This is a genomic window from Sedimentibacter sp., from assembly GCF_032080165.1.
Taxonomy (GTDB): Bacteria; Bacillota; Clostridia; order Tissierellales; family Sedimentibacteraceae; genus Sedimentibacter.
Map to the genome: position 1 here is coordinate 1 of NZ_DAMASY010000004.1, position 57,671 is coordinate 57,671.

The following is a 57,671-nucleotide window of genomic DNA, read 5'->3' on the forward strand; positions in this document are numbered from 1 at the left end:
GCTATTTTCTTTTTCATTTTAATCTCCTTTTTTATCCTCTTTTTATTTTTTTATAATACTTAACGTTTTTCCTAAACTTAATATTAATTCATGTGAAGACCGCCGTTAACATCAAGATTAACGCCTGTTAAATATCGTGCATAATCAGAACATAAGAATAAAATAACATCTGATACTTCCTCTGAAGTACCTTTTCTGCCCAAAGGAACCATTTTAACATCTTGATTTAAATCTTTTGTCATTTCAGTATCAATAAAACCGGGAGATACAGTATTTACATTTATACCATATTTAGCTGATGACTTTGCTAAGGACTTGGTTAGACCGATAATACCCGCCTTAGCTGCTACATAGTTAGCTCCGACTACAATTCCTCCAACCTCACCCGCTACCGAACCTAAATTAACAATTTTTCCAGAATTGTTTTTCTTCATAACATTAATAACAGCCTGGTTCACAAAAAATGGACCTTTTAAGTCAATTCCCAACATTCTGTCCCATTCCGTTTCTGTAATATCCTCAATTGTTATTACTTGCGTAATGCCGGCACAATTTATCAAGATATCTATTCTTGAATATTTATTTTCGATATAATCTACAACCTCTTTAATTTGCGTAATATTAACTATATCTAAACTTAAACCTTCAGCATTACCTCCTTTTTGCTTAATTTCATCCGCAACAGCTTTTGCACCATTTTCATTGCGGTCAACAGCAATTACAGTGGCCCCTTTTTCAGCTATACTCAAACAACATGATTTGCCAATACCAGAAGCACCTCCTGTAACAACAGCTATTTTTCCTTTAAAGTCCAAAATAATTAATACCTCCTTAGAATAAAAATTGATAAAACTAATTACGTATGTAGTATACTACAATACTACTTTGAAATCAAGCATACGTTTGCTAAAAATCATAATAAAACTAATAGTATGCAATTAATAGAAATTGTATACAAATAGTGTGAAGTTCTAAATTCATAACAAACTTATTTAAATATAACCTTATAGGGGGTAATCATATGGGTTTAAGGAGAAATAATTAACCAGTGAAGTCTTGCAGCTGCATGACCTTACTGGTATTTTTGAATTTTGCTTCCGGAAACAAAGCTATATAGGTATTCAATACTGCTTTGTATGAAAGTAACATGAATTATATATAATATTTAAAAAAATCTAAATCAGTATTAAACTTCTTTAAATATAACCTTGTAGGGGTAATCATATGGTTTACCAAGGAATTGTAGCTATTATCAACATCACCCTTTGACATTGCCGAAAGAATATTATAATGCTCGTCTATAGTTATTGGTATAACTGACTTATAATACGAACGAGCAAGAAATTTTATTGTACTTACATAACTGTTAAATGTTGAATTAAATACTTGGTTTTCAGCAAATTCAACTATAGTTTTATGAAATAATACATCAAATTCTAAAAATTCATTTAAATTAATATCTTCCCTTTTACCAGTATACGCTCCATCTTTTTCATATAAGTTTCTGTTATCTTCTAATATATTTTTTTGTTTGTTTAATATTTCTGTTAATTCATTTAATGTTTGTGATGCTTTTTCAGTATTGTATTTTTTGGCTATGTATGAGCAACAATATCCTTCAATGGCACATCTTAATTGAAAGGATTGAATTATATCACTAATAGTAGTCTGATGAAGCTTAAAACCTCTATACGGAATAATATCTATGTAATTATCATGATTCAGCCTTTGAAGTGCAGCCCTGACAGGTGTTCTTGAGATACCTAGTTCTTGAGCTATTTTTTCTTCTGAATAAATTTCATCATTATCGAAAACTTCTTCCATTATTTTTTCCATTAAATAATTATATGCTATTTCTTGTAAATTTTTATTTATGTACATTAAAGTCACCCTTTTCTTAATTTTTATAATATCAAATACACAAAATGACCCTATATCTACTATATCAATGTGTAAAGAAAGCAATACAACATATATATTATATTGCCCTTAAATACTAAAGTCAATATTCATAATTTGCAAACAAAATATTGTAGTTTTTTAGTTTTATCATAAAAAAAGCTTATAGAGAACTCCCTATAAGCGCATTTATTATATATTGCTTTTTATCATAATATTAATTTATTAAGTACCCACCATCTACATAAATTGTTTGTCCAACTATATAATCAGAAGCCGTTGATGCCAAAAATACTGCAGTACCTATTAAATCTTCGGGAAATCCTGTTCTTCCAAATGGTATTCTTTCTTTAAATCTTCTTATATTATCAGGATTTTCAAATATAGGTTTTGTCATTTCTGTTTCAAAATAACCGGGTCCTATAGCGTTTACACTGATTCCATATTGTGCTAATTCATGAGCCATGGCTTTAGTCATTTGTTTTATTCCGCCTTTAGCAGCTACATAAGCAACCATATTCTTTAATCCCAATTCACTATTTAAAGAACATATGTTGATAATTTTTCCTTTAATATTTTTTTCTATCATGTGTTTAGCAACTGCTTGACCCATAAAGAATACATATTTAAGCTGAACATCTATTACCTTGTCCCAATCCTCTTCTAAATATTCAATAACAGGCTTTCTGATATTTAAACCTGCACCGTTAAGCAAGATATCAATATGTCCAAATTCTTCTGCTACCTTGTTAACAAGTTCTTTGCAACCTTCAACGGAAGTAATGTCAGCAGATATACCTTTAACAACTCCTCCTGTCTTGTTAGATATATCAATAGCTGCTGCATCAAGCTCGTTCTGCTTTCTACTGACAAGAACTACATCAGCGCCTGCTTGTGAAAATCCGGTTGCAATTCCTTTACATAGTCCTTTACTACCACCAATAACAATTGCTGTTTTACCTTTTAAAGAAAATAGATCCATTATACTCCTCCAAACCTTTCTTATAAATTATTTATTACTTAGCTTTATGTTTTTCAACTGCATTAAAGAATGCTTCATAAACTGATGGTGCACAAGTTTCTAAAACCCTGTGCAGTAACGCCTAATAAACGTATATTAGCTTTCTCGTATTCAGCATTTATTTCTTTAATGAAATCAGGGTCAGCTAATACAGTTCTACCATGCTCCATATCATAAACAAAAGGGATATCAAATATATTAGCGGAAGGTACGAAAGAAACCTCTACAGCCGGATTACATACCATACCTGTAATAGAACCGTTTTGAATATCTTCAAAAACTGATCTGTCAGTTCCAAGCTGACCACTTGGATAAATTTCTACTTTAATTTTTCCATTACTGCTTGCTTCAATTAACTCTTTGATTTAAGTAGTCCATTATGCTTTGCTGTTGTTTCAGCTGTAGTATGTGCCCATGTCATAGTAAATATAAACTAAGATTGCTTTACTTTTTTAGCATTTATCATCCCCTAAACCCTAATATAATTGAATACAATTCTAGCATATTACTTATTTATAAATATATCATTGTATGCCAATAATACTAATTGTATACAATTTTGTCAAGGTGTTTTGTTAAAGAATGCCTATAAAGAACACAGTTCTCTATAGGCACGTTAAATTATTTTTTTAATTAAGCATTTGCTGATGTTTTTTTCAAATATGCTTTTAATGCATATATTAAAGATGGGATAAAGATAAGTTGGATAATAATTCCCGGGATACCTGTAATTATTGCACCTTTTACAAACATTACGGGATTCATTTTAACTGCAAACAACTGTACTAATGCAGCAACTGTCAATCCTGCTATTATACGTCCTGATATCATAGCGATGATTAGTGACGGAATAATTGATAACTTAAATTTTCTTGTAGCTATAGCAATTACTAATCCATAAGTCCCTAATTCGAATGCCATTATTATAGACATCGGAAACATTACCGGCATTCCTGTTAAAAGCCCACTGATAATCGGTGTCATAATTCCTAATAGTAATGCCAATTGTGGTGATAGCAAAAATCCACCAATTAAAACCGGAATATGCATTGGCAATGCAATCGGACCTGTCAAACTAAACATATGAAAAACCATAGGCAATAATATACCTGATGCTAACAGTAAACCGCTTAAAACTATTTCTCTTGTTGTTATTTTATTTTTCATTATTTATTATTCCTCCTGATTTTTGATAAAAATAAATAACCATAAAGTTTTTGTTTTAAAGAAACCTTCATGGTTATTGTTCATCTAATATTCTTTTAATTGTATTGGTAAGTTCATTAAATATTCTTTTAAATTGCAGCTGTTCAAGTCCTATTACTTCAATATTGCATTTACTTACAGGAAGTAATAGCTTCCTTGCATGGCTGCTTGCAATTGCTTCCGACATTTTGGAGCTAATCTCCCCCATCATGGAATTTGCCGCAATAATCGCCAATGGTCCAATTATTATATCTACCTTTTTACTCATCCAGACAATTGCATTTTCTCCGGTAGCTCCTTCATGGGCTCCAGATTTTAACATATTGGAAGTAGCTTGTGAGTTCGTTCCAAGCGCAACAATTTCTATATTATTGTTATTTAAAGACTTCAATCTTTCAATTGCTTGACATCCAATTCCTCCGCCCATTCCATCTACTACAGCTATTTTCATATTCAATTTCCTTTTTTCATACTTTCTAAAAAGCTTTTTATCATAGATATCAAGTCATTAATGTTATGAGCTTTTAATGATAGTGTTTCAACCGGGCACATCCCTGTTTTGTCACGGTTTTTTATATATGGAGTACATTCATCATACTCAAATATTATATTTGATTCCTTTAATACATTTATAGCATTATCAGATATAAGTTTAGTCTTTAATTCTTTTATACCTGTATGTATGCAAAGCATGGCAGCTGCTCTTCCTGTAACTCTGTCTGCTACACTTGATCCATTTAGTTCTACAAGCTCTTCATAAGCTGTATATAAGGGCTTAATCCCTTTTTCATAACTTTTAAAAATTAATTTACCATCCTTGACTATTGCTAATGTAAGCTTTTCTTTCTCTAAAAGTTCCATAGCCAAGTCACAATCTCTCATTTAATCACTCCTTTCAAAAATATTTAATAAAGCACATTGATTAGTTTATCTTGACTAAATATATTTGTCAATCAATAATTTGATAAAGTATTTACAATGTTTTGATGGAATATTTACATTATATATTTTTAAGCTGATTTTGTAAAAGTAATCCCACCATATCCGCAAATCTATTTAGCGAGTTAATTCTGACGAAATTATGACCGTAAATTTTTTTTGCGGAAGACAAATCCTCATCATCGCCGGTGAAAACACAAAGAACAGTATTTCCTTTAAATGTGCCCTTTTTTACTTCCATTGCGGTATCGCTGACACCCTTAACACCGGAATACTCAATATAGGTTGGGATTATACCTGTTCCCGGATTCGTTTCAATGTCGTTTGGCTTGCAGTCCGAAAGAACTATGAGTATTTTATGCTCGCTTTGATTATCTTCCATCATGTGAAGGGCAGTTCTTACAGCTAATCCATCACGGTTGCAGCCGGATGTTCTGTAATTAAATATTTTATCATTTTTATCATTTTCTTCGTAATCACGAAGTAAATTTATAACAGTGTAGGTTCTTAAACTGCTGAATGAATAAACCTTTACCGGTATCTGGCATCGGGTTAAGCTTTCTGCGATTATAAATGCCTGTGATGCAATTATCTCCTGTCTTTCATTTTGAGAAGCGGATGCATCAAGCAAAATGTCAACAGATATATTACCTAAGTCATTTTTCAAATCTCGCGAAAAAATATTGTTGTCATTTACATAAATATTTCTCCAGATCTTATTAGGAACCAATTTCCCTTCCTTTGACCTCAGAACAGATTGTTCGAAATTCATCATCATTGTATTTCTGATCTTATTTGTTAAATTTACAATGCTTTGCAGGTTTCTTGCGTAGTTGTCGTAATAAAAATTAATATTTGCTTCTCTTTTTTCTGAAGCAACTCTTTTTATATATTCAGTATCTGCATCAACAACTGCAGAGTCATACTCTCCGCGTGTGAAATGAAGATGATTATTTTTATGATTGCCTACGCATAAAGCTTTTTCAAAAGCCATAATTTTATGTTCAGGTAAGGTTGAACTTCCGTAATATTTTTCTATATATCTTCTGTCTGTATCAACCTTTCTGTTATTTAGGCTATACAATTGTATTTTAATATCCTTTTTATCTTCATCTTGTTCGAAATAGACGTACCTTGTTGTTTCAGCCGATTCTATCTCCATGTCTTTCATTAACGGATTGCCGTCGTCTGATTTTTCTGTTATCTTTTCATAATGATTCAGTATATTCTTAGCTTCATTTTTACTTTCTTCATATTTTTTAAATGATTTTTCATATTGTCCGTAATTAAATCTAAAATATTTTTTTAATATTTCCTTCATTTTAGATATAATTTCGTCAGTATTCATATAGGCATCAAATTCAAGCTCATCTAATATCCTTAGTAATCTATACTCTGTTTTTGGTATTTCACCGATAACTTTTTGATAATGAGCTTTTTTAATTTCTCTTAAAATTGCGTCCTCAATATTCGGTACTTCTATTGATAAAACCCTTTGAGCATAATTTTTTCTCAAATTTATTAAAGCCGGACGCTCAATTTTTCCTTTTTCAAAGGTAGAATTTTCTAATCCAAGCCAAAAAAGCTCCTCATAAAATTCATGATCCGAATCAATTCTCAAATGTTTAAAGAATTCCTGAAGCTTAGAATAATCATAATATTTTCTTACTGCTCCGATAATATAATTTGAATATATATCCGCCTTGCCTTCTTCATCAAATATCTTGTATTCCGGTTCAAAGGAATAATCCTCGGAAGCATTCCAAATTATATTATAGGCCCTCTTTTTCTCGTTGATTTGATGTGTCATTAGTAAGTAAAAATGTCTCCTCTATCTATATTATCGGGTATTCTCAGCTTTATAACATCCTCAACTAATTTGCGCTCAAATTCATCAAAGGATTTGTTTACTATACCCATCTGTAAAGCTCTGACAGGCTCAAGTCCTCTTTCCATTAAATGTATGGAAGACAAAAGTCCTCTTAAATCAACTGATTTAGTTGATATTTCTGAATTATCGCTTTTTAGCTTCAGCTCTTGAAAAAATTCCGTAAACTGTTCTATATATTTTTCATTAAGGTTAGGAAATTCCTTAGTCAAAATTTTCATTAAGTTTTCAGATGTAACATTTGGCATTGCAATAACCATAAACCTTGATGTCAAAGCTTCATTCAATTCCCTGGTGCCGGCATAGCCGTAATTCATTGTTGCAATAAATCTCACTGCGTCATTCAGCTTGATTTTATCATATCCCGGCACATCAATAATTCTTCTGTAATCCAAGGTTGCATGCAGCACTGCCACTGAATCATTTTTAGCCATATTTATTTCGTCCAATATACCAAAGCCGCCGTATTTAGCACATTCATAAATCGGACCGTCTCTGAATACAACCTGTCCGTTTTCAAAAGTATCTGTACCTATTAAGGATGTTGAATCGGTATTTATATGAAATGATATATCCCAGCTTGGTCTGCCAAAAACACAGGCAAGATTTTCCGCAAGGACATTTTTACCCGTTGCCTTAGAACCCACAAGCAGCAAATTTTCTCCGCAAAGTATTGCAGTTATCGCCTGCTCCCATATTTCTTTTCCGTAGTAATTATATTTTGGTTTCGGAATCCTGTAATCATAAAGTTGATTAACCTCGTATTTCTTTCTGAAATCTTCAATTTCTTTAATCAGTGTCTCGCTGATTCCTTCTTGTTTTAAAAAATTTAGCATTTTGTCACCTTTCGCCCAGTAAAAATTGATAAGCTTTATTAAATATATATTACCAAAGATATTATCTTAAATCAATATGTTTAAGCCCATGGCTTGTACCAATGTGAAAGTTAATGTAAAATGTTATGAAGAAATAAAAATTCTGAAACAATTTATGCAATGAAATCGTCTAATTATTTATATGAAATGGGAGGTTGTAATAAGGGTGAAAAACAAATTAAAAATATTATTTATAGTTTTGATACTGTCAATACTTTTATCAATTAATGCTTTTGGTTCTACATATGTTAATGTAACACTGCCTGAATTTGACGTCAGAATAAACGGCATTGAAATTGATAATAGGAACAAAGAATATCCTTTAATAGTGTACAAGAACATTACATATTTCCCCATGACGTATCACGACAGCAGATTTTTAGGTCTTGAGACGAAGTGGGATAATATCAGTGGTTTAAAAATTAACAGAAGTAATGAATTCAGCGCCTATGTGGATACATATTCTGTAGTCAATAAAGAAAAATATACTGCTTCTATTCCAAGCTTTAAGGTCGAGGTCAATGGTAAGGTTATAGACAACAGCAAGGAGCAATATCCGCTTTTATTGTTCAGAAACGTCACTTATTTCCCTTTAACATGGAGATTTGCAGTTGACGAATTTGAATGGAATTACAATTTTTCAAAAAGTGTCGGTCTCGAAATAAGCAATACTTATACTCGAAAAGTAAAGATTAAAGAGGTAAAATTGCCTGTAGTCGAAAGAGACAGCTTTTACGACAGTGCTTTTACCGTTTCCGGAGACTATTTCTATTATGAAGGTGAAAAAGGGATAATTTATCAATCCCCTATTAACAATTCTTCTCAAAGAAAAGCAGTATATGAATTACCGCTGTGGACTCATGGCAGTGGTGAAACTTATGTGATGGCAGGACTTAAAACGATAGATGAAAAAGTCAGATTGTCTTATCATGTGGGTGGAGCTGCTATGGGGACCGATTATGAAATAATTATTAACGAGGACGGTACCAATGAAATTTTTGATCAAGGCTATTCTCATAAAATAGATATGGGCTACGCTAACGTGCGCGTTGACCAATGGGCTCCCCCATTCCCTAACAATCTGGCAATAAAACTTAGCGGAGAACATGAATACAGACCAATCGGCGATCCGAAATATTATTACGGCAGAGTCAAATCGGGCTCCGGAGGGAGCAGTCCCAGTGACGACCTCGTATTGGCGGGCTACAACATATATATTTTGGCCTGCGATCTCGAAGATAGTAATTTAACAAATGGAATATATAAAATTGATATTAACACAGGTGAAACTGTCAGATTGTGTGAAGAATCAGCAATGAAGTTTATATATAACTATGACATTATTTACTTTATGGATATGGATGGCTATTTATATCAATATAATACTCGTGTTGCGGGAAGTGTTGCAGAAAGACTGACTGATTTTAAGGTCAGTGACTTTACGGTTCTTAATAACATTGTTTATTATATTACAGAAGAATCAAAAGGGCTTGAGCTGTTTAAATTAGGAGAGAAAGACTCCGCAAATCCCGGCGGACAAGTAAAACGCATCATCAACAATCACGGATATCTTTGCTTTATTTTTGATAAAAACAGTACTTCAAATTATAAAATGATGGTCTTTGACGAAGACGGAAACAATGTTTTCAAAACGGATAAAAATATAAAGCATGTGAGCATTAATGAAGAAAGACTTTTTTATATAAGATAAATGTTAAACAGAATGGCAGGCTGCCATTCTGTCTAATTATTAATTAATTTATTAAAGTCTGTACTTGAAGGATTTTGGAAAATCCTCAGGTCAAAAAATCCTGCTACCGCAAGCAAATGGTCAAATATATCGGATTGTGCCGCTTCATAAGTAGTCCATACAGTATCGTTAACGAAGACATACACTTCTAAAGGTAAGCCATTTTCAGTAGGAGCCAATTGTCTGACCATACGAGTCATACCGGTGTGCACCTTGGTATGATTGTTTATATAATTTTGAGCGTAAATTCTAAAAATGCCTACATTCGTCAGGTTTCTCCCATTTACTAAAATATCTGTATTTTCAACCCTTTCATTATACAATTCTAATTCTGTTTCTTTATCCTCTATATACTTTTTTAAAAAGTTAACCTTTTTATATTTCTCAAGCATTTCTTCCGTACAAAATTTAATACTGGTTAAGTCTATATTAATTGCTCTTTTGATACGTCTTGCTCCCGTTTCCTGCATACCTCTCCAGTTTTTGAACGAATCTGAAATCAGTGCATAGGTAGGTATTGTAACTATTGTATTGTCAAAATTTCGAACCTTTACGGTAGTTAAGGTTATTTCTATAACATCACCGTCTGCCCCGTACTTAGGCATTTCAATCCAATCACCTATTCTAAGCATATCATTCCACGTTAATTGAATGCCTGAAACAAAGCCGACTATTGAATCCTTAAATATCAAGGTGATAATTGCAGTCAAAGCACCTATTCCGCTTATTAATACAACAGGACTTTTGTCAATCAAAATAGAAACTATCATAATTCCAAATATTATATATAATATAATTTCTATTACCTGCAGTAATCCTTTTATAGGTCTGTCTTTTGAAACAGGAAATCGCCTGTATATATCATCCGCGGAATTTATCAAGCTTTTTGCTGTTATAATTATTATAAAAAGGATATAAACGGTTGAAAGCTTGGAAATTAAACCTGAAATTTCGTCGAAAACTCCTACTCCCGAATAAACCGCAATACCGGGAATTATCATTGAAATTTTCTGGAAAACCTTGTTGTTCAACAAAACATCGTTCCAGTGATATTTATTGCCTTTAATCCGTTTAGCCAAAAACTTCAATATAATTTTATTAATTATTAAAGTAATAGTCACCGATGTGACAACAATAATAAGTATCACAATAAAATAATATAAATATTTGGCTGTTGCTTCATTAAGTCCATAATCTAATAAAGAGTTATAAATTATATCCATATATGCTGCTCGCTTTCCATTAAATACTCAGGAGATTAATCAAATTCATAGCTTGCTAAAATAATAAATCCATCACCTGTCTGATATTATTTACAGGTATTATTTCAATATCCTTTAATTCTTTGGATATGTTTTCGTTTGACTCTGCTATTACAGCTCTTTTAAATCCCATTTTCTGTGCTTCCATCAATCTTTTTTCTATAGAATTAACTCCTCTTATTTCACCTGTTAATCCTACTTCACCAATTAAAATGGTCCTAAAATCTACGGGAATTTCTTTAAAACTGGATGCAATGGCACATAATACTGCCAAATCTGCAGCCGGCTCCCTTAGTTGAAGCCCTCCCGTTACATTAATAAAAGTATCGGAGCTTTGAATCGAATAACCTGCTTTTTTCTCTAAAACCGCTATAAGCATTGCTGCTCTGTTTTTATCAATACCTGTTGTAACCCTGTTGGCAAATCCTGCAGGCGAATATGTAACAAGAGCCTGTATTTCAATCAATACCGGTCTTGTGCCTTCCATTGCTGCCGTTACAACAGTTCCATATGCATCAACCGGTCTGCCTTTTAAAAATACCTCCGAAGGATTTTCTACTTCTATAAGTCCTTTGTCACGCATCTCGAAAATGCCGATTTCATTTGTTGAACCAAAACGATTTTTTACAGCGCGCAGTATCCTGTAAGAAAAATGTCTCTCTCCCTCAAAATAAAGGACTGTATCAACCATATGCTCCAGCACTCTCGGTCCCGCTATAGCCCCTGACTTGGTTACATGTCCGACAATAAAGGATGCCATGTTTCTTACCTTTGTCATTCGCATAACCATTGCGGTTATCTCCCTGACCTGACTTACGCTTCCCGGTGCTGATACTATTTCAGGCGAATAAATGGTTTGAATTGAATCAAGTATCAATAAGTCAGGTTCTTCCTTTTCTACATGTTCCTTTATTATATCTATGTTTGTTTCTGCTAATATGTAAAGCTCTCCGTCTCCTATATTCAATCTGTCTGCACGTATTTTTATTTGTTCTCCCGACTCTTCTCCGGAAATATATAAAACCTTTAAATCTTGCTTTGAAATATAATCCGCAACTTGTAAAAGCAGTGTGGATTTTCCTATGCCGGGGTCGCCTCCCACTAATACTAAGGAGCTTTTTACTATTCCTCCGCCTAAAACCCTGTCCATTTCCCTGCTGCCTGTTGAATATCTTTTTTGCTTTGAAGTGCTTATATTTTGTATTTTCTCTATTTTACCCTTGCTAATTCCCCTTTGGCTTTTTGAATCATTTGTTTTTGATTCTATTTCTTCCACAAATGAGTTCCACTCACCACAGGAAGGGCATCTACCCAGCCACTTGGCGGTTTCATAACCGCATTCCTGACACACGAACTTAGTTTTTATTTTCGCCATAGTTCACCTGCTTTCATTGATAATATTAAGTTTATAACATTGAATTGCATAAGTCAATGATTTCAAATATGTTTAGTATCTTTAAACAAAAAATATTATATTAAGTACCCTTATTAAGTAAATTTCACAAATTTAATTGATTTTAATGTTGACATAGTATTTCCAAGTGTGTATAATAAAATTCGGTTTAAATGTTTACTAACTTTAAACTTTGAGTTTAATAATATAAACAAAAATATAGAGGTACTTATGAATATCGGTGAGAATTTAAAAAGGTTAAGAATTGCCAATTCTTTGACTCAGCAAGAATTAGCGGACAGATGTGAGTTAACGAAAGGATATATATCTCAATTAGAAAGAGATTTAACATCTCCTTCAATTGCAACGCTTACTGACATATTGGAATGCTTAGGCACCGATTTAGGAAGCTTCTTCAATGAAGCTGTTGACATCAAGATAGTATTTAAAGAAGAAGATGTGTTTGTAAAGGAATCTGACGACAATTATAAAATAAACTGGATTGTTCCCAATGCACAAAAAAACAAGATGGAACCCATATTGGTTGAACTTGGAGCCAACAGCAGAACAAAGGATGACGAACCCCATGAGGGCGAAGAATTTGGCTATGTACTTTCAGGAACCATCATGTTAAATTACGGCAATCAGATTTATAAAGTAAAAAAAGGAGAATCCTTTTATATTAAAACAAATAAAACTCATTTTATAGAAAATACGAGTAAAAACCCCGCGCGTGTAATATGGGTCTCTACTCCGCCAAATTTTTAAACAGGAGTAAAAAATGGACAATGCAATAATCCAATTAAATAATATAACTAAAAAATTTGATGGTGAAATAGTTCTTGATGATATTAATTTATCTGTAAAAAAGAACGAATTTGTCACGCTGTTAGGCCCCAGCGGTTGTGGTAAAACAACAACACTGAGAATAATAGGCGGCTTTGAAACTCCTGATGAGGGTGAAGTGTATTTTGACGGAAATTTAATCAATGATGTACCGCCCTTCAAAAGACAGTTAAATACAGTGTTTCAAAAATATGCTCTTTTTCCTCATATGAATGTTTTTGAAAATATCGCTTTCGGACTTAGAATAAAGAAAACGGATGAAAAGCTTATAGAAAGTAAGGTTGAAAAAATGCTTGAGCTTTTTAACCTTAAAAATTACGGCAAAAGAAGAATCGATCAGCTTTCGGGCGGTCAGCAGCAGCGTATTGCGATTGCAAGAGCATTGGTAAACGAGCCTAAGGTTCTTTTGTTGGATGAACCCTTAGGAGCTCTTGATTTAAAGCTAAGAAAAGAAATGCAGCATGAGCTTAAGGCAATGCAAAAACAAATAGGAATCACATTTATATACGTTACTCACGATCAGGAAGAGGCCTTGACAATGTCCGACACAATCGTTGTTATGAATGACGGCATTATACAGCAAATGGGCACACCGATAGACATTTACAACGAGCCGGAAAATGCATTTGTTGCAGATTTTATAGGAGAAAGTAATATAATCGACGGCGTTATGCACGATGATTATTTGGTAGAATTTTTAGGTAAAAAATTCGATTGTGTTGATAAAGGATTTGGCAGAGGCGAAGAGGTTGATGTAGTAATTCGTCCGGAGGATTTGGACTTAACTCCTGAAGGAAAAGGTAAATTGGAAGGAGTAGTAAAATCTGTTACATTCAAGGGCGTTCATTATGAAATGGACATCATGGTAAATGATTATGAATTTTTGGTTCACTCAACCGATATGGCGCCTGTAGGTGAAACTGTGGGCTTGACACTTACTCCTGATGATATACACATAATGGAAAAGGGGGATTAAGCTTGAAAGACAGAACAAAATATTTTGCTTATCCCTATTTATTGTGGATAATCATATTTATTGTTTTTCCGTCATTCTTAGTTCTTTTGTACAGTATGACAACAAAAGAATCTAACGGACTTACAACGATACAATTTACATTGGAAAATTTTAAAAAGTTTTTTAATCCTCTGTATATAAATATATTGTGGGATTCCATGTATTTAGCGGCAATTTCAACCATTATATGTCTTTTGTTGGGATATCCGGCAGCTTACATTATATCAAAGGCACATTTTTCTAAAAGGAACACTTTGTTATTTTTATGTATATTGCCTATGTGGATGAACATGCTTTTAAGAACGTATGCCTGGATGACAATATTAGGAAATAACGGTATTTTAAATAATCTGTTCAGCTTCCTGGGACTTCCCACATTTAATATGCTTTACACTAAAGGAGCTACGGTAATGGGTATGGTTTATAATTTCTTACCCTTTATGATACTTCCGGTTTATACGGCTCTAAGCAAAATGGATATCGGTATATTGGAGGCAGCGGATGATTTAGGTGCAAATAAATATGTTAAATTCAGAAAGGTTATATTACCTCTAAGCATGCCCGGAGTTATATCGGGAATAATTATGGTCTTCATGCCTGCCGTAAGTACATTTATTATACCACAGCTTTTAGGCGGCAATAAGAGTATGATGATTGGTAATTTGATTGAAAAGTTATTTATACTAAACGGTGACTGGAATTTCGGCTCTTCTATTTCAATAATAATGATGATAATTATTTTGATTTCTATGTCAATCATGAACAAGTTTGATGTTGACAAGGAAGGAGGAGCAAGGTTATGGTAAGAAAGTATCTGACTAAAATTTATATGGGATTAATCTTTATTTTCTTATATGCTCCCATAATTGTCCTTGCTGTTTTTTCCTTTAATGAATCAAAATCAAGAGGAAATTGGACCGGATTTTCACTGAAATGGTATATTGAGTTGTTTCAGGATGTGGATATAAGAAATGCATTTTATTATACGATAATCATAGCAATAGTATCGGCAATAATTGCAACTATCTTGGGAACTGTTGCCGCAATCGGTATTAACAGCATGAAAGGCAAAATCAAATCAATTATATTGAATATAAATTATCTTCCGGTTGTTAATCCTGATATAGTAACGGGTATTTCATTAATGATATTGTTTATATCATTTAACATTAATTTCGGTTTTAACACTATGCTTATTTCTCATATAGTGTTTAATACCCCTTATGTAATACTTTCAATACTGCCGAAGCTGAGACAGCTTGATGTTCACATGACGGAGGCGGCTATGGACTTAGGGGCAACACCTATGTATGCATTGAGAAAAGTTATAATTCCTGAGATCAAACCGGGAATCGTCACCGGATTTTTAATGGCATTCACATTATCCATAGATGATTTTATCATAAGCTATTTCACTAAGGGCGAAGGCGTTACTAATCTTTCCATAGTTATTTACTCAATGGCAAGAAGAGGTGTACGGCCTACAATTAATGCATTGTCAACAATAATGCTTGCAGTTGTGTTATTGTTAATGATTTTGATAAACAAAAGATCTAACGGGACTCAGAGGCCTAAGAAACTTAACAAGAGCGAGGTATTTAAATGAAAAGAAAATTAATATTGATTGCAGCTGTACTTTGTATTGTATTCATTGCATTAACAGGCTGCAGCAAAGAACAAACTCAAACATTAAGTATTTTAAATTATGACATTTACATGGACAAAAGCTTGCTTAACGAATTTGAATTAAAGCATAATGTTAAAATTAAATATGACACATATTCAACACCTGAAGAAATGTACATCAAAGCAAAAGCAGGAGCTTCAAATTATGATTTGATAATTTCAAGCGAATACATGATTGAACGTATGATTAGCGAAGGAATGATTAACAAATTAAACTTTGATAACATACCTAATTATAAGTATATTGATGAAACCTTTAAGAATCAGCCTTATGACCCGAATAACGAGTATGCCGTGCCATATTTCTGGGGAACATTGGGAATTTTATACAACAAAACCACTGTTGATGCATCATCTGACAGCTGGGCAATGCTTTGGGATGAAAATCACAGTCAAAGAATTATAATGATGGATTCTCAAAGAGATTCTTTTGGCGCAGCTCTTAAATTATTAGGTTACTCAATGAATACGGTTGATGAAAAAGAATTAGATGAAGCTAAAGCTTTGCTAATCGAACAAAGACCCCTGATTATGACTTATATTACTGATGGAGCACCGGATATTATGGTTAACGAAGAAGCTGATATGGCTTTAGTTTGGTCCGGTGAAGCAGTTTCTGCAATGGCTGAAAATGAAAACTTAGATTTTGTTATCCCTAAGGAGGGAAGCAACATCTGGATTGATGCAATGTTTATTCCTGCAACAACCAAAAATCAAGAGTTAGCTGAAAAATTCATTGATTTCCTTTGCACTACCGAAGCAACCTTAAGAAATATAGATGAAGTATGGTACTCAACAGTTCATACAGAAGCAATAAATGAGGTTGATGAGGAGCTTCTGAATAACCCTGCTTTTAACATTCCTCCAGAAGACATTGAAAAAATGGAAATGTTCAGAGATCCAAAAGAATTTATAGATTTATACACTGAAAGATGGACAGAAATGACGGCAGAATAAATAAACAATAGCAGTATTCGGAAAATAAATTCCGGATACTGTTTATTTATTTATGCTAAGATAAAATTAAAACCTGTAATGATAAAAAGTTGATATTATTGTTATGAACTCATTTCTCCCCGTTATGGACGGATTTTCAATACGTAAGAATTTTGTAATTTAAAAAATATTAATGTTGCAGAACTTAAAATATATGGTATAATGATTTAAACTATATTTCGATATGCTCAAACATATCAAAATATTATCGGAGGAAGTGCAGTGTTAAAAAAAATTCCTGGTTCATATGTTTTATTGTTTTACATAATAGTTGTTTTAGGAATTGCTTCATATTTTATTCCGGCCGGAACCTATGACAGAGAAATTGACACCGATAAAGGAATAAGCTATGTGGTACCCGACAGTTACAAATCAGTAGAAAATACGCCGGTTTCTATTTTTGATATATTTAAATCCATCCCTGAGGGAATGATGGAAGCAAGCGATATAATTATTTTTGTACTTATTATAGGAGGAGCATTCGGTGTAATTCAGTCAACCGGAACAACCGACGCATTAATCGGAAATTTAGTACGCAAGTCCTTAGGCAATGAGAAAACGATTGTAGCAATAATTATGACTCTTTTCTCACTATCAGGTGCTTTATTCGGAACAGCAGAAGAAGCGCTTCCTTTTTATCCTTTAATAATTTGCTTTTCTTTGGCGATGGGTTATGATAAAATTACAGGTGTGGCCATGGTGCTACTGGGAACCGGGACCGGTTTTGCTGCAGGATTTCTTAATCCTTTTACAACGGGAATCGCCCAGAACGTTTCGGAACTCCCTCTGTACTCGGGAATTGTTTTAAGAGTAATAACCAATGTTATATTTTTGGGAACATCAATAGTATTTGTCATAAGGCATGTTAATAATATAAAAACCAATCGTACTCCAAGCATCAAATCTTTTGAAGATTTTCAATCGATGAAACCGGAACATTACCGGGTTATGGCAGTGCTTGTGCTGTCGTTTATATTCATGATAGCAGGGATTTTGAAATTCAGTTTTTATATTTTGGAAATATCCACAGTATTTTTCATAATGGCCGTTGCAAGCGGACTTGCAGGGGGATTGACCCCAGGCAGAATATCCTCAGAATTTGTTAAAGGCGCGTCCGCCATGACTTACGGAGCACTTATTATCGGAATTGCAAAAGCTGTGTCAGTAATTATGATATATGGAAATATTATGGATTCGATTATTCATGCTCTTGCAGAACTGATTGAAGGATTCAGTCCTGTTGCAAGTGCCGTGGGAATGTCATTTGTACATGCCGTACTGAATATATTTATTTCTTCCGGAAGTGGACAAGCTGCCGCATCCATGCCCATAATGAAAACATTGGCTGATATTTCGGGTATTACAAGGCAGACCGCAGTTCTGGCTTTTCAGTTCGGAGACGGTCTCACAAACCTTATAAGTCCTACCTCTGGCTATTTTATAGCTGCTCTGGCTCTTGGAGATATCGAATGGAAGGATTGGTTAAAATGGTTTATGCCTTTATTTATTGCTTTATGTGCAGAAGCCCTTATTATTCTTATAATATCAACTGTTATCAACTATGGTCCGTTTTAAATAGCAAAAGATGGTGGGTGGGAGTATGTCCGGAATTAATCGAAATGATATGGATGTAGAAATAATAAAAGCATTAGGTGATGAAGCCAGAATAGATATTCTTAATATTATCGGGAAAAAGGAACTGAACGCAAGTGATATTGCCGCTAAATGCACCTTGTCCCGCCCTACGGTTTCGCATCATTTACAGATCCTAAAAAGAGCAAGAATCCTTGAAGCAAGAAAAGAAGGAAAAGAAATATATTATTCTGTGAATATGCACACGCTGAAAAGCTTGTCACAAGCTTTGCTTAAATTTATCAGCATGGGCTTTTTCTAAATTTTTTTGAGTTATACGTTGATATGTTTAAACATATAATTATTATTGAAGGGAGGTTTAGTTCAAACAGCTATTTTTTTAATTCTATATGTTGAAACGTTTAAACATATTGACTTGATAGCTTGAAGCCGGATTTTTCTGGCTATATGTTAAATTGGAAGGAGAGTATTATTTTGGAAATTACAAGGTTCATAAGCGAAAATGAAATTATTGACATTGTTACAAGGCTGGTATCAATTGAAAGCCATAAGAATTCTGAACAAAAGGAGTCGGAGGCCACAGCCTGCATAAGTAATATCTTTAAGAATAATGACATTTATGTAGAATGTGCAGAGATTGAAAAAAACAGACCTAATGTTACGGGAAAAATATTCGGCAAAAACAAATCCGTGCATTTAATGTTTAACGGTCACATCGATACGGTTCCCGGATTTACTATGAAGTACAAGCCCTTTGTACCGTTTATAAAGAACGGCATCATATACGGAAGAGGCTCTGCGGATATGAAGGGTGGGTTAACAGCCATGATAGCTGCAATGATTGCAGTAAAAAGGCAGGGACTCGATTTGAAGAAAACAGTTGCATTTGCGGGGGTAATTGATGAAGAGGAAAGATCAAAGGGTACTGAATATCTCATCAAAAAAAACATTACCTCCGATTATGTTGTAATCGGTGAACCCACCAACCTTAGAGTGTGCACCGCACACAAGGGTATGGAATGGATTGAGGTTACGTTCAAGGGTGCAGCAACCCATGGAAGCCGTCCAAAAGAAGGAAAAAATGCGATTTATATGGCTTCGGAATTTTGCAGGATGATTTATGATGAGCTGGAGCTCGTAATAGAAAAGCGTAGGCACGAGCTTCTTGGATGTGGAAGCATTAATGTGGGACGTATTGAAGGCGGAAATGACCCCAACATTGTTCCTGACACTTGCAGCGTTCAAATTGACCGAAGGTGGCTGCCAGGAGAGACTCTCGAATTCATTCATAATGAGATTGAAAGCTATGCTGCAAAAGCAGCCGAAAAATTCAAAGGACAATATGAGCTTAAAGCAATGCGTGAATTTACCGCATCAATGATAAATGCACCTTACAGTATTGATCAAAATCATGATCTTGTAAAAAAAGCACTTAATATTACATCGGCTGTTACAGGTCAGAAACTTCCCGCAAAAGACTTTCCTGCATGGAGTGATGCCGGATTACTGTCCAATCACACAAATGCCAAATGCATAATACTCGGTCCCGGTAGCATTACTCAAGCTCATGCAAATGATGAATTTTGTTCAATAGATGAAATATTGAAAGCTTCGGAAATTTATTACAAATTAATAAAAAATTTATGTTTATAAGGAGATTATTATGGAAAAAAATATTGAAAAAAAGAAAAAGTTTAGAATTCCACACACATATGCACTGCTATTCTTTGTTATAGTATTAGTCGCTGCCCTTACATACGTAATTCCGGCCGGTGAATTTGATCGTGCTGTAGATCCCGAAACAAACAGGATATTTGTCATCCCTGACACTTATCATAGTGTTGAAGGCAATCCTCTATCATTCTTTGATGTCTTTAAAGCTATTCCAAAGGGCATGGAGAACTCCGGATATATAATTTTCTTTGTTCTAATGATAGGAGGTTCCTTCGGAATACTTCAGTCCACCGGTGCTATAGATTCCGGAATTGTAGAAGTGGTAAAACGCATGAAGGGTAAGGAAAAAGCGGTCATCCCCATCGTAATGCTTATTTTTTCTTTAGCCGGAGCAATTCTTGGTTCGGCAGAAGAGATGCTCCCGTTCTACCCCATAGTTATTTCTCTGGCCTTGGCTTTAGGCTTTGACACTCTCACGGGTACAGCAATGGTATTGTTGGGCGCCGGTGCCGGTTTCGCAGGCGCCTTCCTTAATCCATTCACTGTAGGCATAGCTCAGGGAATCGCCGGTCTCCCGATGTTTTCTGGTATTGGCTTTCGCCTTATAGCATACGCAATAATCTTATGTGTAACTATTGTATATGTATATAAATACGCAAACAAGATTCAAAAAAACCCCGAATTAAGTGTTACATATGAAGAAGATATGATAAGACATAAAGAATTTAAATTCAATGATAATGTTGAATTTACAACAAGACACAAGCTTGTAATGCTTATATTGATTGCAGGACTGTTTATACTGGGTTTCGGTGTTGTTAAGTTAGACTTCTACATTACCGAATTGACGGCAATTTTCCTGATTATAGGAATCCTCTCAGGTGTAGCAGGAGGCTTATCGATAGATAAAATTGCTCAGGAATTTATAAACGGTGCAAAGGAATTGGTCTACGGTGCCCTTGTAATCGGGCTTGCAACCTCAATAATGGTTGTCATGCAGGAAGGAAAAATAATGGACACTATAATATACAGCTTAGCAGGTCTGGTTCATGGGTTGCCTCCTTCATTAAGCGGTGTTGCAATGTTTATTGTTCAAAGCTTTATCAATTTTGTAATACCTTCTGGAAGCGGTCAGGCAGCAGCTTCAATGCCCATAATGGCTCCTATGGCAGATTTAGTCGGTATCTCAAGACAGTCTGCGGTTCTGGCATTCCAGTTTGGTGACGGATTTTCAAATGTTATTAACCCTACTTCAGGTTATTTTATGGCTGCAATTGCAATAGGCGGTATAAAATGGGAAAAATGGGCAAAATGGATGCTTCCTCTATTCCTAATATGGAGTTTAATAGGTGCAGTCCTCATGGCTGTTTCGGTAATGATAGGATACGGACCGTTCTAAGTATTGAAATGCACCCCGAAAGTTAGAAAAAAAATAACTTTAGAGGTGCATTTTTACATAATCAAATTCAATTCCTCTTTATTAAGCTTCGTTTTAAGATATTTATTGCTCATTATTTGCTTCTGATTCTTTTATATTTATCAAGCGAATTGCAGTTAATACTGTTACAGTTATCAAGCTTGCCAATACTAAAAATGACATATGTATTCCTCCTTTTATATTCCCTTTCCCTTTAATTCTATTTTATTATAAAAACCTTATGGTTTTCTTAATATTGTTTATATACCCAATTTATGTGTATTAAAACGGGTGTCACTAGAACACCCTTATATTGCACTTACAGTATAAGCGACTGACACCAAATCAGAGATTTGGGTCATCTGCTTAAAGCAGGTCACAATACTTGCACCCTTTACACATTTCAATTTTGCCTTCAAAAATCTTCTTTATAATTTCTATTGTATTTTGAGCTTCTTTATTTTTCTTATCTAATTTTTTTTCATGTAGTATTATTTTTTTAGGTGATACATTTAACAATATATTAATGACTGATTCATCATATGCCACCTTATTGACCAAGTCACTTGATAATTCCATATTACTTATATAAGTCAGCTTTTTCATATTTTTATCATATACCTGAATTTTATTGTTTGTGTACATAACATTGACTAAGTCATATTCTACATCTTCTGTCTCAGAAATCAGTTTAATTATACTTATAAAATCCATGTATTCCTTTTTCATAAGATAGCTGTCAATACATCTTTCAACCACTTGCGCCGCATATAATTTTATAAATTTCAACCTGAAATTTATAAAGCCGTTTAAATTTATCAGGTTTGAGCGCTCTAATATTTCTTTAAATTTATTTTTAATAATAAGCTTAATTTTTACATCATTATCAATTTCATTTTCAATATCGGAAATAATAGTGCCAACTTCATCCTCATCAAAATAAAAATAGCTTTCTTTCAATATGTTAATACTTTCTAACTTTGTGTATTCGATTAACAATTTAGTTATCTTTCCTATTATCTTTTCAATATATTCCCTTTTGTTTATTCTGTTGTCCGTAAAATATCTTAATCTTATGTTTCCTTCCTCAGTGGATGATATTTCTATATTTATATCACTTTCATCTAAATTGGTGATTATTTTAATATTATTAAATACTTCATGATTTTCATTTTCATTTAACTCTAACGATAAAAGCTCCATTAAGTCACTCCTCTCTTTAAGGGAGGTCAAATTATTGATATCAGAGATACCATATATTATTTGCTCATTTGAAGCTTCATCATAAATATACCCTGCGGACCGGATAAATTCTATTAATGTGTATAAAATATTCTTATCAATGATTTTTCCTTTTGATAAGAATATTTTTTCATTAATTAAATCTGTACATCCACCAATAAATCCATGATTGAAAAATTTGTCAAGACGGATTTATATACAAACAAGTTATATTATATGATGTGAGATTTTTCATGTATATCTACATGAATCAATTCAATGTATGCTTCTTCCAAATAATATTTTAAACCTTGGTCTGTATGCTGCAGGTTATGTACAGCATATCTCCCTATTCTTGCTTACATTATATGCTATATCCTCGGGATAGTTTCTACTTAGAGTTTTTCCACCTTTAATAAGTTTTATTCCGTCGAACATTAAAACATTTAAATAATTATTTTGTAGATAAATTCAACAAAATATGGTAATATAATTTTGAAATAATAAAGGTTATCTGGAAGAAACCTGCGGAGCTGCACAGGATAAATTTAAGCTATTGTGTGAATATTTTCTATAGATCAAAGGAACAACGATGAACAATTACATTAAATACCTTACTGATATTATTGCACTGATTATAATATATGCTGTTTTTCTTTTTAAAAAGTGGAAATCCAAAGGGAAGGACATGCTGCTTGTAAATACACTTTTGTATGTATATATAGCTTTGGTCCTCTATGTAACCTTAATGCCTGTAATTCTTTCACTTCCGTTTATTTTTGACCATGCTTATATACCAATGAATATGCTGGCTTTTGACGACTATTTTTCAGGCAGAGCATATGCGGCACAACAAATTTTACTAAATGTAATTTTGATGATACCATTCGGCTTTATAATTCCTATAGTAAAAAAGCAGAATATATTTTCTTGCGCATTATTAACATTTTTGTTCAGCTTGAGTATTGAATTGGTTCAACCCTTGATTAATGGTTTTAGATCCTCTGATGTAACAGATTTAATTACAAACACGATTGGCGGAATCATCGGCTATTTACTATATTTAGCTTTTAAGCCATTGATAAATACATTATTAAATTTACTTAAGACGAATCAATAATTATTTTCGATTTTTCCGAAACTTTTTATTTACAAATTCGATACGCTGTGGTATTATATATTTATAATTAATTATGAGGTAAATATAATGACTTTTGGACAAAAGTTAAAATTAGCAAGAAAAAATAAAAATTATACTCAAAAGAATCTAGCAGATGCAATTGGAGCAAAGCATAATTCTGTCAGTGATTGGGAAAATGATAAGAACAGACCTGACCCCTACACTATAGAATTGATATGTAATGTTCTTGATGTTTCAGCAAATTATTTATTGGGTACGAAAGACCCAAAAGATTTTCTATCTCCTGAAGCTATTAATATAGCTCAGGCATATGACAAGGCAGATTTCAATAAACAAAACATAGTGCGTTTAACCTTGGGCTTTAATTTAAAACTTATTGAAAATGTTGCTGAAAATCCGACAGAATACAATGAATCCGACCGAACTATTATTAAATAAGGAGATGTGAACAAATGGATAACAGCAAACAAATACTTCAGTCAATAACCGAAATGAATGAAAAAATGCAGAATGGTTTCGTAACAGTACATTCTGAAATTAAAGAAATTAAGTCTGATATGAGTGGCATGAAAACTGACATAAATGACATGAAATCCGACATTGAAGGCGTGAAGTCCGGCATGAATGACATGAAATCTGACATTGAGGGCATGAAGTCCGGCATGAATGACATGAAATCCGACATTGAGGGCATGAAGTCCGGCATGAATGACATGAAATCCGACATTGAGGGCATGAAGTCCGGCATGAATGACATGAAATCCGACATTAAAGGTGTGAAGTCCGACATGAATGACATGAATGGTAAAATGCAAAATGGTTTTGATGAAGTACATTCCGAAATCACGATTATGAAATCTGATATTAAGGACGTTAAAATGACTCTGGAAAACGAGACGAATAAAAATATCAGAATAATCGCCGAGGGACATCGTGATTTAAATAATAAACTAGACAATGCATTAAAAATTGAAAATGAAAAAGAATTATTACTTATAAGGTTAACAATCCTTGAAAACGAAGTTAATCGTATCAAAGCACGTCTTGATGAAATAGCATGATAAACGTGTGACTTAAACAATCGGTATAATTGTGCCTAAATCTGTTATTTGCTCATTTGACGCTTCATTATATGTATAACCTGCAGACATGATAAATTCTTTTATTGTGTCTGCAATATTTTTGTCGCATATTTTTCCTGTTGATAAGAATGTTTTATCATCAATCAAGCCTGTACATCCGCCGATAAATCCATGATTGTAACCATTTAATAAGATAACCTCCGGATTTATATACAAACAATTTATATTGTATGATGTAAGTTTTTCATATATGGATGCATCTGATGTTAAGGCCGTATTGTCGTTTAGGGCGGTTGTTGAGCATTTAGAATATCCTTGTGGTACATGAATGAATTCAATTCCTGCTTTTTCCAAATAATGCTTTAATACTTCATCTGTATGCTTAATATTGTGTACGGCATATTTGCTTATTCTTGCTGCATTGTATGGTATGTCTCCGGGATAATTTATGCTTAGAGTTATGCTGCCTTTAATGAGTTTTATTCCGGTATTATTTAAAGCAGTTTTGTAGTAGTCATATACATTTGGCGCAACTACAAAATTTTTATAATCTATGGGATGTATGACCATATCGGGGTGTCCGTCTACGGGCTCCTGCAATTCATTGCATTTAATTGTCTTGATAGGAACTATGTTTAATTTTTTCAAATAATTTATTATTTCATTACTTGCCCTGTAATCAATAATTACAAAGCGTGGTGTCCTCGGCAAAATATACGGATTCATAAAAGCTCCTGTTTACAGTTTGTCAATAAGATTCTTCACTTAATCTCAAAATGACAATTTTATTATATCATTTTATTTAAATTTTTGGTATTATATATTTAATTGGAGGATGATTATGGATAATTTACATTACATATTACAAATACGGTTGGCAAAGGAAGAAATATTTTTCGGACCGGGAGTGAGAACTCTGCTTAAATTGACTAATGAATATGATTCATTGAATGCTGCCTGCAAGCAAATGGATTTATCCTATACAAAGGCATTGAGAATGATAAGGGGATCAGAAAAAAACCTTGGCTTTAAGCTTTTGGAAAGGAAAATCGGCGGCTTAGGCGGAGGCGGTTCGAGCTTAACCCCAAAATGTATTGAATTTTTAGAAAAATATGAAGCATATGAAAATGAAGTAAAAAGCAAGGCCACTGAAATATTCGATGAATATTTCAAGGAATTCCTTTAATTATTAAGTAAGTATAAATATTGATTCTTCGGGAATTTGTAGAAAAAGCTTATTATTATTTGCTCTGCTGTCCCATTCGTTCTTTTTTACTTTATAAATTAATTTTTTACTGTTTTCTGAAGTTCTGTTTTTAAAAACTATGCTGTACTCAAACAGTTCGTCTGTTATATTAATAATTTCGCAATCCATAGTATTTTGTTCGTTATTATTATCCACAATTTTAAAGCTATGAGCTCTGATACCTATATGTGTTATATTATCGGGCATCTTTTTTTCTGTTTGCAGCACAATATCCCAATCATTAACGAAAATTTGTCCCGGAGAAATAACGCGGCATGATGAAATATTGTTGCAGCCGATTATTTTCGCAGCTTCAACCGTTCTTGGTTCATTAAATATTGTTTTGGTATCTCCGTATATGATTGATTTACCTTTATTTAGCACCGCAAGGTTTTTACAAAATTTATAAACTTCATCCCTTTGATGCGTAACCATCAGCACATGACCTTTATACAGCTTTAAAAACTCAAAAACCTCTGTTTGAAGCTCCTCCTTCAGGTGCGAATCCAATGCGGAAAAAGGCTCATCAAGCAATAATACTTCCGGCTCATAGGCAAAAATGCGGGCTAAGGCAACTCTTTGCTGCTGTCCTCCCGACAACTGGGACGGGTATTTTCTTTCTATTCCGTCAAGATGAAACAATTCAAGCATCTTTCTTATTTTTATTTTCTTATCCTCTTTAGAGCTTTTTAAACCGCAGGCTATGTTTTGCTCAGCAGTCATATTAGGAAACAATGCATAGCTTTGAAACAGGTACCCAATCTTTCTGTCCTGAGGTTTTATATTAATATTTTTCTGAGAATCAAACAAAACCCTGTCATTGAATATTATACGGCCTTCATCGGGAGTTTCCAATCCGGCTATACATTTTAAGGTCATGCTTTTACCGCTGCCCGAAGGACCCAATATACCAAAATAATCGCCGTCGTTTTCAAAATTCACGTCTAAATTAAAATCCTTGAACTTTTTCTTTATTGATACTGATAAACTCATCTATACACCTTTATTTGAATATTTATTTTGCTTCATAATAAAATAGTTCATTAAAGACAGAACAACAAAGGACACTACGATAACTACCAATACATATGAATAAGCACCCTCCATATTGCCGGAGGCAACCTCGGAATATATGGCAAGGGGCAATGTTCTCGTTTTATCGGCAATGTTTCCGGCTATCATGGCTGTTGCTCCAAATTCACCGAGACCTCTCGCAAATGCTAAAATGCCGCCGGATGCAACACCCGGCAGAGCATTTGGCATTATAACTCTCCAAAATATTTTTCTTTCAGTCATGCCCAGAGTTCTTCCTGTCAATATTAAATCCTTATCAACCTGTTCAAAAGCTCCCCGGGCAGAACGGTACATCAACGGAAAAGAAACAATAACGGAGGCAATAACTGTTGAAGTCCAGGAAAATACTATTTTAATGCTTAAAAATTCCAACAAAAACATTCCTATCGGTCTCTTGACACCAAAAATAAACAGCAGGAAAAATCCGACAACTGTCGGAGGCAGGACCAGCGGTAACGTAAGAATTCCGTCAATTAGAATTTTTAATTTTCCATACTTCATATCAGCAACTAATTTTGCAATGAAAATTCCAAGAAAAAATGTCACAATTATTGATATGGAAGCTGTCTTTATTGAAATCAATATTGGAGATAAATTCATATAACTACTCACTAATTAGGCTTAAAGCCATATTTTACAAATATTTCTTTTGCTTCGCTGCTTTGCAAAAATTCAACAAAGAATTTTGCGGAATCCAATTTAGTTGTTGCTTTTATAATACCTACGGGGTAAATTACTTTTGATACGCTTCCTTCGGGTGCTGCTAAAACAACTTCAACCTTATCATTAGAGATTGCATCGGTTGCATAAACAATTCCTGCATCAGCACTTCCTTCTGCTACCCAGTTCAAAACCTCCGTAACATTAGTTCCTAAGCTTGATTTTTCTGATACCTCATCCCATAAACCTAAATTCTCTAATAATTCCTTGGAATATTGTCCTGCAGGAACACTTTCGGGATCGCCTACAGCAATAATCTCTGCATTAAGCATATCATCGAAATCCTTTATACTCTTTTCATTTCCCTTGGGTACTATCAGAACCAACTCATTTTCCAATAAAGGTACAACAGAATTCTCAACTATTAAATCCTTTTCATGTAATGCATTCATTTGCTTTTCGGCAGCAGACATAAATACATCCACATCTGCTCCTTCCTCTATTTGCGCTTGCAGCTTACCCGAGCTGTCATATGTAGCATTAATTTTTATATTGGAATTCTTTTGTTCAAACATGGGAATCAAATCATTTTCCATGCAATTTTTTAAGCTTGCAGCAGCTGAAACAAGTATTGTAGTATCCGATTCTACATCTTGTGTGTCACTACAGCTAATTAAAAAAAGTGTTGAAATAATAACTAAAAGCAAACATAAAATTTTTTTCATTTTACAACTCCTCTTGTAATATTTTTTTATTTTAACGTTACACTTATAAAAATATAACGATAGTCAAACAAAACTCAACTTATATTGAGTGGAGTTATTCTAATATTTAGCAGCCTTTGCCAAATCCGCAGTTAGGAAATGTGCAAACGTTGCAGTTTAAACACAAACCACCCGGGCCAAGCCTGCTTATATCAGATGAAGTTAATACCTCATCTGCCATTATTCGAGGTAATATTATATCAAAAATAGTTCGTTTAGAATACATTACGCAACCCGGAAGTCCTATGACGGGTATTTTTTTCTCACTGTAATAAGAAATTAAAAGCATAGCTCCCGGAAGAACAGGTGCACCGTACGTTATAATTTCAGCTCCCGTATTTTTTATGGCCCCCGGTGTTAAATCATCGGGGTCAACACTCATGCCTCCTGTACATACGACTATGTCTGCTCCTTTTTCTATAAAGGAAATAATCGAAGCAGTAATTTCATCCTTATTATCATCAACTATTGTTTGCCCTATTATTTCGGAATCAAATTCATTAAATTTATCAATAACAACAGGGCCAAATGTGTCCTTTATTCTGCCTTTAAATACTTCAGAGCCGGTTGTTACTATACCTACCTTTTTATGTTTAAAGGGCTTTATTTCCATCAATGATTGATTACCGCCGACCTTTTTAGCTTTATTCATCTTTTCTTCGTCTATAATAAGTGGTATAACACGAGTTCCGGCCAGCTTATCTCCTTTTTTAACTGCCGTATTACCATGTCTTGCAGCAATCATAATATCTCCAAGACTGTTTAATTTATATAATTTTTCAATATCTAATTTAAATAAGCCATCAATTTCCGCAATTAATTCAATTTTTCCTTCTTTAACAGGGGTTGCTTTCATATAATCATTTTTGCATATATTACAAAGTATTTCTGCAGCTTCATTTTCATGCAGCATCCCCTCTTGTTTTTCCCATATATATAAATTTTCTTTACCTACAGATAACAAAACAGGAATATCTTCTTTTTTAATTACATGACCCTTTTTAAAAACAATATCTTTTTTTACATCCTTAATTATTTGTGTTATATCATGGCATAGAACGTGACCGACTGCATCAACTGTTTTTATTAATTTCATTTTCCCTCCTGAATAATACTAATATTTAAAAATGTATTGTCTCTACTCATTATGCTTTTAAAAATATAACGCTATTTAAAAGAATCCGGTAACTCATTTCCTTAATCCAAATTTTCTTTTATATCATTATACAATGTTTACCTCTTTTGTGCAATCATTAACATATATCCTATTTTAGATTTTATCAGCAGGTCTTTCATTTTTCTGTCAATACAAAGACTGGCTGTGCTGCATCCATTAAAAATAATATCTGCTACAAGCTGTATAATCATATTATCATGTCTTTCCTCTAATACGACATTAAACCCGCTGTTTGAAAGAAACTCCTTTAGTATGTTTAAGTCGAGAGGGTTTTTTAAACATGTATTTAGTTCAAATCTTTTAAGTTCTTCTAAATATTCTGTATTTTTTGCATAAACGTCAGTAATTATAAAGTAACCATTCTTTTTTAATACCCTGTTAACTTCTTTAAACACTTCTTGAATACCTTCCATCAATGATAATGTGCATTCTGCTATCACACCATGAAAAAATTCATTTTCATACAATATATTATCAGCAGATGATAATATAATTTCATTGTCTTTATTAATACTTCTTGCATAAGAAATTAACTTCTCCGAGATATCTAACCCGCAAATTTTATAGTCATAATTGCTATTAATATAATTTATTGTAGCTCCTCTTCCGCATCCTAAGTCCAGCAACATATCTCCTGACTGAAATTTACAGAAATCCAACGATCTGTCAGTAAGCTGAAATCCGCCCGGTCTCAATGCATCTCCAATTGCATTTTTCAAAGCATCACTTTCATATAAATTCATAATGCCTCCTATCATCCGTCAAGAAAGTTAAATAATTTTTGATTCTTATGATATGTATATTCTGCGCAAAACGGTATCAGTTTTCCATTATCATAAACATGCAGCGAACATCTTTTCAATCTGTTTAAATCTATATTGTATTCATCTTGGAAAGCTTTTGAACTAATTGTAAAACTTTTATTTTTCATATAACTCAAGAAACCATCCATAGACATTTTATCTCCTGAACATTCACATTCACATTCACATTCACATTCACCTGGGCGAGTCCATTTCTGATTTAAAAAGTTTTGGTTTTTTCTTACTGCGTTACTTGGTACATCATCTGCTGAGCAGCAGCTGCCTGATTGTTTTTTAAGCAAGGGCATCAGCCTTTCATTATCATAAACAAACTCAGCATGAAAACTACACATAGGATGGTAACAGCTTGAAGGGGTAAACTGTTCTGCTTTTATCATTCCTTCTGTTTGCTTTTCTATTGCTCTTAAAACCTCCGGAATTGTAATTCGATTAGAATTTTCAGGATCTTCCGGATATTTACCGACATAAGTTACCGGTTGAAAATGAATACCTCTGACTGCAGGAATATAGTCTATACCAAACTTTATTATATCGCCAATGTTATCAGTATTTACGCCCGGTATCAGTGTAGGTACCAGTACGACTCCAAGATATGCTTTATCGCAATTCTCTATAGCCTTAATCTTTTCAGCTAATAATGGAACTCCTCTGATAGTCTTATTAATATCATCATCTGTTGAGTCGAATTGAAGGAATACAGCACTTATACCCGCATCAGCCAGCTCCTTAGCATATGATTCATCACGTGCTATTCTTAATCCGTTAGTATTAAGCTGTATATATTTAAATCCCTTACTTACTGCATATTTAGCCAGTTCAGGTATATCATTGCGAGTTGTAGGCTCTCCCCCGCTAAAATGAATATGTGTAATTTTTTTGTCAGCCATATCATCTAAGCATTTTTTTATGTAATCATAAGATGGCTCCCTTTGAGTTAATTCGCCTGCAAAGCAAAAATTGCATTTAAGATTGCATTTGTCAGTTACATTAAGTATTGTGCAACAGGTTTTGTTTCCATGGTATTCACACAATCCACACATATCAGGACAATTATTATTGCTGTTTTCTATTTCCGATGAATTTTTAACCCACTTATCTAACGAAGGATACCCTCTCCATACAGGAGTAAGAAAATCCCCATGTTCTTTACAATTTTTATAAAGAAATATAGTGTCACTTTTTTCTATGTATGTTGCTTCTATACGTTTTAAACATATCGGGCAAAGACTAATAGTTTTGTCAGTCATTACTTTTCCTCCAGACTTGTTTCTGTTGCACATATATTATTTTCTTCCTGCTTATATATCATGCTATAACATTTCATTGCCAGTTCTTTTCTTCCCTTTATAATTTTAAGCACATCAGGATCATTAGCATATAGCTCTTCTTTTGCTGTGAATCTTTGCTCAATAGTTACTAACCTATCACCTGCAACCAGCTTATCTGCCAAATACACAACTTCCTTTTCTGTTATTTCATCGTTATAATCACGGAGGTGCATATGCTCTTCTATAATATCAGAAACTTCCTTATAACCCATTTCTCTTATCCATTGTGCTGCTACAATATCATGTTTTTTCTCGCCCTTGGCAATATCGTGAAGCATACTTGCCGCAACAATGAGATCCTTATTTAAAATTATTCCGCGCTTATACATCATATCATAAATAGATAATGCAACTTCAGTTACTTTTTCGGAGTGTAACTTTATTTCTTTACTTATATTAAAGTTATCATATATCTGTCTACAAATATCCATTGATGGGTACTTGATATTTTCTTTATGCGACAGTAATTTTTGAAATTCCGATGGATTATCTGCGTCCAATAAAATACCGGGATCAACAAAAGACATGTCTTTGTAGTTTTCTGAAATTTTATTAACAGCACCCTTCAACCCCATTGAACCATCATGTTCTAAAATTATTTCTGCACATTTATTGCTTACTAAGAGGGGATGTCCACTTCTTCCCAAATAGTATGGTCTTATATAATAAAGTTCATTATTATTCATTTCTTCCATCATTTTTTTCAGTGTATACGTTTGTACAAAAGGGCAATCTGCCGGTGTTATAAATATCATATCCGCATTGTCTGCAAATTCTTTTAACCCAATGCATACAGAATCAAACATCTGTGTTTTTGAATAATCTTTATTATGAACAAATTTAACATCATAACCGGTTAATTTTTCTTTAATGTCATTCTCACGAAAGCCGGTAACTATTATTATTTCATCTATTCCACTATTTTTATAGTTAATCACCGCGTTTTCTATCATTGAATATCTGCCGATTTTCATTAATGGTTTAAAGTCATTCATACGTGAAGACATACCGGCGGCAACTATCAACGCACCTGTTTTATTAATCTTCTCTGTAACCAAATTCATAATCGTTTTCATTTAATATATCAACAACCTTTTCATAGCTTTTAACTAATATGTTCCCGCACTTAAGCATATAACTATTGTTGTTTTCTTCAAAGTTATTAACTCCTATAATATCAATGCATTCTAAGCTGAAAAATTCATCTTCAAACCAATCAATAAATTCATTTACCATACTGCCGTAATTGTTATGACTATATTCGGCATCGCTTCCCTTTCCTGCATAAAGGCTGAGTATCATGATTCCGCCGGAAAGAACTCCGCATATTCCTTGTCTTCCGCCTAATCCTTTACAAAATCCATTTGCACTTTTAATTAAATCCTGATTTTCTTTGTTTTCTTCATCAAGCGCTAATTTTAACATAATTTGTGTGCAGCAGTAGCCTTGCGTAGAAAGCTTGTGAATTTTCATTGCTAAATCATTAAACATACATTCTCCTTCCTTATTATGAATTATTATATAAAATCATGAAATCTCCCTCAAGATATATTATTCTGTGACAATATACATCTATTGAAAAATGACAGTCTTCTTTTTATTACCGTCCTCCGGAAAATCTGTAATATATGAACTAATGACCTTAATTTCTAAACCCTTTTTTAATGCATTATCTATAGCATCAATTCGTTTTAATTTATTTAATATAATATTTATATCAGCTTCATCCTGCGGAAAAATTTTTACTTCAATAATTAACTCCGAATTTCTTACTATACATTCATAATCAATAATATTATCTTCATAAAATACAGCATTGCCTATTTCAGAAAGATGCAGTTCTCCGCCATCAAGCAATTTAATTATATTTCTTTTTCTGCCGTATACCCTTTCAATACGCTTTAGTTTACTGCCGCATGGACATTCAGTTTCTGTAAACTTACCTATATCACCTGTTTTATAACGAATTAAAGGCATCCCCTCGCGATTCAGCGTTGTAAATACTATTTCACCTATACCATTCTTATCCTCATTTATTATTTCAAAATACAAATCTAAGTCACGGGTGTGATAACCGGAAAATCCTTCACATTCCACTCCCCCGGCAATACCAAATTCAGTCATTCCATAATGATTGAATACTTTACTATTCCATAGACTGCTGATACGTTTTCTCAGGGACTCCGGAATGTCATCCGCACTCAATAAGGCGCTGTTAATGTATTTTGCTTCAGGGTTATCAAATTTTTGGCCATATGTGCTCAATGCTCCTATCTGGTGAGGAATCCCGACAATAATATTGGGCTTAAAGCTTATCAAATTTTCATAAGCATCATGTACATTAACTATTGAACCATATACATTTGTTTTTATACCTGACTTGTCCAATGCGTATTCGACAGATCTGCCTATGCTTCCTTCTGTGCCTCCTGACATCATAACTAACATAACATCGTCAACCTTAATCATCGTGCTGAATCCTACACGCATAAATTCAATAGTACTGAGCTGATCTTTTTCAGAAAAATATATTCGTTTTTGTTTTCCTGTCGTTCCTGTAGTATGAACAGTTACCACTCTGTTTATTTCTCTTTGGCTTACACATAAAAACTCTTTTTCATTTCCTGCGAAGTCTTGTTCACAAGTTAATGGTATGTTTTGAATATCCTTTTCTGTTTTAATATCTTCAGGTTCTATGTTATTAAAAAGCTTTTTATAGTATTTACTTTCCCTTTTAACATATCTTACTGTTTCCCTGAAAGCATCTAATTGCACATTAAACAATTTGTCCTGTGTAAGGTCTTTTATTTCAATTCCAAGCCTATTAGCAATCCAGTAATCCACCGGAGATCGTTTTATAATATCTTTCATATAATATCATTTATCCTCTAATTGCATTTCAACCTCTGAAATACGTCCCTTGACTAATTCCTCAGAAATAAATACTTCCCCGCAGTCAGGACAACTTAAAATATCAGTAAAAAAACTATGCTCAAGATAATTGAAGTATGTTTTTTTAGGCACTAATTCCTTATTGCATTTAAAACATATTATTTTTTTTTCAGTCATATCAGCTAACTCTCCTCTATACTCATTCTGTGAGCATATGCGTTATAAAGCGTAAAGCAGTGGTCTCCGCATACATCATACTCAACCCAATATGTCATAGTACCAATTTTGAGATGACCGATAAAATGGCCGCTTCCACCATCCAACACTTTTCTGCCTTCTCTTTCGCAATGCTCGATAACTTCTTCAATTTCTGTTTCAAGTATCATTTCACTGCTTAGTTTATCTTTTAATTCTTCTTCTATAATAAGCTTTGTTTTACTATCTTTTTGTTCCATAATTTCCTCATTAAATATATCTTTTATAATTTTTTGTTTTAACAGTACTCTATTTTTTCTTCTTTCCGTAAATGTAGGCGGCTTTCTGTCGCTGTCATTTAAATTAAAAACTATATCAAGAATATGATAAACTTTTTTTCCAGAAGAAGCAAATATATCTCTGCAATTACTGCAATATGCTATATAAGGATTGATACTTTGTGACAGTCTTGCTTTAACTACTTCCTTGGTATAAGAAGGATTTGCAACCGAAACCTGACCTCCCCAGCTGCAGCACTTTGCATATTTCCCTTCATGCGAAAGGGGCTCAAGTTCAAAACCAGCTTTAGAACTCAGTGCACGAACAGAATTTTGCAGTGCCGGCTCATCACGGCTTGTGCAAGGATCAAACACCGAAGCTTTTTCATTTGCATTTGCACAATCGATATTAATATTTCCGTTTTCCATTATTTCATAAAGAAAAATGCCGTTTATTTCAGGTAAATATTTATTAAACATTTGTCTGCAGGTTGTACAAGCAAATATTACAGTAGGCTTTCCGGTACTTAACCAGTGGTTTCTGATTGTTTCCACCACACCTCTATGAATCGGTTCATCCCCTGCCCATTCTGCCGGAGCACCACAGCAATTCAGCATAATGGCAGTATCAGGATTTTGCTTTAACAAATATTCATAGCTTTTTATTACATATCTGTAGTCCGAAGCACCTAACTGACATCCGGGGAAAAATGCATACTTGCTTTTGGCAAAGCCTTTTGGGATTTTACAAAGAGCCGACTTTTCTCCGTTAGCAAACTCCATATCCCTGAGCCAGAAATCATGAAACGCCCATGGCATTGCTCCCTTTTCTCGCATCGCTCTGTGACTCTGTAAAAGATACTCACCTGTATCTATCCTTTCAGGGCAAACATCCTTACAAAGTCCGCACTGATTGCATGTGGAAATAAGGCGGGTAGCCACAGTGCCATTACCGTCAAGTGTTCCGGGATGGACTGTAATATGAACCTCTTCACCAATTCTTTTAGGATATTTTCCATAATACTTCATTAAATCACAGTGCTTTATACATGCATCACATGAACACCTCAAACAGCGTTTAGCTTCTTCAACTGCACTTTCACTTGTATATGTTCCGTCATCAGAAGGCAGGACAGGCTCTGCTTCAGTGATAAAATCTGTGTTTATTTTTATCTTCGTATCATTTTTCTCTTCTTCCTGATTCATATTTCCTGTTTTGATATATCTTTCAATAGCATTTACAGCATAAAGTCCATCTGCAATGGACTCTATTATGTTTTTGCCGCACAACATGCCACCCATAAAAATTCCGGGTATGTTGCTTGCAAAGGCTCCATTGAAATTTCTTTTTAATCCAAAATCACTGCCATCTTTGCCTGTAGCGACATAAACAGCATCAAATTCTTCTAATTCTTCTAAATTTATAATTTCTTTATTTAAACACAATGTGTATTTTTCGTTTTTAAATTGTCTCTTTATATCATTTAAAAATATTTCGGATTCTAATAAATTCCAAAGGTACCCGCCAATGCGCCCGGTTTTCTCAAAAACAGTAACATCATACTTTTTTGAAGCAAGACGTAAAGCGCAGCTTAAACCGCTTATGCCTGCACCTATTATTGCAATCTTTTTATTTTTTGACGGCATGTTGTAGCTGTTTGGCTCTAAATTTCTTGCGAATTTTATGCTTGCTTTTTCCAACAGCTTCATATTTACTGCTTCATCTTTCGAACTTCTCGGACATACTTTTTTACATGGTTCATGGCATAATTCTGATACTATGTTTGGAAAGGCAACAGCATTCAGGTAAGTTCTGTATGCCGCGTTAAATCTTCCACGCTGCATTTTAGGAATAAAATCATGAATATCAAGATGAAATGGACAGACTGCTGTACAAAAAGACGGTTCGTTCTGCAAACAAGTTTTAATCTTTTCATTAAAATCTTCTTTTTTTATATCCATACATGTCTCACCTATTAGTTTTGTTCCCGGGCTAATATGCCCGGGAACCTGAAATTAAATAATATTTTTAGAAAAATCTTTCTGCATTTGCATCATTACCTAATGGAATGAAGAAATCGTCTCCTCCGAATTTTACAGGATTTGCTTTAATATTCTCAAGTTCATCATACAAATCAGAACCTAAGAAATATTTTTTCGGTGGTTCAACTTTCCCACCTGCAGCAATTATATCAAGACCTGCCTTAACTTTTTCTTTTGTTGCAGGCATTTCATAAATACGTACTCCGCATGCATTGCTTATAGCATTAAGCACAGCCACATGTCCTGCAGACTGGAATGCTTCAGAAGCTCCGGATGAACCGAATGGTCCTATTTCATCAGGTCTTTCATAATGTATAACATTTATTACATCAGGCACATCTTTGATGTATGGAACACCTGCTCCTAACATATTTGAATGTTTAACAACATCATCATAATTTTCACTTAAAGCAAAACCTATGCTGTGAGAAATCCCTCCATATGCCTGACCGTTTACTGCCGCTATATTTCCAACCTTACCAACATCATCTACACAAGTGAATCGGATTACTGTTGTTTTTCCTGTGGCTGTGTCGACTTCAACTTCAGCTAAGTTTAAGCAATATGTAAATGCCGGAGTCGGGTCACCTATTCCTGTGTTAGGGTCTAAACGGCAAAGTCCTTCTACCGAAGTATTTTGATATTTACCAAAATACTTCGTTTCAATCCCTTCAGCAACCATCTCATCGTATGTACGATAAGTTCCGTCTTCTTTCCTCATTGCATTCATTAGTTTTTCAGCAGCTATTATAGTTGCTTTACCACTCATATAGTGAGTCCTGCTTGCACCGGACATTCCGCTGTCCGGACAAAGTTTAGTATCGTTTTGTACAAGTTTGATTTGCTCAGGTGTTACTTTTAGTGGTTTCAAAGCTTCAAGAGTAAGCATTAATGAACCGATATCACCGCCCTGACCTAATTCCTGATACGTATCATATTTTGTAAATGTATTGTCACTATTAAGTTCAATTGCTACAGATGCACTGTCAGTTCCTCCTTCAGTAACGTTAAAACCTCCCCATGAAAGACCAACGCCTCTGCGTTTTTCAGGAGTATCATATTTTTTAGCTTCTTCAACCGCCTTTTCATAAATGGGTTTCATGATATTCATCATTTCTTCCATTGGATATTGACGGAATGGATAACTGTTAATATTTGTTTCCCCTTCTCTTGCGATATTTCTATATCTGAATTCAAATGGATCTATACCCGCTTTTTCTGCAAGCATATCCATCAATGCCTCTGACAATGTATATGCTTGTGGTGAACCGTAGCTTCTATAAGCAGTTCCAAAATTGTGATTTGTATTTGCTATTCTGACTAATCCTGCGACATTGGGAACATTGTACGGGAAGAATGCAAAACGCGCAGGTTTAGTCATTATATCATCGCCACCCCACGAATATGCACCGTGATCCATTCCGAAATCAAATTCTGCTGCCGTAATTTTTCCGTTTTCATCACAAGCCACACTTCCGTTAGAATGACATGGGCATCTCTTTCCTGAGAAATGCTGATGCTCTTCATAACTCAATGATAAAGCAACATGCATTTTTGTAACAACCGCTGCAGCTGCTGCAAGACAAACATCCCCTGCATTTGTAGACCAGCCGAAACTTGCACCCGTTGGGTTCATAATTATGCGTATTTTATCTTTGGGTATACCGACAGAGTTTCCTATACGTCCGATAGTTGAATATACTCCCTGCGACTTACATTGAATAGCCAAGTTATCTTCTTCGTCAAAATATGCCTGTACGGTTGTTCCTTCAATAGACAGGTGAGGCTGACGAGAAGAATAAAAACTGCCGGAAACACTATGAACCGAATTATCAATAACATCATTCACATTTAGCGCTTCTTCTAATCCAACACCTTTCAGTACCGGCTGCATCGAGAAAATATTTGGAGTATCCTCATGGACTCTGATTGAATCCGGCATTACCGCATCAAGATAATTTAAATATTCCGGAAGTTTTTCAATTTCAACTTTTACTTCAGCTGCTGCTGCACGTGCCTGTTCTTTGGTTTTTGCAACTGCAAGAGCCACAACATCGCCATAGCGATAAATTTTTTCATCACACAATACCTTACGGCTCGGAACCATAACAGTTGTTCTTTCATGGAATTGTGCTTCAGCCATAATATTTGTTCCACCGGCTTCTAACAGCTCTTTAGAAGTAATAATCTTAACTACTCCGGGCATTTTTTCGGCTGCGGAAGTGTCTATTTTTAATATTTTAGCATGGTGAGCAACTTTTGGTTGTACAATAGCTACATGAAGAGATTCTGCCGGCATTTTAAGTTCCTGATCATCACCATAATCTGCAACTCCGCAAACCTTTGATAAAGCAGTAGGACGAACAAGAGGTTTCCCGTAATATTCATTGTCCTTAGGCATCTGAACCGTTATATCTTCAACAGATGCTTCTCCTCTCAGTACTTTTGCAGCATCCATTACTGCATTAACTATTTGCACATATCCGGTACAACGACATACATTTCTATGTTTCTGGAACCAGTCACGAACTTCTTCACGTGTTGGATTGTTATTCTCTAATAATAATGCGTATGAAGAAACAATGAAACCGGGAGTACAAAAGCCGCACTGCACAGCTCCGCAATTCATAAAGGCAACCTGTATAGGATGAAGATTATTAGGAGTTCCGATTCCTTCAATAGTAATAACCTTGCTGTATTCTTTTACAGTCTTCATTTTTTTAGTACATGAACGTATTAATTTCCCATCCAGAACAACTGAACAAGACCCGCACACTCCTGTACCACATCCTACTTTTGTGCCTGTGAGCCCCATTCTTCTTAAAATTGTAGATAATGAATCTTTTTCAGGATTGCAAATAAACATCCTGTTTGCACCATTGACGTTTAACCACATTTTTCTTAGCTTCATATAAACCCCCATATTTTTTAGATTTATTAAAGGAAAACGTAAACACTTATATATTATAAATTATATATAAATTAACAAAGCATTTCAATTTTTATTAGTTTTTATTGTTGAACATAATTTTCTATTCGTATTACTTCTGCCGATATTTTTTCTAAATGTCAATTCGTTCCAATTTTACTTATACATTTGTAAAGTAAAAGAACTATAAAATATGGGTTCAACTTTATCCTTTTTTATATATCTGCTCATTTCATTGTATTTTTATATATATAAATGATAAGCGACCGACATCAAATCTTCCGATTTGGTGCCGGTCGCTTATACTGTAAGTCCAATATAAATAATAGAACAATGTACATTGTCCTATCATTTTTCCATATTCAATTCATTTTTGCTGACATCTTTCGATTGTTTTCATTAACCTCCTGCTAACAGGTGAATCATCTTAACGTCGTCTCCGTCATTAACAACTGTTTTGGCATAATCTTCCTGCTCTATATGCTTGTCATTAACCTTAACTATGATTCTTGAGTATGAAAATTTCTTTATTTTCATGATATCTTCAACGGTCATTCCTTCTTCCCACTGAAAATCTCTGTTGTTTAACTTAATGATAAAAATCACTCCTTGAATTTACTGCAAATCTTGTATAACTTCTATCAATTCAGGGAATTCCATATCCAGATATTTTAAATGCTCTAATGTAGGTACGGCATTGGAATTCCATCCTCTTCTTTTGTAAACGGCATCCATCAGCAATTCATATTGATTTTCTCTGTACTTTCTGAGAACAGCCATTTTTTCTTCAGTTGATTTGCATTCAGGGTCATATCCTACTTTTTCTTTTAATTGGCTGTCATATCTTTCCTGTCTTGATTCATATTCTTCCTTGGTAACCGGACCCATTGAGCGGTACGGTGTTCTGTCATTGGCTCTTAAGCCCTTGCCCATTCTGATACAGAATATTTTCTGGAAGTTATATACTCTTTCAGACTCCTTAATCATATCGGCAACACTTAATCTTTTACCTGTAACACCATATACCACGTCTAAATAGTTTTGAACGTGTTCAGGAACTTTTGCAGGCTCCGAAGTATATTTATTGTCAGCCGGAACAATATCATTCCAAGGCAGCTTACATAATCCATATAGTCCGAACCATGTTCTGAACATCGGGAAGTAATGAAGTGCTTCTGCCTTATCTTCAAAAGTCGGAATTTGGTTGTTAACCATATCCATGAATATCAGCCATGCTTCATCGTGCTGTGGACCCTTGTTGGTTAAGCCGTAGCCACCTTGCTGTGCCAATGATTCTTTTGAACCGTATTCTGAATATTCCAAGCCTTTTTGTTCCATACCTATGTCAAATAAGAAATCAGGATCTGCACCGTATTTTTCAGCAAACAACTTCTTCATTCTATTAATTCCCTGACCCACCGTAACACCGAAGCCTTCTCCTCTTGACATCTGATGCAACAGTTCTGCTGCAGCTTCAAAGTTTCCGAAGTTTAATTCCATGCCGCCTGTTATTTCTTTGTTTATAAAACCTCTTTCATAGCACTCCATTGCAAATGCCGTAGCTGTACCAAAGGAAATAGTATCAATAGCGTATGTGTCGCAATAAAAGTTAAGCTCTAAAATTCCTTCCGGGTCAAAGATTCCACAGTTTGAACCTAACCCTGCGGCATTTTCATATTCCGGTCCGTCAACAGTTACCTTTTGTCCCTTATATGGACCTGTTTTTAATTCAAAGTTATCGGCTGCCTTTGCACATGCCATTGAGCATCCATACCAACATCCGTCCTGAACACCTTGGGTTATATATTTTTCTATAAACACAGTTGATTTTATATTTTGAGTATCAGGGTGCATACCGTACTGATAGTTCTTAACAGGAAGCAAATCATACTCGTCCATTACTTCAATTATGTTCGCTGTTCCTATTTTTCTCATGCCATTTTGCTTACTGTCAAGATCATGTATTTCCTTATGATATTTAATACCTGTCTTGTTTATTATAGCTTGATCGAACGGATTGTTTAAATCACCTTTTACATTGCTGAATTTAACTATTAACGCCTTTATTTTTTTATTCCTGAAAACTGTTCCTATTCCGCCTCTTCCCGCTTGCTTTAATCTTGTAACCTTTCTTCGGGGATCATAAAATGTGAAGTTTAATAGTCCAAGACGAGAATGCTCCGCACCTGTGCCTGCTGTAACAACCGCAACATTTCTTTTATCCGCTTCATTATCAGCATACATTTCCGTTAACTGTTCACCCAATACGTGTCCGTCAACAGCTTCAAGAGGTGCTTCTTCTATTGTAACAACACCTGTATTTCCATCTATAAAAACTATTACATCCTTTTCTGCCTTACCTTGTATTTCCAAAGCATCAAAGCCGGAGAATTTCAGTAAGGGACCAAAAAAACCGCCCACGTTTGAATCTATGGGTATATCTGTCAAAGGAGATAAGCTGCATACTAAGGATTTGCCTGTACCGGCATATTGCGTAATACCACAAACAGGACCGCCTGCTATTACTATCTCATTTTCAGGGTCGTTCCACTTAGTTTTAGGTGTTACTGCATTCCACAGATACCATAATCCAAATCCCTTTCCGCCTACAAACTTATCCTTCATCATTTGTGTAACAGTCTTTTCTTTAATAGTGTTATCAGAAATATTTACATATAATGTTCTGTTGGCATAACCCTTGTCTACTTTGCCCAGTTCATATTTATATTCTTTTAACAGTTTGTGATTATTTTTTAAAGTTTTTATATCCATGGCGTCCTCCTACTTATTAAAAATTTTTTCTAACGGCATTTCTAAAGCTTCTGAATCATCTTTTTCAGATATATAAATTGCACCGGTAGGACAGACCTTAGAACACATATCACAAGCGATACATTTAAAGGGTTCGATATGGTCGTCATGCTGTCTCATTGACAGCTTAGAACAAAAGCCAACACACATGAAGCATCCGACACATATTTTCTTATTGATTCTTACAACTCCCTTTTTATCTCTTGTTATAGCCATTACAGGACATATATCTATACATTCACCGCACTGGTCACAAACGTTTATTTCGGGTTTTCCATCTTTCTCATTAATTTGAATACATGACTTGTTTCTGTCATTTACTTTGAAGTAAGTTGTAGAACATATTTCTTCGCAGGCTTTACATTGAATACACTTCGAATCTTCTTTTGCCAAATACTTCATATAACGTCCTCCCATAATATATTTTCAATTGTGATTATTAGTCTATTGTTGAAAAACAAAGTATTAATATTATTATAATTAATTTTTTGGTATATATCAATTTCGTTTAGTAATATATGAGGTATCATATTTTTCGATTAGTGTTATTTTTGGGCGCGGTCAATTTAAGCTCATATTATTGTATACGCAGTAAATATATGTTACAATTACGTCAATGATGATATTAAAGATGGAGGTAATTGTGCAATATACTATAAGTAGTTTTGCTAAAATGCAAGGGCTGACTGTAGACACAGTACGACAATATGAGAAAAAGAAAATTATTAATCCATATAAAGATAAAGCCAATAATTATCGATATTACTCAAACTATGATGTAAGAAAGGTTTCAACCTGTAAATTTTACAGCAGTCTTGGATTTTCACTTTCTCAAGCTTCAAAAATGGTTAGTGATATCTCATCTCGTGAGCTTTCTTCCTTATTTGATAAACAAGCCTATGATATTGAACAAAAACTGAAATTCGAATATGCAAAGCTAAACATGCTAAATAAATATAAAGAGTATTTTAGTTTTATTCCGGATAAAATAAACAATTATGTTGTAATTAAGTTACCTGAACTTATCAGGTTGCCCCATTCAGAAAACGATCAACTATCATTAGACAAATCAATAACCGATGAATTGAAACGATGGGTTGATCTATTACCTGTCACTTATTATACTCGATGTGTGTCTGACAAAATACTATTAAACGATTCTGAATCGTTTAAATTTGAAATGTCACTTACAACAGAAAAGCAATCTGCTGATGATTTTGGATTAAAGTTAAGCAGAAGAACTATAGCAATTAATCCATCAGATTACATATTCACAGTAATAATAAAACCTGATATTGAACCTATCGGTCATATTCATTTTAAAGATGCTATGGAATATTTTAAAAAAAGCAAGCTTAATTTATCGGGTGATAGCTTTTTAATTTATTTGGCTTCAGATATTATAAATGGTGAAAAATATAACTATCATGGAGTGTTTTTACCATTCACAAACAAATAATTGTTTTTTAAGTATTGACATTAGTGCTGGACTAAGGTTTAGAATTAGTTTGTTAATAGACAAACTAATTAAAATCTTAGGAGGAAGAATAAATGTCAAAAAGAATTATTAGTTTAATTTTATGCATTTTGATGATATTCAGCCTTTCATCATGTGCAACAAATCCTGTTGAATCAAATACACCTACACCTTCAGATTCAGCGACTTATACAGCAGGAGAATATACTGCTTCCGCAAAAGGAAATTTCGGTGATATTCCTGTAACGATAACTTTCAGCGATACCGAAATACTATCTATTGTAGTAGGAGAAAACCAGGAAACTCCTGATATAGCAAAACCTGTTTTTGAAAAATTACCAAAACAGATTATCGATGGTCAAACACTTAAAGTTGATATGATTGCAGGAGCAACAAACTCATGCAAAGGTCTTTTAGATGCTATTGAGGACTGTATTAAGCAAGCCGGCGGTGATATAGAATCACTGAAAAATAAAGAAGTAGCACAACAGATAAAAGATACAATTGAAAAAACTGCAGATGTTGTAGTTGTCGGTGGAGGCGGAGCCGGTGTTGCAGCTGCTTCAGCTGCTGCACAAAACGGAGCTTCGGTTATATTGATTGAGAAAGGTGCTTCTTTAGGTGGAAATACTCTTCGCGCAGGTGGAGCCTATAATGCAGTTGACCCTGAATTGCAATCAAAGGTAGAAACGAAAGATGCCTTAACAAATGATCTTAAGGCTATTTTAAAAGTTGATGAAAATTCGTTTGGCGAATTTAAAGACACTGTTGTTACTTTAAAATCACAAATAAATGAATACTTTGAATCAGGTGATACAACTAAACTTTTCGATACACCTGAACTTCATATTTACCATATGTATATAGGCGGACATAGAACAGACAAAAATGGAGTTGAAATACATAGCAATTTAGATTTAGCCAAGACACTTTCATATAATTCTTTAGATGCTTTAAGATGGGTAGCAAGCCAAGACAGCAATCTGAATATAAAAGATGAAATATCAACAGTACTTGGTGCAATGTGGCCTCGTACACATTCTTTAGACACTAACGTTGGTTCAGGATTTGTTTATCCGCTTGCAAATTCTGCTGAAAAAAACGGAACAGAAATTATGTTAGAAACTAAAGCAGAAGAGCTGATAGTAAAGGATGGACGAGTTGTAGGTGTTAAAACAACACAATCTGACGGAACTCCTGTTATACTTAATGCAACAAAAGGCGTTGTTATGGCAACAGGTGGTTTTGCAGCGAATGCTAAGATGGTTGCCGAATACAATACTTACTGGCCGACAATTCCTGAAAATATGAAAAGTACCAATACTGCAAATGCTACAGGAGATGGTATTATAATGGGTAAAAGTGTAGGAGCTAACCTTGTCGGAATGGGCTTTGCACAATTGATGCCAAGCTCACATCCGGAAACAGGAGCTCTTTCAGGCGGTGTATGGGGCAGCGCTGAATCTCAGGTGTTTATAAATAAAGAAGGAAAGAGATTCGTAAATGAATACGCTGAACGCGATGTTATGGCAAGTGCAGCACTTAATCAAACAGATGCATTATTCTATATTATTTGTGACCAGATAACAGCAGGTAATCCTCAACCCGGAGGCAAAAATGGCTGGGGAGATGTTATAGATGATCTTATAGCCTCAGGAAGCATTTATAAAGCAGATACTCTTGAAGATCTTGCAAAACAAATAGGGGTACCGGCAGATGTCTTTGTAAGTGAAATAGAAAAGTATAATTCATATGTAGATAATCAAGCAGACCCTGATTTTGGAAAGGCAAACTTTGGTGGTAAAATTGAAGTTGCACCGTTCTACGCAACACCTCGTTCACCATCATTACACCACACAATGGGCGGATTGGAAATTAATACTGAAGCTCAGGTATTAGATACAAGCGGAAATGTTATTCCAGGCTTTTATGCAGCCGGAGAAGTTACCGGAGGAATACATGCAGGTAACCGTTTAGGTGGAAATGCTTTAGCGGATATAATGGTATTCGGAAAAATCGCAGGAGAAAATGCTGCTGCAGGCAAATAATAATTAAAAAATTAGAGCTATTGGATTCTTTCCAATAGCCCTATCTTTTATTGTTCTATATATTTTAATATATTTTTTAATTTATCGCCATGAAATAAATATTTTTCATTGCAGAAGTGGCAAACAGTTTCTATTTGTTCATCTTCCTCTATTATTTCTTTTAACTCTTTCTTGCCTAAGGAAATTAATCCTCTTTCCATTCTTTCTTCAGAACAGTCACATTTAAACTCAACGGGTATTTTCCCCGTTATTTCAATATCAAAATCAGCAAATAATTTTTTTGCTATCACTTCAACATCATCATCGTTATCAAAATAATCAGAAACGGATTTCAGGTTATTTAATACATTCTCTAACTTTTCAAGGTCTTCATCCTCTGTAAACGGTAATGTTTGAACTATAAAGCCGCCTGCGGATTTAATATGATAATCTCTGTCAACCAAGACACCTAATGCAACTGCAGAATTCTGCTGTTCAGAAAGCCAATAATACATTGCGATATCTTCACCGATTTCACCGGTTACGATATCTGTACTTCCTACATACGGTTCCTTTAACCCAATATCCATCATCACCGTAAGCTTGCCGTTTGTACCGACTGCTCCTCCAACATCTAATTTACCGTTTGGTTTCAAGGGTAAATCTACATTAGAATTTTCCACGTATCCTTTTATTTCTCCATTGTTATTAACTACAACTAAAATTGTTCCGATTGGACCGCCTCCATTAATGTTTATTGTTAATTTATCCTTTTCATTTTTCATCATAAATCCCATCATTAACCCTGCGGACAGCGTCCTTCCTAAAGCAGCGGAGCATGTTGGAGTAGTATTGTGCCTTAATCTTGCCTCTTCCACAGTGTTTGTAGATTTTACCATGAATATCCTGAATGTTTTTTTCTTATCTATTGCTCTTATCATATAGTCCATTACTAATTTCCTTTCTCACATACAAAGACAGCTCTCAAAGAATTGTCATTTATTTGTTCATTGTTGTAATCATCATATATTTTTATTTTTTTAAAACCGATTTCATTTAATAATGACACCATTTCTTCGCTCTTATGTATATATTGTGTCTGTATTTCATTGATTCTATTATATTTATCGGATGCATCCTTTATAAAAAAGTTTATTTCCATATTGACTGTATCATCTGATTCATCATGCAAATTCTCCCATACATAAAAAATTTCACCGTCATCATATACATAGGTGTCATTAAACATAGTTTCGTATTTGTATTGTGTACTGAAATCAAAGATAAAACGGGAATTATTATCTAAATGATTATATATGTTTTGGAAAAATTCTTTTAATTCTTTTTTGTTTATGTAGTTAACACCGTCACAGCAGCAAATAGCAGCGTCAAATTTATCGTCTATTTTAAACTCTGTCATATCCATATTTAATAATTTAACTTTTTTGTTTCTGCCGAGCTTTTCATAAGCTCGCATAAGCATGTCCTGCGAAAGGTCAAAAGCAGTAACCTTAAAGTTTTTATCTGCCAATAAACGTGTTATGTTGCCTGTTCCGCAAGCTGCTTCCAAAACCTTGCTGCCTTCAATTTTTTCCGTTATAAAGGATGTCCATTTTTCATAGTCTATATCATTCATCAGAATATCATAAATCTGAGAAAATTCTTTATAGCTTCTGTTATTCATTTTATTTCTTCCTTTGCTTCTTTTTAGCGGTCATTAATCCGCCTATTCTGCCTGTTTCCTTAGCAGTAAGACCTCCCCATCCAAGTTTCTCAACCTTATCCATCAGACCTATTTCTTTAGCTATTTCCAATTTCATTATATCGTCAGGGGTAAGCTCTTTTTTCTTTTTTACCTTCTGTTTGTCATTCTTTTCGACCATAATATCCTCCTTGTTATATGTTTATTATGGTTGAAAACATACAAATTATACTCATTTTTCCTTTTTTGTAAGCAATACCGCTTTAATCTCTTTTAATGTCAAAAGTATTTTATTAAGAGTGTACTGTATGCTGACTAATATTATAAAAAACATTACAATAAGTATTATTTTAATTTGTAATTCCATAGGTTACTCCCGATTTTTCTTGCTTTAGATTTATTATTGAAATAACGGCACTTATAAAAAATACTACAGCTGTTGACAGAAATGGTAAGGTGCTTCCCAATTCATATATAAAGCCTGAAAATAACGATCCGAAAATCATGCCGCCTGCTCTTACCGAATTAAATATTCCTGAAATTATACCACTCGTTTTAGAATCCTGACCCCTAGTGATAATGTCCTGCTGTATGGGAAGATAAATTGCATTAAACATAAAAAATATTATATTTGCAATAAAAAACGGATATAAATACGGAATAAATGTAACTGCCAATGATGATATACCGCACAATAACAATACAACTATCATAGACATTCTTAGATTTAAATGCTTTTCAATATATATATTAACGGTAAAGTTTACAGTCAATGTTACAATGCCAATTATTGCTTTGATTATACCATTATATGATGAAGGAAGATTTAGTGCATCTCTTAAATAATAATTAAAAGCATTATCATATGCTGTTGAAGCAAAGCTGGTAAGAAATACAGCTGCTAAAAATGTTATAAGGATTTCAGGCATCTCCCCTACAAAGTTACTATAGGATTTAAATGGATTAATGGACATACCTGCAGTAAACTTATCATCTGATTTAACTTCTTCAATTAACAAATATGTCAAAATACCGTATAAAAATATTAACGATGCCTGCAATATAAATACTGCATTTATTGAGAAATTGCCCACTATTCCCCCGATAAAATATCCAAATGCCGCTAATACTGAAGTAATTGCAACATAATAGGATATGTAACGTCCTCTGTTGTCCTGGTCAGTAATATTAACCAAGTATGCGAGGCTGCAGACATATATTCCGGAGCTAAAAAAACCGCCTGCTAATCTTGCTGCAATTGTCATAAATACGGTATCTGTCATTCCGAAAATTAGCTGAGTTACTCCGTACACCGGTCCTGTAAATGCCATTACCTTTATATGTCCGTAATTATCTCCTACAGTACCCCAAATTAAGGAGCCGAAAAAGTAACAGAAGGACATTGCAGCAAATGATAAACCAAATACATAATCCGCAAAACCCTTTTCAATAAACATAGTTGGTGTTACCGGATGACCCATGCCACTGCATAATGCAAATAAACCAAAGCATAAATATAATCTTCCTATCGAAGCTTTTTTCAATTTTATTACCGTCCCCGATTTATATATATAAAATCATATATTATGGATAACAAAAAAGCAATCCTAAAATAACAGATTGCTCAAGTGAATAAATTCAGTGCGGATAACAGGATTTGAACCTGCACGAGTCGCCCCACACGGACCTGAACCGTGCGCGTCTGCCAATTCCGCCATATCCGCTTACTTATCACTGAAATATATTAGCATATTATTTAATTTTTTGCAATAATTTTTTAACGAAAGTTATACTATCTCAACCTTATATTTCTTACTTAATTCCGACTTTTTATCATTATACACTTTTTCTTGTTTTTCCATAAAGCAGCTGTCTTTAACCTCTTGCATTACCTCTTCGAATGATGCATTTCTTTCTGGCGTGTGTTCGTCCAGCTTAATGAGATGATAGCCGAACTGTGTTTTAACAGGACCGCTTATTTCTCCTACCTGCATTGCAAACACTGCATTTTCAAATTCAGGTACCATTTGACCTTTACCGAATTGTCCAAGTGCACCACCTGTTTGTTTTGAAGGACAGCTTGAAAATTCTTTAGCCGCATCCTCAAAAGATAATCCATCTGTTATATCTTCTAAAATTTCAATGGCTTTCTCTTCACTATCCACAAGTATATGGCTTGCTTTCACCATTTCTTGTGTTACATAAGTATCTTTATGTTTTTCATAATACTCTTTTAAATCTTCATCGGAAAGAGTTATCTGATTAAACATTTTTCTTAGGTTATATTGTTGAAGCATTGATTTTTTCATGTTGTCCATTACTGCAATAAATTCTTCATCATTTTCCAAGCCTTTTTCTAATGCATCTGAATACATTAATTCATGCATTACCAATTCGTCAACTAATTTTTTTCTTCCATCGGAACCTTGAAAATACGCCGCATTTTGCCCTAAGTTTTTCATTAAAGCTTGTAAATCTGATTCCTTGATTTCATTGCCGTTTACTATGGCTATTGTTTTATTTTCCATTTTGTCTCCTGTGTTTTAATTTTGTATAACTATGACATACATCTCCGCTTTCACAAAAAATGAAAAATGGGATAGGTCATACCCCACTGTCTCATTTTTTATTCTTCTTCTTCCATGAACTCTAATAAATTAGCTAATTCAGCAATGCATTTGTCTTCATCCGAGCCTTTTGTTATAATTATAAGCTCGTCACCCTTCATAGCTCCTAACGCCATAATGCTGATTATGCTTTTTCCATTAGCTTCTTGAATACCTTTTTTGATAATAATTTCACTGTCAAAATTTCTTGCTTTCTTTACAAATATTGCTGCCGGTCTCGCATGGAGTCCTATTTTATTTTTTAATACTACTTTTTGTGATCTCATTTTACACCTCTTTTTTCATGCTCTAAATCATTAGCAATTTCTTCAATCTTTCTTAATCTATGATTCACACCTGATTTGCCAAGGGGTGGATTTAACATTTCACCCAATTCCTTTAAGCTTGCGTTCGTATGCTTTAATCTTAGATATGCCAGCTCCTTTAAATGATCAGGGAGTTTATCGATAGCTTTATGTTTCTTTAAAATTTTAATATTGTTAATCTGCCTCATTGATGTATCAACTATTTTGTCAAGGTTTGCAGTTTCACAGTTAATTACCCTGTTTATCTGATTTCTTGTTTCTTTAACAGCTCTTACATTTTCAAATTCCAATACTGCGTTATTCGCTCCAAGCAGTGCCAGCAAGTCAGAAATTTGTTCACTTTCCTTAATATAGGTTACATAATTGTTTTTTCTGAACAATATTTTTGCTGTTATCCCATATTCCTTCAGCAATAAACTGATACCATTGCTGTGATTTTCTCTGCTGCTTACAAACTCTGCATGATATGATTTTTCCGGATCGCTTACTGAACCGCAACCCATAAACGTACCTCTCAAATATGCTCTTTTACATTCATTGTTGATGACTAAATCATCGGGAACTCCGTAATCAAATTCCACAAAGTTAAAATTATTATTGTTGGCTATTCTTGTTTCGATTAAAAAATTCTTTGCATACTTGTCTTCAATGTTAATAATGTAATTGTTGCGTTTTTTTAGCCTGTTTGTTTTTTCAACGCTTACCTGAGTCGAAATTTCAAATGCCACCTTTAATAATCTAAAAATTCGTCTGGCCACTGCTGCATTTTCTGTAGAAAATCCAATTTCAAATTTATTAAAACCTTTCAGGTTAATGTAACCCATTGTTCTAATCAATGCTGCAAGTTCAGCTTTGGTGCTTAGTAAATCGGTTATTTCTGTTCTTGATAACTCATCCCTTATTCTTGAAGAAAAAGTCATATAATCACCTTACTTGTAACTATGAAATTTGATATCTTCAACGGCTTTCCTAATAATTTTTCTTTCATCATCATAACGAGCAATTATCAAAGTTCTTTCAAATGGAAGAAATTTAGCTTCTACAAAACCTTCATTTTTTTGTGCAGTACAATTCATGTTGTGTGCCATCATTAAATACCAATGGACTTCCTTATTGATATGAATTCTGTCCATATAGCAGGTGCGGTTAAATTCATAATTTATTTTTCCAAGATATTTAATTGTAGTAACTTTTGCTTTGGTTTCTTCATAAACCTCACGCAAAGCAGTTTCTTCCAATAACTCGTTTTCTTCAACTCTTCCCTTTGGAAGTACCCAATCTCCGTTAAATTTTTTTAACATCAATATACTATTTTTGAAAAAAACGATTCCGCCTGCACTAACTTCCTGAATCATGTCTGACCCGCCATTCCAATATTGTATTTTATATAATAACACAATATATAAAAAAATCAAACATATATTTACAGTGTACAATAAAAATGATTACATTTCAACAGATTTATTCTTCTTTTGGTGGTCTCTCACCATAATATTGATAATAATCAACCCTTACATCACCGTTGAAAAGCTTCCTTTTTCTGTCCGCCTTTCTGCCAAAATCCTTCTCAAAGGTTTCAACCGATGTAATTACATAGCAAGACCAGGTTCTATCCTTGCCGAACACTCTTCCCAACCTCTTGTGAATTTTCTGTATTTCTTCAACTTCACCAATTCTGTCTCCGTATGGCGGATTAGTAATTAATATGCCATATGGACACATTGGTTCGATAATCTTATTGACATCCTTGACAAAAAATTCTATACAATCATCAACACCTGCTTCTATGGCATTTTCCTGTGCTATCTTAATTGCCTTTGGATTTATATCTGATGCATATATTTTTATATCAGAATCAAAATCAATATTTTTTCTTGCTTCAATCTTAGCGTTTTTCCAATACTCTTCTTTTACAGCTTTCCAGCCCATTGATGCAAATGTACGATTAAGTCCGGGGGCAATATTTCTGCCTATTAACGCTGCTTCAATAGCAATTGTACCAGAGCCGCAAAGCGGGTCGTACAATACCCTGTCTTTATTCCAATAGCTTAGCTTAACCAATGCTGCAGCCATGGTTTCTTTCAACGGTGCTTCTGTCGACTTCTCTCGGTATCCTCTTTTAAACAATCCCTCTCTTGCTCCTGTTGTATCTATTGACAACGTGGCAACATCCTTGTGAATTGATATAAGTATTGTGTATTCTGCACCTGTTTCAGGCATCCATTCAACATCGTAATGTTCGCACAATTTTTTGGAAACTGCCTTTTTAACAATCGCCTGACAATCAGGCGTACTGTAAAGCTTTGATTTTATGCTTTTGCCCTTTACGGTAAATTTACCGTTCTTGTCAATCCAATTTTCCCACGGCAATTCATAGGTTTTATCAAAAAGCTCTTCAAAGCTGTATGCTTCAAACTGTCCCATTATCAGCATAACTCTGTCTGCACATCTTAGATTTATGTTTGCTTTTGGTATGTCCTGTATTTCTGCGTCAAAGTACATCCAACCGTTATCCGCAGTAACTTCTTGAAAACCAAGATCGTTTAATTCTCTTTTAACTATTGCTTCCAAGCCAAAAGCAGATATTGCAGCTAATTTAATTTTATCCATCATTTTCCTTTCCAAACAATTAATTTACAATTGACGTATATTTAACCTGCACTCCATTTCTTATCCATAGCTAATCAACAGCCCATCTATTGCTAATCAATTGTTATGTTGTATTTATCTATTTTATAATACAAGGTTGCGCGGGGAATTTTTAAGCGTTTTGCCGCTTCCGATTTATTGGAATTTAATTCCCTTAATGTGTTTTGTATTATTCTTTTCTCAATTTTTTCAATATATTCTTCTAATCCTGTTTCATGATGCTTTATCTGTCTTACATTTATAACCTTATTGATTTCATCCACTTCAATTTTTTGCATGTATGGAGGAAGAAATTCTTTTTCTATTTTATCTTTTCCTTTTTGGTGAGCATAAATTACGGATCTTTGAATTACATTTCTTAATTCTCTTACATTGCCTTCCCAATTATATTCGGAAAATATATTTAATATATCATCGGGTATTTCAATTATTCCTATACCCTGCTCCATACAAAATTCCTGCAGAAATTTGTTTGCTAATAAAACAATATCTCCTTTTCTTTCTCTTAAAGGCGGGATGCTCACCTGAAAAACATCCAATCTGTAATAAAGATCGTTTCTGAATTGATTCTCTTTAATAAGTGTCCTGATGTCCTTGTTTGTGGCTGAAATAATTCTTACATCTATTTTTCTTTGTTTATTGCCGCCTATCCTTGTTACGACACCTTCTTCTAATACACGCAGCAGTTTTGGCTGCATCTCAAGAGGCATATCTGCAATTTCATCTAAGAACAGTGTGCCCCCTTCGGCCTCTTCAAATTTACCTTTTTTGCCCTCACTTTTTGCTCCGGTAAAAGCTCCCGGCTCATAACCAAACAATTCACTTTCAAAAAGCTCTTTCGGTATAGCACTGCAGTTAATGGGAATAAACTTACCCTTCCTTCCGCTTTCATAATGGATTGCCTTTGCAAACAATTCTTTACCCGTTCCGCTTTCACCTTTTAACAATATGTTTAAAGGTGATTTGGATATATTTTTACACAAATTAATTATTTGTATAAAGTTAGCGTTGTTGCTTATAATTTTTGAAAAATATGCTTCACCGGAAGTTGATATTTTTGTGTATTCCTTTTCAAGCTGAAGCAGGTTGTGCTGAGTTTTGTTTAAGAGCTCACTAAGCTTTACAATTTCGGTTATATCACGATCTCTTGCAAGTCCGCCGATCATGTTGCCATGCTTATCATGAAGAGGTACAGCACTGGAAACAACAAAGCTGTTTTCTCTTGGGTTGTTGTATATGTTGTGATAGGAAATTTTCTTTTCAAGCACTTTTAATAATAAAGCATTAGGGAAAAATTCTTTTATATCACTGTCTATAATGTCTTTCTTTAAAACACTAAAATATTCCTCAGCAGTGGAATTAAAAAAAATAACCTTACCCTCCATATCTACTACGGTTATGGAATCAGGTATATTGTCTAATATATATTCAAAAATTCCTCTTTCTCTCTCTTTAAAGTAGTTTTCAGAATTCATCACAACCCCCATTTACAATAGATTTGCGATTGATTGGCAATTGAGTAGCAATTAAATATCTGTTGATATTATAACACTCATCCATCGCCTGTCAATTGTTTATCCATTGCATCTCGATCGCTCATCAATTGTTATAATAGTTTTCTATAAATAAATCTTCTAAGTTCCATAATTTCTTAAAATTATTATATTCCTGTTCTGCATTCTTATTTTCCTTACCTGTCTTTATGGCTCTGATAAGAATATTTTTCGGAGTGTGCTCCATAGCTATAAATTCCATCAATTGAACCTTGTAGCCCTTTGCTTCAAGGAATAATCCTCTTAATGAATCCGTAACCAGGGATGATACTCTTTCTTTGATTAAACCATGCTTAAGCATCGGTTCTAATTCAATGTTTTTTATTTTATCATAAAACTCATGCTGACAACATGGAACAGACAATATTATATCTGCATTCCACTTGATTGCTTTAACCAAGCTTGCATCTGTTGCAGTATCGCACGCATGAAGTGTAACTATCATATCTATGTTGTTTTTGTAGTCAAAATTACGAATATCTCCGTAAATAAATTTTAAGTTGTCATAATTAAGCTTACCTGAAATTTCATTACAATAATTTATTACTTCTTCTTTTAAATCCAGTCCGATTATTTTTACTTTTACTTGTCTTAAGTAATAAAAATAATAATATAAGGCAAAAGTTAAATATGCTTTGCCGCACCCGAAATCTATTATCATAAAATCATCCTTAAGCTCCTTACCCTTTAAGGAATCATCCACTATTTCCAAAAATTTATTTATCTGCTTAAATTTATCATATTTCTTTGAATATACCATTCCTTGTTTGTTCATTACTCCAAGAAGCTCTAAAAAGTCACAAGGCTCATTTTCATTGATTATATACTGTTTTTTCTTATTGTGGTTATCTGTGGATTGCTTTTTAGAGGGTTGTTTTTCAGTAACCTTAATACTGCCTTTTTTACTGACAATTATTTGATAGTCTGCATCTGAAGTAAATAAATTTATATTTTTATAACCATCAGTTATTAAATTAATTATTTCTTCTTTTGCTTCTTCATACGAATAGTTTTCATGGAAAGCTTGTTTATCTGTAAATTTTTCAAATTGTATAATGCTTTTATTCTTAACATTGACCGGTCTTACCGTAATTTTTTTATAAGGATTATCCGATTTATTTTTAGGTGTTGTAAAAACACCGTATATAAATTTGTTTTCTTCAATACTTTTATTAACTATTTCTTGTATGTTCAAGTTTACCACCCCTTGCGGAAAATTAAAATTTTCCTGATTGGCAATAGATTAGCTGTAGATTAAGCGATAGAGGAGCAATTGTAATCAATCACTTTATCTATCGCCTATCAATTGCTATTCAATTGACTTTCAATTGATTATTTGTCCCCGTACCTTTAAAGCTGCTCTTTAATTGTACGATGCGGTTAAACACTAATTTATCCTCTGTTGTATCCTGGTCGATTATGAAAAATCCATGTCTCAAAAATTGGAATCTGTCACCTATTTTGTTTTCCTTCAATGTGGGCTCTACCTTACAATTCTTTAAAACTATTTTAGAATCAGGATTTAGCTTTTCTAAGAAATTTGATTTATCAAAATCTTCATCATCCATCATATAATCATACAATCTTACTTCTGCATCGGCATAATGCTTTGCAGATACCCAATGTATTGTGCCTTTAACCTTTCTGCCGGTAAAGCCGGAACCGCTTTTAGTTTCAGGATCATAGGTGCAATGCACTTCTGTAACATTTCCGTTTTCGTCCTTAACAAAGCTTTCACATTTGACGAAATAAGCATTTCTAAGTCGAACTTCATTGCCCGGGAAAAGTCGATAATATTTTTTGGGTGGTTCTTCCATAAAATCATCTCGTTCAATATAAAGCTCTCTGCAGAAAGGAATCATACGACTGCCCATTTCGGGATTGTCAGGATTATTCTCTGCTTCCATGTATTCTATCTTATCCTCAGGATAATTTGTAATGACTAATTTTATAGGATCCAATACAGCCATTGTTCTCGGAGCTTTTAAGCTTAAATCATCTCTTATTGCAAATTCAAGCATTGCAATATCTACGACACTTTGCGCTTTTGATACTCCTATTGCTTCACAGAAGCTTTGTATTGATTCGGAAGTGTATCCTCTTCTTCTGAGAGCTGCCACTGTTGGCATACGCGGGTCGTCCCAGCCGTCAACGTATCCTTCTTCAACCATTTTCTTCAGATATCTTTTGCCCATCATTGTTTTAG

General features: G+C 34.0%; 57 protein-coding genes and 1 tRNA gene (1 of these 58 running past the window's edge). 16 read left to right on the top strand and 42 right to left on the bottom strand.

What is annotated here, in order from left to right; genetic code table 11:
• Positions 1 to 83 precede the first annotated feature (83 nt).
• From RT412_RS06505 to RT412_RS06540, 9 genes are all read right to left on the bottom strand, one after another.
• Positions 84 to 815 carry an SDR family NAD(P)-dependent oxidoreductase gene (locus tag RT412_RS06505; protein WP_313345399.1) on the bottom strand — a complete coding sequence of 244 codons (732 nt, stop codon included), beginning with the start codon at positions 813 to 815 and terminating at the stop codon, positions 84 to 86.
• Between the two features lie 337 nt (positions 816 to 1,152).
• Positions 1,153 to 1,881 (bottom strand): GntR family transcriptional regulator, encoded by a 729-nt coding sequence (locus RT412_RS06510; RefSeq protein WP_313345396.1) that lies wholly within the window; start codon positions 1,879 to 1,881, stop codon positions 1,153 to 1,155.
• A gap of 235 nt (positions 1,882 to 2,116) precedes the next feature.
• Entirely contained in the window at positions 2,117 to 2,881 is a 765-nt protein-coding gene (locus RT412_RS06515) for a glucose 1-dehydrogenase (protein ID WP_313345393.1), read from the bottom strand.
• Positions 2,882 to 2,955: 74 nt separating this feature from the next.
• On the bottom strand, positions 2,956 to 3,285 hold the full coding sequence (gene dctP, locus RT412_RS17160) for a TRAP transporter substrate-binding protein DctP (protein WP_398439145.1): 330 nt from the start codon (positions 3,283 to 3,285) through the stop codon (positions 2,956 to 2,958).
• A 268-nt stretch (positions 3,286 to 3,553) separates the two neighbouring features.
• The gene (locus tag RT412_RS06520; protein ID WP_313345390.1) at positions 3,554 to 4,087 is read right to left on the bottom strand and encodes an ECF transporter S component; all 534 of its coding nucleotides are present in this window, start codon (positions 4,085 to 4,087) and stop codon (positions 3,554 to 3,556) included.
• 73 nt (positions 4,088 to 4,160) lie between these two features.
• Positions 4,161 to 4,577 (bottom strand): DUF3842 family protein, encoded by a 417-nt coding sequence (locus RT412_RS06525; RefSeq protein WP_313345387.1) that lies wholly within the window; start codon positions 4,575 to 4,577, stop codon positions 4,161 to 4,163.
• Positions 4,578 to 4,579: 2 nt separating this feature from the next.
• Positions 4,580 to 5,008, bottom strand: a complete 429-nt coding sequence (locus RT412_RS06530) for a DUF1893 domain-containing protein (RefSeq protein WP_313345384.1) — start codon at positions 5,006 to 5,008, stop codon at positions 4,580 to 4,582.
• A 118-nt stretch (positions 5,009 to 5,126) separates the two neighbouring features.
• On the bottom strand, positions 5,127 to 6,875 hold the full coding sequence (locus RT412_RS06535) for a hypothetical protein (protein WP_313345381.1): 1,749 nt from the start codon (positions 6,873 to 6,875) through the stop codon (positions 5,127 to 5,129).
• Complete coding sequence (locus RT412_RS06540; RefSeq protein WP_313345378.1) at positions 6,875 to 7,789, bottom strand: MoxR family ATPase; 915 nt, start codon at positions 7,787 to 7,789, stop codon at positions 6,875 to 6,877. Before RT412_RS06540 ends, RT412_RS06535 begins: the two co-directional genes overlap by 1 nt.
• A gap of 205 nt (positions 7,790 to 7,994) precedes the next feature.
• Here RT412_RS06540 and RT412_RS06545 point away from each other — a divergent pair, with 205 nt between their 5' ends.
• Positions 7,995 to 9,539, top strand: a complete 1,545-nt coding sequence (locus tag RT412_RS06545) for a DUF5050 domain-containing protein (RefSeq protein ID WP_313345375.1) — start codon at positions 7,995 to 7,997, stop codon at positions 9,537 to 9,539.
• A gap of 32 nt (positions 9,540 to 9,571) precedes the next feature.
• Here the strand turns inward: RT412_RS06545 and RT412_RS06550 are convergent, their stop codons facing one another.
• Positions 9,572 to 10,801 carry a mechanosensitive ion channel domain-containing protein gene (locus RT412_RS06550; protein WP_313345372.1) on the bottom strand — a complete coding sequence of 410 codons (1,230 nt, stop codon included), beginning with the start codon at positions 10,799 to 10,801 and terminating at the stop codon, positions 9,572 to 9,574.
• Between the two features lie 55 nt (positions 10,802 to 10,856).
• The gene (gene radA, locus RT412_RS06555) at positions 10,857 to 12,215 is read right to left on the bottom strand and encodes a DNA repair protein RadA (protein WP_313345369.1); all 1,359 of its coding nucleotides are present in this window, start codon (positions 12,213 to 12,215) and stop codon (positions 10,857 to 10,859) included.
• Positions 12,216 to 12,464: 249 nt separating this feature from the next.
• Between radA and RT412_RS06560 the strand changes: the two genes are divergently transcribed.
• From RT412_RS06560 to RT412_RS06600, 9 genes are all read left to right on the top strand, one after another.
• Positions 12,465 to 13,001, top strand: coding sequence for an XRE family transcriptional regulator (locus RT412_RS06560; protein WP_313345366.1), 537 nt, complete (start codon positions 12,465 to 12,467; stop codon positions 12,999 to 13,001).
• Positions 13,002 to 13,014: 13 nt separating this feature from the next.
• Positions 13,015 to 14,055 carry a spermidine/putrescine ABC transporter ATP-binding protein gene (gene potA, locus RT412_RS06565; protein WP_313345364.1) on the top strand — a complete coding sequence of 347 codons (1,041 nt, stop codon included), beginning with the start codon at positions 13,015 to 13,017 and terminating at the stop codon, positions 14,053 to 14,055.
• Positions 14,056 to 14,057: 2 nt separating this feature from the next.
• A complete protein-coding gene (locus tag RT412_RS06570) occupies positions 14,058 to 14,900 on the top strand; it encodes an ABC transporter permease (protein ID WP_313345362.1) in 843 nt (280 codons plus the stop codon).
• Positions 14,894 to 15,700: an ABC transporter permease gene (locus RT412_RS06575; protein WP_313345360.1), complete on the top strand. Its 807-nt coding sequence runs from the start codon at positions 14,894 to 14,896 to the stop codon at positions 15,698 to 15,700. Before RT412_RS06570 ends, RT412_RS06575 begins: the two co-directional genes overlap by 7 nt.
• Positions 15,697 to 16,737, top strand: a complete 1,041-nt coding sequence (locus tag RT412_RS06580) for a spermidine/putrescine ABC transporter substrate-binding protein (RefSeq protein ID WP_313345357.1) — start codon at positions 15,697 to 15,699, stop codon at positions 16,735 to 16,737. Before RT412_RS06575 ends, RT412_RS06580 begins: the two co-directional genes overlap by 4 nt.
• Positions 16,738 to 16,998: 261 nt before the next feature.
• Entirely contained in the window at positions 16,999 to 18,351 is a 1,353-nt protein-coding gene (locus RT412_RS06585) for a C4-dicarboxylate ABC transporter permease (RefSeq protein ID WP_313345354.1), read from the top strand.
• Positions 18,352 to 18,376: 25 nt separating this feature from the next.
• A complete protein-coding gene (locus RT412_RS06590) occupies positions 18,377 to 18,670 on the top strand; it encodes a metalloregulator ArsR/SmtB family transcription factor (RefSeq protein WP_313345352.1) in 294 nt (97 codons plus the stop codon).
• Positions 18,671 to 18,843: 173 nt separating this feature from the next.
• Positions 18,844 to 20,022 carry a M20 family metallopeptidase gene (locus RT412_RS06595; RefSeq protein WP_313345349.1) on the top strand — a complete coding sequence of 393 codons (1,179 nt, stop codon included), beginning with the start codon at positions 18,844 to 18,846 and terminating at the stop codon, positions 20,020 to 20,022.
• A gap of 10 nt (positions 20,023 to 20,032) precedes the next feature.
• Complete coding sequence (locus tag RT412_RS06600) at positions 20,033 to 21,442, top strand: YfcC family protein (RefSeq protein WP_313345348.1); 1,410 nt, start codon at positions 20,033 to 20,035, stop codon at positions 21,440 to 21,442.
• A gap of 384 nt (positions 21,443 to 21,826) precedes the next feature.
• On the opposite strand, the gene ytxC is transcribed toward RT412_RS06600, so the two are convergent.
• Positions 21,827 to 22,663 carry a sporulation protein YtxC gene (ytxC, locus tag RT412_RS06605; RefSeq protein ID WP_313345346.1) on the bottom strand — a complete coding sequence of 279 codons (837 nt, stop codon included), beginning with the start codon at positions 22,661 to 22,663 and terminating at the stop codon, positions 21,827 to 21,829.
• A gap of 610 nt (positions 22,664 to 23,273) precedes the next feature.
• On the opposite strand from ytxC, the gene RT412_RS06610 reads away from it, so the two are divergent.
• The 3 genes from RT412_RS06610 to RT412_RS06620 all read left to right on the top strand — a co-directional run bounded on the left by RT412_RS06610 (position 23,274) and on the right by RT412_RS06620 (position 24,883).
• The gene (locus tag RT412_RS06610) at positions 23,274 to 23,801 is read left to right on the top strand and encodes a VanZ family protein (RefSeq protein ID WP_313345343.1); all 528 of its coding nucleotides are present in this window, start codon (positions 23,274 to 23,276) and stop codon (positions 23,799 to 23,801) included.
• An 87-nt stretch (positions 23,802 to 23,888) separates the two neighbouring features.
• The gene (locus RT412_RS06615) at positions 23,889 to 24,260 is read left to right on the top strand and encodes a helix-turn-helix transcriptional regulator (protein ID WP_312811662.1); all 372 of its coding nucleotides are present in this window, start codon (positions 23,889 to 23,891) and stop codon (positions 24,258 to 24,260) included.
• A 14-nt stretch (positions 24,261 to 24,274) separates the two neighbouring features.
• Positions 24,275 to 24,883, top strand: coding sequence for a hypothetical protein (locus RT412_RS06620; RefSeq protein ID WP_313345339.1), 609 nt, complete (start codon positions 24,275 to 24,277; stop codon positions 24,881 to 24,883).
• A gap of 12 nt (positions 24,884 to 24,895) precedes the next feature.
• Here RT412_RS06620 and RT412_RS06625 read toward each other — a convergent pair whose 3' ends face one another.
• A complete protein-coding gene (locus RT412_RS06625; RefSeq protein ID WP_313345336.1) occupies positions 24,896 to 25,630 on the bottom strand; it encodes a DUF6873 family GME fold protein in 735 nt (244 codons plus the stop codon).
• Between the two features lie 115 nt (positions 25,631 to 25,745).
• Between RT412_RS06625 and RT412_RS06630 the strand changes: the two genes are divergently transcribed.
• Positions 25,746 to 26,090 (top strand): LysR family transcriptional regulator, encoded by a 345-nt coding sequence (locus tag RT412_RS06630; RefSeq protein ID WP_313345334.1) that lies wholly within the window; start codon positions 25,746 to 25,748, stop codon positions 26,088 to 26,090.
• Positions 26,091 to 26,093: 3 nt separating this feature from the next.
• Here the strand turns inward: RT412_RS06630 and RT412_RS06635 are convergent, their stop codons facing one another.
• The 15 genes from RT412_RS06635 to RT412_RS06705 form a co-directional block, all read right to left on the bottom strand.
• Positions 26,094 to 27,143 (bottom strand): sulfate/molybdate ABC transporter ATP-binding protein, encoded by a 1,050-nt coding sequence (locus RT412_RS06635; RefSeq protein WP_313345331.1) that lies wholly within the window; start codon positions 27,141 to 27,143, stop codon positions 26,094 to 26,096.
• The gene (modB, locus tag RT412_RS06640) at positions 27,144 to 27,824 is read right to left on the bottom strand and encodes a molybdate ABC transporter permease subunit (RefSeq protein WP_313345328.1); all 681 of its coding nucleotides are present in this window, start codon (positions 27,822 to 27,824) and stop codon (positions 27,144 to 27,146) included.
• An 11-nt stretch (positions 27,825 to 27,835) separates the two neighbouring features.
• Entirely contained in the window at positions 27,836 to 28,609 is a 774-nt protein-coding gene (modA, locus tag RT412_RS06645) for a molybdate ABC transporter substrate-binding protein (protein ID WP_313345326.1), read from the bottom strand.
• 106 nt (positions 28,610 to 28,715) lie between these two features.
• Positions 28,716 to 29,744: a molybdopterin-binding protein gene (locus RT412_RS06650; protein WP_313345324.1), complete on the bottom strand. Its 1,029-nt coding sequence runs from the start codon at positions 29,742 to 29,744 to the stop codon at positions 28,716 to 28,718.
• A 137-nt stretch (positions 29,745 to 29,881) separates the two neighbouring features.
• Complete coding sequence (gene trsM, locus RT412_RS06655; RefSeq protein ID WP_313345321.1) at positions 29,882 to 30,568, bottom strand: DVU_1556 family methyltransferase; 687 nt, start codon at positions 30,566 to 30,568, stop codon at positions 29,882 to 29,884.
• Positions 30,569 to 30,579: 11 nt separating this feature from the next.
• On the bottom strand, positions 30,580 to 31,896 hold the full coding sequence (gene trsS / locus RT412_RS06660; protein ID WP_313345318.1) for a radical SAM (seleno)protein TrsS: 1,317 nt from the start codon (positions 31,894 to 31,896) through the stop codon (positions 30,580 to 30,582).
• Complete coding sequence (locus RT412_RS06665; RefSeq protein ID WP_313413116.1) at positions 31,896 to 33,053, bottom strand: DVU_1551 family NTP transferase; 1,158 nt, start codon at positions 33,051 to 33,053, stop codon at positions 31,896 to 31,898. The genes trsS and RT412_RS06665 overlap by 1 nt, the downstream gene beginning before the upstream one ends.
• Positions 33,016 to 33,468 carry a DVU_1555 family C-GCAxxG-C-C protein gene (locus RT412_RS06670; RefSeq protein ID WP_313345312.1) on the bottom strand — a complete coding sequence of 151 codons (453 nt, stop codon included), beginning with the start codon at positions 33,466 to 33,468 and terminating at the stop codon, positions 33,016 to 33,018. Before RT412_RS06670 ends, RT412_RS06665 begins: the two co-directional genes overlap by 38 nt.
• Before the next feature lie 81 nt (positions 33,469 to 33,549).
• Positions 33,550 to 34,848 carry a DVU_1553 family AMP-dependent CoA ligase gene (locus RT412_RS06675; protein WP_313345309.1) on the bottom strand — a complete coding sequence of 433 codons (1,299 nt, stop codon included), beginning with the start codon at positions 34,846 to 34,848 and terminating at the stop codon, positions 33,550 to 33,552.
• Between the two features lie 6 nt (positions 34,849 to 34,854).
• A complete protein-coding gene (locus RT412_RS06680; RefSeq protein ID WP_179236377.1) occupies positions 34,855 to 35,046 on the bottom strand; it encodes a DVU_1557 family redox protein in 192 nt (63 codons plus the stop codon).
• Between the two features lie 5 nt (positions 35,047 to 35,051).
• Complete coding sequence (locus RT412_RS06685) at positions 35,052 to 37,304, bottom strand: pyridine nucleotide-disulfide oxidoreductase/dicluster-binding protein (RefSeq protein ID WP_313345305.1); 2,253 nt, start codon at positions 37,302 to 37,304, stop codon at positions 35,052 to 35,054.
• Positions 37,305 to 37,371: 67 nt separating this feature from the next.
• Positions 37,372 to 40,296, bottom strand: coding sequence for a molybdopterin cofactor-binding domain-containing protein (locus tag RT412_RS06690; RefSeq protein ID WP_313345302.1), 2,925 nt, complete (start codon positions 40,294 to 40,296; stop codon positions 37,372 to 37,374).
• Between the two features lie 417 nt (positions 40,297 to 40,713).
• A complete protein-coding gene (thiS, locus tag RT412_RS06695; protein ID WP_313345299.1) occupies positions 40,714 to 40,920 on the bottom strand; it encodes a sulfur carrier protein ThiS in 207 nt (68 codons plus the stop codon).
• A gap of 9 nt (positions 40,921 to 40,929) precedes the next feature.
• Complete coding sequence (locus RT412_RS06700; RefSeq protein WP_313345296.1) at positions 40,930 to 43,086, bottom strand: aldehyde ferredoxin oxidoreductase C-terminal domain-containing protein; 2,157 nt, start codon at positions 43,084 to 43,086, stop codon at positions 40,930 to 40,932.
• A 9-nt stretch (positions 43,087 to 43,095) separates the two neighbouring features.
• Positions 43,096 to 43,527, bottom strand: coding sequence for a 4Fe-4S binding protein (locus tag RT412_RS06705; RefSeq protein WP_313345294.1), 432 nt, complete (start codon positions 43,525 to 43,527; stop codon positions 43,096 to 43,098).
• Between the two features lie 241 nt (positions 43,528 to 43,768).
• Here RT412_RS06705 and RT412_RS06710 point away from each other — a divergent pair, with 241 nt between their 5' ends.
• Together RT412_RS06710 and RT412_RS06715 are read left to right on the top strand one after the other, a co-directional pair.
• Complete coding sequence (locus RT412_RS06710; RefSeq protein WP_313345291.1) at positions 43,769 to 44,584, top strand: MerR family transcriptional regulator; 816 nt, start codon at positions 43,769 to 43,771, stop codon at positions 44,582 to 44,584.
• A gap of 92 nt (positions 44,585 to 44,676) precedes the next feature.
• A complete protein-coding gene (locus tag RT412_RS06715) occupies positions 44,677 to 46,650 on the top strand; it encodes a flavocytochrome c (protein ID WP_313345288.1) in 1,974 nt (657 codons plus the stop codon).
• Positions 46,651 to 46,697: 47 nt separating this feature from the next.
• On the opposite strand, the gene hslO is transcribed toward RT412_RS06715, so the two are convergent.
• The 14 genes from hslO to RT412_RS06785 form a co-directional block, all read right to left on the bottom strand.
• Entirely contained in the window at positions 46,698 to 47,579 is an 882-nt protein-coding gene (gene hslO / locus RT412_RS06720) for an Hsp33 family molecular chaperone HslO (RefSeq protein WP_313371281.1), read from the bottom strand.
• A gap of 2 nt (positions 47,580 to 47,581) precedes the next feature.
• A complete protein-coding gene (locus RT412_RS06725; RefSeq protein WP_313345284.1) occupies positions 47,582 to 48,313 on the bottom strand; it encodes a class I SAM-dependent methyltransferase in 732 nt (243 codons plus the stop codon).
• Position 48,314: 1 nt separating this feature from the next.
• Positions 48,315 to 48,512 carry a small, acid-soluble spore protein, alpha/beta type gene (locus RT412_RS06730; protein WP_313345281.1) on the bottom strand — a complete coding sequence of 66 codons (198 nt, stop codon included), beginning with the start codon at positions 48,510 to 48,512 and terminating at the stop codon, positions 48,315 to 48,317.
• Positions 48,513 to 48,563: 51 nt separating this feature from the next.
• Positions 48,564 to 48,698: a hypothetical protein gene (locus RT412_RS06735; protein ID WP_313345278.1), complete on the bottom strand. Its 135-nt coding sequence runs from the start codon at positions 48,696 to 48,698 to the stop codon at positions 48,564 to 48,566.
• A complete protein-coding gene (locus RT412_RS06740) occupies positions 48,682 to 49,875 on the bottom strand; it encodes an MFS transporter (protein WP_313345275.1) in 1,194 nt (397 codons plus the stop codon). The genes RT412_RS06735 and RT412_RS06740 overlap by 17 nt, the downstream gene beginning before the upstream one ends.
• Before the next feature lie 98 nt (positions 49,876 to 49,973).
• Positions 49,974 to 50,055 (bottom strand) — tRNA-Leu (locus tag RT412_RS06745).
• A 63-nt stretch (positions 50,056 to 50,118) separates the two neighbouring features.
• On the bottom strand, positions 50,119 to 50,859 hold the full coding sequence (locus tag RT412_RS06750) for a peptidylprolyl isomerase (protein WP_313345273.1): 741 nt from the start codon (positions 50,857 to 50,859) through the stop codon (positions 50,119 to 50,121).
• Between the two features lie 98 nt (positions 50,860 to 50,957).
• Entirely contained in the window at positions 50,958 to 51,224 is a 267-nt protein-coding gene (locus RT412_RS06755; protein ID WP_313345270.1) for an HPr family phosphocarrier protein, read from the bottom strand.
• Entirely contained in the window at positions 51,221 to 52,183 is a 963-nt protein-coding gene (gene whiA / locus RT412_RS06760; RefSeq protein ID WP_313345267.1) for a DNA-binding protein WhiA, read from the bottom strand. Before whiA ends, RT412_RS06755 begins: the two co-directional genes overlap by 4 nt.
• Before the next feature lie 9 nt (positions 52,184 to 52,192).
• A complete protein-coding gene (locus tag RT412_RS06765) occupies positions 52,193 to 52,618 on the bottom strand; it encodes an NUDIX hydrolase (RefSeq protein WP_313345264.1) in 426 nt (141 codons plus the stop codon).
• A gap of 106 nt (positions 52,619 to 52,724) precedes the next feature.
• A complete protein-coding gene (locus tag RT412_RS06770) occupies positions 52,725 to 53,873 on the bottom strand; it encodes a class I SAM-dependent RNA methyltransferase (RefSeq protein ID WP_313345409.1) in 1,149 nt (382 codons plus the stop codon).
• Positions 53,874 to 53,965: 92 nt separating this feature from the next.
• Positions 53,966 to 55,387 carry a sigma 54-interacting transcriptional regulator gene (locus RT412_RS06775; RefSeq protein ID WP_313345262.1) on the bottom strand — a complete coding sequence of 474 codons (1,422 nt, stop codon included), beginning with the start codon at positions 55,385 to 55,387 and terminating at the stop codon, positions 53,966 to 53,968.
• Between the two features lie 124 nt (positions 55,388 to 55,511).
• On the bottom strand, positions 55,512 to 56,660 hold the full coding sequence (locus tag RT412_RS06780; protein ID WP_398439049.1) for a class I SAM-dependent methyltransferase: 1,149 nt from the start codon (positions 56,658 to 56,660) through the stop codon (positions 55,512 to 55,514).
• Between the two features lie 118 nt (positions 56,661 to 56,778).
• Positions 56,779 to 57,671 carry the 3' portion of a glutamine--tRNA ligase/YqeY domain fusion protein gene (locus tag RT412_RS06785; RefSeq protein ID WP_313345407.1) on the bottom strand. The gene runs 796 nt beyond the window's last position, so 893 of the gene's 1,689 nt are visible here — the last part of the coding sequence; its start codon lies off the right edge, out of view; its stop codon occupies positions 56,779 to 56,781.

Excerpts from the sequence above, each read along its gene's own strand:
- potA (WP_313345364.1), top strand. The coding sequence starts at position 13,015 with ATGGACAATGCAATAATCCAATTAAATAATATAACTAAAAAATTTGAT.
- RT412_RS06540 (WP_313345378.1), bottom strand. The coding sequence starts at position 7,789 with ATGCTAAATTTTTTAAAACAAGAAGGAATCAGCGAGACACTGATTAAA.
- trsM (WP_313345321.1), bottom strand. The coding sequence starts at position 30,568 with ATGAATTTATATGAAAGTGATGCTTTGAAAAATGCAATTGGAGATGCA.
- whiA (WP_313345267.1), bottom strand. The coding sequence starts at position 52,183 with ATGACTTTTTCTTCAAGAATAAGGGATGAGTTATCAAGAACAGAAATA.
- modA (WP_313345326.1), bottom strand. The coding sequence starts at position 28,609 with ATGAAAAAAATTTTATGTTTGCTTTTAGTTATTATTTCAACACTTTTT.
- RT412_RS06665 (WP_313413116.1), bottom strand. The coding sequence starts at position 33,053 with ATGAAAACGATTATGAATTTGGTTACAGAGAAGATTAATAAAACAGGT.
- trsS (WP_313345318.1), bottom strand. The coding sequence starts at position 31,896 with ATGACTGACAAAACTATTAGTCTTTGCCCGATATGTTTAAAACGTATA.
- RT412_RS06700 (WP_313345296.1), bottom strand. The coding sequence starts at position 43,086 with ATGGATATAAAAACTTTAAAAAATAATCACAAACTGTTAAAAGAATAT.
- RT412_RS06525 (WP_313345387.1), bottom strand. The coding sequence starts at position 4,577 with ATGAAAATAGCTGTAGTAGATGGAATGGGCGGAGGAATTGGATGTCAA.
- RT412_RS06625 (WP_313345336.1), bottom strand. The coding sequence starts at position 25,630 with ATGAATCCGTATATTTTGCCGAGGACACCACGCTTTGTAATTATTGAT.
- RT412_RS06630 (WP_313345334.1), top strand. The coding sequence starts at position 25,746 with ATGGATAATTTACATTACATATTACAAATACGGTTGGCAAAGGAAGAA.
- RT412_RS06775 (WP_313345262.1), bottom strand. The coding sequence starts at position 55,387 with ATGAATTCTGAAAACTACTTTAAAGAGAGAGAAAGAGGAATTTTTGAA.
- RT412_RS06620 (WP_313345339.1), top strand. The coding sequence starts at position 24,275 with ATGGATAACAGCAAACAAATACTTCAGTCAATAACCGAAATGAATGAA.
- RT412_RS06560 (WP_313345366.1), top strand. The coding sequence starts at position 12,465 with ATGAATATCGGTGAGAATTTAAAAAGGTTAAGAATTGCCAATTCTTTG.
- RT412_RS06580 (WP_313345357.1), top strand. The coding sequence starts at position 15,697 with ATGAAAAGAAAATTAATATTGATTGCAGCTGTACTTTGTATTGTATTC.
- RT412_RS06615 (WP_312811662.1), top strand. The coding sequence starts at position 23,889 with ATGACTTTTGGACAAAAGTTAAAATTAGCAAGAAAAAATAAAAATTAT.
- RT412_RS06610 (WP_313345343.1), top strand. The coding sequence starts at position 23,274 with ATGAACAATTACATTAAATACCTTACTGATATTATTGCACTGATTATA.
- RT412_RS06670 (WP_313345312.1), bottom strand. The coding sequence starts at position 33,468 with ATGTTTAATGATTTAGCAATGAAAATTCACAAGCTTTCTACGCAAGGC.
- RT412_RS06725 (WP_313345284.1), bottom strand. The coding sequence starts at position 48,313 with ATGAATAACAGAAGCTATAAAGAATTTTCTCAGATTTATGATATTCTG.
- radA (WP_313345369.1), bottom strand. The coding sequence starts at position 12,215 with ATGGCGAAAATAAAAACTAAGTTCGTGTGTCAGGAATGCGGTTATGAA.
- RT412_RS06715 (WP_313345288.1), top strand. The coding sequence starts at position 44,677 with ATGTCAAAAAGAATTATTAGTTTAATTTTATGCATTTTGATGATATTC.
- RT412_RS06520 (WP_313345390.1), bottom strand. The coding sequence starts at position 4,087 with ATGAAAAATAAAATAACAACAAGAGAAATAGTTTTAAGCGGTTTACTG.
- RT412_RS06590 (WP_313345352.1), top strand. The coding sequence starts at position 18,377 with ATGTCCGGAATTAATCGAAATGATATGGATGTAGAAATAATAAAAGCA.
- RT412_RS06680 (WP_179236377.1), bottom strand. The coding sequence starts at position 35,046 with ATGACTGAAAAAAAAATAATATGTTTTAAATGCAATAAGGAATTAGTG.
- RT412_RS06750 (WP_313345273.1), bottom strand. The coding sequence starts at position 50,859 with ATGGAAAATAAAACAATAGCCATAGTAAACGGCAATGAAATCAAGGAA.
- RT412_RS06770 (WP_313345409.1), bottom strand. The coding sequence starts at position 53,873 with ATGGATAAAATTAAATTAGCTGCAATATCTGCTTTTGGCTTGGAAGCA.
- RT412_RS06635 (WP_313345331.1), bottom strand. The coding sequence starts at position 27,143 with ATGAGTTTATCAGTATCAATAAAGAAAAAGTTCAAGGATTTTAATTTA.
- modB (WP_313345328.1), bottom strand. The coding sequence starts at position 27,824 with ATGAATTTATCTCCAATATTGATTTCAATAAAGACAGCTTCCATATCA.
- RT412_RS06515 (WP_313345393.1), bottom strand. The coding sequence starts at position 2,881 with ATGGATCTATTTTCTTTAAAAGGTAAAACAGCAATTGTTATTGGTGGT.
- RT412_RS06650 (WP_313345324.1), bottom strand. The coding sequence starts at position 29,744 with ATGAAATTAATAAAAACAGTTGATGCAGTCGGTCACGTTCTATGCCAT.
- RT412_RS06600 (WP_313345348.1), top strand. The coding sequence starts at position 20,033 with ATGGAAAAAAATATTGAAAAAAAGAAAAAGTTTAGAATTCCACACACA.
- RT412_RS06690 (WP_313345302.1), bottom strand. The coding sequence starts at position 40,296 with ATGAAGCTAAGAAAAATGTGGTTAAACGTCAATGGTGCAAACAGGATG.
- ytxC (WP_313345346.1), bottom strand. The coding sequence starts at position 22,663 with ATGGAGCTTTTATCGTTAGAGTTAAATGAAAATGAAAATCATGAAGTA.
- RT412_RS06685 (WP_313345305.1), bottom strand. The coding sequence starts at position 37,304 with ATGGATATAAAAAAAGAAGATTTTAATGAAAAGATTAAAACTTGTTTG.
- RT412_RS06530 (WP_313345384.1), bottom strand. The coding sequence starts at position 5,008 with ATGAGAGATTGTGACTTGGCTATGGAACTTTTAGAGAAAGAAAAGCTT.
- RT412_RS06730 (WP_313345281.1), bottom strand. The coding sequence starts at position 48,512 with ATGGTCGAAAAGAATGACAAACAGAAGGTAAAAAAGAAAAAAGAGCTT.
- RT412_RS06705 (WP_313345294.1), bottom strand. The coding sequence starts at position 43,527 with ATGAAGTATTTGGCAAAAGAAGATTCGAAGTGTATTCAATGTAAAGCC.
- RT412_RS06510 (WP_313345396.1), bottom strand. The coding sequence starts at position 1,881 with ATGTACATAAATAAAAATTTACAAGAAATAGCATATAATTATTTAATG.
- RT412_RS06675 (WP_313345309.1), bottom strand. The coding sequence starts at position 34,848 with ATGAAAGATATTATAAAACGATCTCCGGTGGATTACTGGATTGCTAAT.
- RT412_RS06535 (WP_313345381.1), bottom strand. The coding sequence starts at position 6,875 with ATGACACATCAAATCAACGAGAAAAAGAGGGCCTATAATATAATTTGG.
- RT412_RS06575 (WP_313345360.1), top strand. The coding sequence starts at position 14,894 with ATGGTAAGAAAGTATCTGACTAAAATTTATATGGGATTAATCTTTATT.
- RT412_RS06735 (WP_313345278.1), bottom strand. The coding sequence starts at position 48,698 with ATGGAATTACAAATTAAAATAATACTTATTGTAATGTTTTTTATAATA.
- RT412_RS06550 (WP_313345372.1), bottom strand. The coding sequence starts at position 10,801 with ATGGATATAATTTATAACTCTTTATTAGATTATGGACTTAATGAAGCA.
- hslO (WP_313371281.1), bottom strand. The coding sequence starts at position 47,579 with ATGGACTATATGATAAGAGCAATAGATAAGAAAAAAACATTCAGGATA.
- RT412_RS06755 (WP_313345270.1), bottom strand. The coding sequence starts at position 51,224 with ATGAGATCACAAAAAGTAGTATTAAAAAATAAAATAGGACTCCATGCG.
- RT412_RS06765 (WP_313345264.1), bottom strand. The coding sequence starts at position 52,618 with ATGATTCAGGAAGTTAGTGCAGGCGGAATCGTTTTTTTCAAAAATAGT.